This window comes from Streptomyces sp. NPDC057249 (assembly GCF_042669245.1).
Classification (GTDB): Bacteria; Actinomycetota; Actinomycetes; order Streptomycetales; family Streptomycetaceae; genus Streptomyces.
In genome coordinates this window covers 57672-111923 of the sequence record NZ_JBHUXS010000009.1, presented here as the reverse complement: position 1 = coordinate 111923, position 54252 = coordinate 57672, and the positions used below count along the sequence as shown (strand labels likewise).

General features: G+C 72.5%; 61 protein-coding genes (2 of these 61 running past the window's edge). 33 read left to right on the top strand and 28 right to left on the bottom strand.

What is annotated here, in order from left to right:
• The 7 genes from ACFUJY_RS18635 to ACFUJY_RS18605 all read left to right on the top strand — a co-directional run.
• Positions 1-362, top strand: the 3' portion of a protein-coding gene (locus ACFUJY_RS18635; RefSeq protein ID WP_383300524.1) for a SchA/CurD-like domain-containing protein. 760 nt of this gene lie to the left of the window's left edge; the window shows 362 of its 1122 coding nt (coding positions 761-1122); its start codon lies off the left edge, out of view; the stop codon is at positions 360-362.
• A 75-nt stretch (positions 363-437) separates the two neighbouring features.
• Positions 438-872 carry a cupin domain-containing protein gene (locus ACFUJY_RS18630; protein WP_361030151.1) on the top strand — a complete coding sequence of 145 codons (435 nt, stop codon included), beginning with the start codon at positions 438-440 and terminating at the stop codon, positions 870-872.
• The gene (locus ACFUJY_RS18625) at positions 869-2128 is read left to right on the top strand and encodes a beta-ketoacyl-[acyl-carrier-protein] synthase family protein (protein ID WP_383300520.1); all 1260 of its coding nucleotides are present in this window, start codon (positions 869-871) and stop codon (positions 2126-2128) included. Before ACFUJY_RS18630 ends, ACFUJY_RS18625 begins: the two co-directional genes overlap by 4 nt.
• On the top strand, positions 2128-3366 hold the full coding sequence (locus ACFUJY_RS18620) for a beta-ketoacyl synthase N-terminal-like domain-containing protein (protein WP_383300517.1): 1239 nt from the start codon (positions 2128-2130) through the stop codon (positions 3364-3366). The genes ACFUJY_RS18625 and ACFUJY_RS18620 overlap by 1 nt, the downstream gene beginning before the upstream one ends.
• 35 nt (positions 3367-3401) lie before the next feature.
• On the top strand, positions 3402-3659 hold the full coding sequence (locus tag ACFUJY_RS18615; protein ID WP_073969087.1) for an acyl carrier protein: 258 nt from the start codon (positions 3402-3404) through the stop codon (positions 3657-3659).
• 1 nt (position 3660) lies between these two features.
• On the top strand, positions 3661-4140 hold the full coding sequence (locus ACFUJY_RS18610; RefSeq protein WP_383300514.1) for an SRPBCC family protein: 480 nt from the start codon (positions 3661-3663) through the stop codon (positions 4138-4140).
• 20 nt (positions 4141-4160) lie between these two features.
• Positions 4161-4493 carry a TcmI family type II polyketide cyclase gene (locus ACFUJY_RS18605; protein ID WP_361030160.1) on the top strand — a complete coding sequence of 111 codons (333 nt, stop codon included), beginning with the start codon at positions 4161-4163 and terminating at the stop codon, positions 4491-4493.
• Between the two features lie 68 nt (positions 4494-4561).
• On the opposite strand, the gene ACFUJY_RS18600 is transcribed toward ACFUJY_RS18605, so the two are convergent.
• Both ACFUJY_RS18600 and ACFUJY_RS18595 read right to left on the bottom strand, forming a co-directional pair.
• The gene (locus ACFUJY_RS18600) at positions 4562-5623 is read right to left on the bottom strand and encodes a methyltransferase (protein ID WP_383300512.1); all 1062 of its coding nucleotides are present in this window, start codon (positions 5621-5623) and stop codon (positions 4562-4564) included.
• Positions 5624-5658: 35 nt separating this feature from the next.
• Positions 5659-6732: a nitrous oxide reductase family maturation protein NosD gene (locus ACFUJY_RS18595; protein ID WP_383300509.1), complete on the bottom strand. Its 1074-nt coding sequence runs from the start codon at positions 6730-6732 to the stop codon at positions 5659-5661.
• 108 nt (positions 6733-6840) lie between these two features.
• Here ACFUJY_RS18595 and ACFUJY_RS18590 point away from each other — a divergent pair, with 108 nt between their 5' ends.
• The gene (locus ACFUJY_RS18590; RefSeq protein ID WP_383300506.1) at positions 6841-7248 is read left to right on the top strand and encodes an ACT domain-containing protein; all 408 of its coding nucleotides are present in this window, start codon (positions 6841-6843) and stop codon (positions 7246-7248) included.
• A 112-nt stretch (positions 7249-7360) separates the two neighbouring features.
• A complete protein-coding gene (locus ACFUJY_RS18585; protein WP_383300503.1) occupies positions 7361-7861 on the top strand; it encodes a hypothetical protein in 501 nt (166 codons plus the stop codon).
• A gap of 50 nt (positions 7862-7911) precedes the next feature.
• On the opposite strand, the gene ACFUJY_RS18580 is transcribed toward ACFUJY_RS18585, so the two are convergent.
• Positions 7912-10125 carry a germacradienol/geosmin synthase gene (locus ACFUJY_RS18580; RefSeq protein ID WP_383300500.1) on the bottom strand — a complete coding sequence of 738 codons (2214 nt, stop codon included), beginning with the start codon at positions 10123-10125 and terminating at the stop codon, positions 7912-7914.
• A gap of 348 nt (positions 10126-10473) precedes the next feature.
• Between ACFUJY_RS18580 and ACFUJY_RS18575 the strand changes: the two genes are divergently transcribed.
• Positions 10474-11805, top strand: a complete 1332-nt coding sequence (locus tag ACFUJY_RS18575) for an N-acetylmuramoyl-L-alanine amidase (RefSeq protein WP_383300497.1) — start codon at positions 10474-10476, stop codon at positions 11803-11805.
• Positions 11806-11893: 88 nt separating this feature from the next.
• Here ACFUJY_RS18575 and ACFUJY_RS18570 read toward each other — a convergent pair whose 3' ends face one another.
• Positions 11894-13030, bottom strand: coding sequence for an aminoglycoside phosphotransferase family protein (locus ACFUJY_RS18570; RefSeq protein ID WP_383300495.1), 1137 nt, complete (start codon positions 13028-13030; stop codon positions 11894-11896).
• A 231-nt stretch (positions 13031-13261) separates the two neighbouring features.
• On the opposite strand from ACFUJY_RS18570, the gene ACFUJY_RS18565 reads away from it, so the two are divergent.
• Positions 13262-14755, top strand: a complete 1494-nt coding sequence (locus ACFUJY_RS18565) for a hypothetical protein (protein ID WP_383300492.1) — start codon at positions 13262-13264, stop codon at positions 14753-14755.
• Positions 14756-14809: 54 nt separating this feature from the next.
• Here the strand turns inward: ACFUJY_RS18565 and ACFUJY_RS18560 are convergent, their stop codons facing one another.
• Complete coding sequence (locus ACFUJY_RS18560; RefSeq protein ID WP_383300490.1) at positions 14810-16240, bottom strand: SpoIIE family protein phosphatase; 1431 nt, start codon at positions 16238-16240, stop codon at positions 14810-14812.
• A 333-nt stretch (positions 16241-16573) separates the two neighbouring features.
• Here ACFUJY_RS18560 and ACFUJY_RS18555 point away from each other — a divergent pair, with 333 nt between their 5' ends.
• Entirely contained in the window at positions 16574-16834 is a 261-nt protein-coding gene (locus ACFUJY_RS18555) for a type B 50S ribosomal protein L31 (protein ID WP_383300487.1), read from the top strand.
• Between the two features lie 125 nt (positions 16835-16959).
• Here the strand turns inward: ACFUJY_RS18555 and ACFUJY_RS18550 are convergent, their stop codons facing one another.
• From ACFUJY_RS18550 to ACFUJY_RS18540, 3 genes are all read right to left on the bottom strand, one after another.
• Positions 16960-17619 (bottom strand): YoaK family protein, encoded by a 660-nt coding sequence (locus ACFUJY_RS18550; RefSeq protein WP_383301041.1) that lies wholly within the window; start codon positions 17617-17619, stop codon positions 16960-16962.
• Between the two features lie 23 nt (positions 17620-17642).
• Entirely contained in the window at positions 17643-19016 is a 1374-nt protein-coding gene (locus ACFUJY_RS18545) for a cryptochrome/photolyase family protein (protein WP_383300484.1), read from the bottom strand.
• A 66-nt stretch (positions 19017-19082) separates the two neighbouring features.
• On the bottom strand, positions 19083-20612 hold the full coding sequence (locus ACFUJY_RS18540) for an SDR family oxidoreductase (RefSeq protein WP_383300482.1): 1530 nt from the start codon (positions 20610-20612) through the stop codon (positions 19083-19085).
• 130 nt (positions 20613-20742) lie between these two features.
• On the opposite strand from ACFUJY_RS18540, the gene ACFUJY_RS18535 reads away from it, so the two are divergent.
• From ACFUJY_RS18535 to ACFUJY_RS18510, 6 genes are all read left to right on the top strand, one after another.
• Positions 20743-21408, top strand: a complete 666-nt coding sequence (locus ACFUJY_RS18535) for a VanZ family protein (RefSeq protein ID WP_383300479.1) — start codon at positions 20743-20745, stop codon at positions 21406-21408.
• Between the two features lie 153 nt (positions 21409-21561).
• Complete coding sequence (locus tag ACFUJY_RS18530; protein WP_383300476.1) at positions 21562-22344, top strand: DUF4389 domain-containing protein; 783 nt, start codon at positions 21562-21564, stop codon at positions 22342-22344.
• Between the two features lie 42 nt (positions 22345-22386).
• Entirely contained in the window at positions 22387-22902 is a 516-nt protein-coding gene (locus tag ACFUJY_RS18525; RefSeq protein ID WP_383300473.1) for a DinB family protein, read from the top strand.
• Positions 22903-22981: 79 nt separating this feature from the next.
• Positions 22982-23704 (top strand): DUF4230 domain-containing protein, encoded by a 723-nt coding sequence (locus ACFUJY_RS18520; RefSeq protein WP_383300470.1) that lies wholly within the window; start codon positions 22982-22984, stop codon positions 23702-23704.
• A 116-nt stretch (positions 23705-23820) separates the two neighbouring features.
• A complete protein-coding gene (locus ACFUJY_RS18515) occupies positions 23821-24267 on the top strand; it encodes a nitroreductase family deazaflavin-dependent oxidoreductase (RefSeq protein ID WP_383300468.1) in 447 nt (148 codons plus the stop codon).
• A gap of 67 nt (positions 24268-24334) precedes the next feature.
• Positions 24335-24742 (top strand): DUF6221 family protein, encoded by a 408-nt coding sequence (locus ACFUJY_RS18510; protein WP_383300465.1) that lies wholly within the window; start codon positions 24335-24337, stop codon positions 24740-24742.
• 27 nt (positions 24743-24769) lie between these two features.
• Here the strand turns inward: ACFUJY_RS18510 and ACFUJY_RS18505 are convergent, their stop codons facing one another.
• Positions 24770-24958, bottom strand: coding sequence for a DUF6381 family protein (locus ACFUJY_RS18505; RefSeq protein ID WP_383300462.1), 189 nt, complete (start codon positions 24956-24958; stop codon positions 24770-24772).
• 209 nt (positions 24959-25167) lie between these two features.
• Between ACFUJY_RS18505 and ACFUJY_RS18500 the strand changes: the two genes are divergently transcribed.
• The 3 genes from ACFUJY_RS18500 to ACFUJY_RS18490 all read left to right on the top strand — a co-directional run bounded on the left by ACFUJY_RS18500 (position 25168) and on the right by ACFUJY_RS18490 (position 27542).
• The gene (locus tag ACFUJY_RS18500) at positions 25168-25749 is read left to right on the top strand and encodes a hypothetical protein (protein WP_383300460.1); all 582 of its coding nucleotides are present in this window, start codon (positions 25168-25170) and stop codon (positions 25747-25749) included.
• Between the two features lie 83 nt (positions 25750-25832).
• Entirely contained in the window at positions 25833-26825 is a 993-nt protein-coding gene (locus tag ACFUJY_RS18495; RefSeq protein WP_383300457.1) for a GlxA family transcriptional regulator, read from the top strand.
• Positions 26826-26918: 93 nt separating this feature from the next.
• A complete protein-coding gene (locus tag ACFUJY_RS18490; RefSeq protein WP_383300456.1) occupies positions 26919-27542 on the top strand; it encodes a cysteine hydrolase family protein in 624 nt (207 codons plus the stop codon).
• A gap of 25 nt (positions 27543-27567) precedes the next feature.
• Here ACFUJY_RS18490 and ACFUJY_RS18485 read toward each other — a convergent pair whose 3' ends face one another.
• Complete coding sequence (locus ACFUJY_RS18485; protein ID WP_383301038.1) at positions 27568-28176, bottom strand: DUF4232 domain-containing protein; 609 nt, start codon at positions 28174-28176, stop codon at positions 27568-27570.
• A 139-nt stretch (positions 28177-28315) separates the two neighbouring features.
• A complete protein-coding gene (locus ACFUJY_RS18480; RefSeq protein ID WP_383301035.1) occupies positions 28316-29086 on the bottom strand; it encodes a uracil-DNA glycosylase in 771 nt (256 codons plus the stop codon).
• Between the two features lie 131 nt (positions 29087-29217).
• On the opposite strand from ACFUJY_RS18480, the gene ACFUJY_RS18475 reads away from it, so the two are divergent.
• Complete coding sequence (locus ACFUJY_RS18475) at positions 29218-29424, top strand: DUF2945 domain-containing protein (RefSeq protein ID WP_383300453.1); 207 nt, start codon at positions 29218-29220, stop codon at positions 29422-29424.
• 11 nt (positions 29425-29435) lie between these two features.
• Positions 29436-29960 (top strand): DUF488 family protein, encoded by a 525-nt coding sequence (locus ACFUJY_RS18470; protein ID WP_383300450.1) that lies wholly within the window; start codon positions 29436-29438, stop codon positions 29958-29960.
• Here the strand turns inward: ACFUJY_RS18470 and sigJ are convergent.
• Positions 29942-30901, bottom strand: coding sequence for an RNA polymerase sigma factor SigJ (gene sigJ / locus ACFUJY_RS18465; protein WP_383300449.1), 960 nt, complete (start codon positions 30899-30901; stop codon positions 29942-29944). The genes ACFUJY_RS18470 and sigJ overlap by 19 nt on opposite strands.
• 213 nt (positions 30902-31114) lie before the next feature.
• On the opposite strand from sigJ, the gene ACFUJY_RS18460 reads away from it, so the two are divergent.
• Positions 31115-32428, top strand: a complete 1314-nt coding sequence (locus ACFUJY_RS18460) for an acetyl-CoA carboxylase biotin carboxylase subunit family protein (RefSeq protein ID WP_383300446.1) — start codon at positions 31115-31117, stop codon at positions 32426-32428.
• A gap of 35 nt (positions 32429-32463) precedes the next feature.
• Positions 32464-34500 (top strand): CocE/NonD family hydrolase, encoded by a 2037-nt coding sequence (locus ACFUJY_RS18455; RefSeq protein WP_383300444.1) that lies wholly within the window; start codon positions 32464-32466, stop codon positions 34498-34500.
• 13 nt (positions 34501-34513) lie between these two features.
• On the opposite strand, the gene ACFUJY_RS18450 is transcribed toward ACFUJY_RS18455, so the two are convergent.
• A complete protein-coding gene (locus ACFUJY_RS18450) occupies positions 34514-35707 on the bottom strand; it encodes a PP2C family protein-serine/threonine phosphatase (RefSeq protein ID WP_383300441.1) in 1194 nt (397 codons plus the stop codon).
• Positions 35708-35834: 127 nt separating this feature from the next.
• The gene (locus tag ACFUJY_RS18445) at positions 35835-36005 is read right to left on the bottom strand and encodes a hypothetical protein (protein WP_026171501.1); all 171 of its coding nucleotides are present in this window, start codon (positions 36003-36005) and stop codon (positions 35835-35837) included.
• Between the two features lie 192 nt (positions 36006-36197).
• Between ACFUJY_RS18445 and ACFUJY_RS18440 the strand changes: the two genes are divergently transcribed.
• Positions 36198-36800 carry a flavodoxin family protein gene (locus tag ACFUJY_RS18440; RefSeq protein WP_383300438.1) on the top strand — a complete coding sequence of 201 codons (603 nt, stop codon included), beginning with the start codon at positions 36198-36200 and terminating at the stop codon, positions 36798-36800.
• 143 nt (positions 36801-36943) lie between these two features.
• Positions 36944-37825, top strand: a complete 882-nt coding sequence (locus tag ACFUJY_RS18435; RefSeq protein ID WP_383300436.1) for an RNA polymerase sigma factor SigF — start codon at positions 36944-36946, stop codon at positions 37823-37825.
• A 34-nt stretch (positions 37826-37859) separates the two neighbouring features.
• Here ACFUJY_RS18435 and ACFUJY_RS18430 read toward each other — a convergent pair whose 3' ends face one another.
• The 11 genes from ACFUJY_RS18430 to ACFUJY_RS18380 form a co-directional block, all read right to left on the bottom strand.
• Positions 37860-38315, bottom strand: coding sequence for an Asp23/Gls24 family envelope stress response protein (locus ACFUJY_RS18430; protein WP_383300433.1), 456 nt, complete (start codon positions 38313-38315; stop codon positions 37860-37862).
• 136 nt (positions 38316-38451) lie between these two features.
• Positions 38452-38730 carry a gas vesicle protein K gene (locus ACFUJY_RS18425; RefSeq protein ID WP_073865454.1) on the bottom strand — a complete coding sequence of 93 codons (279 nt, stop codon included), beginning with the start codon at positions 38728-38730 and terminating at the stop codon, positions 38452-38454.
• Positions 38727-38954, bottom strand: a complete 228-nt coding sequence (locus ACFUJY_RS18420; RefSeq protein ID WP_383300430.1) for a gas vesicle protein — start codon at positions 38952-38954, stop codon at positions 38727-38729. Before ACFUJY_RS18420 ends, ACFUJY_RS18425 begins: the two co-directional genes overlap by 4 nt.
• A gap of 2 nt (positions 38955-38956) precedes the next feature.
• Positions 38957-39751, bottom strand: a complete 795-nt coding sequence (locus ACFUJY_RS18415) for a GvpL/GvpF family gas vesicle protein (protein ID WP_383300427.1) — start codon at positions 39749-39751, stop codon at positions 38957-38959.
• Positions 39748-40074, bottom strand: a complete 327-nt coding sequence (locus tag ACFUJY_RS18410) for a gas vesicle protein (protein ID WP_383300425.1) — start codon at positions 40072-40074, stop codon at positions 39748-39750. Before ACFUJY_RS18410 ends, ACFUJY_RS18415 begins: the two co-directional genes overlap by 4 nt.
• Positions 40067-41122, bottom strand: a complete 1056-nt coding sequence (locus ACFUJY_RS18405) for an SRPBCC family protein (RefSeq protein WP_383300424.1) — start codon at positions 41120-41122, stop codon at positions 40067-40069. The genes ACFUJY_RS18410 and ACFUJY_RS18405 overlap by 8 nt, the downstream gene beginning before the upstream one ends.
• Before the next feature lie 6 nt (positions 41123-41128).
• Positions 41129-42022, bottom strand: coding sequence for a histone protein (locus tag ACFUJY_RS18400; protein WP_383300422.1), 894 nt, complete (start codon positions 42020-42022; stop codon positions 41129-41131).
• Positions 42023-42029: 7 nt separating this feature from the next.
• A complete protein-coding gene (locus ACFUJY_RS18395) occupies positions 42030-42284 on the bottom strand; it encodes a gas vesicle protein GvpG (RefSeq protein WP_383300421.1) in 255 nt (84 codons plus the stop codon).
• A gap of 1 nt (position 42285) precedes the next feature.
• Positions 42286-43035: a GvpL/GvpF family gas vesicle protein gene (locus ACFUJY_RS18390; RefSeq protein WP_383300418.1), complete on the bottom strand. Its 750-nt coding sequence runs from the start codon at positions 43033-43035 to the stop codon at positions 42286-42288.
• A gap of 3 nt (positions 43036-43038) precedes the next feature.
• On the bottom strand, positions 43039-43479 hold the full coding sequence (gene gvpJ / locus ACFUJY_RS18385; RefSeq protein ID WP_383300417.1) for a gas vesicle protein GvpJ: 441 nt from the start codon (positions 43477-43479) through the stop codon (positions 43039-43041).
• Between the two features lie 33 nt (positions 43480-43512).
• Positions 43513-43833, bottom strand: a complete 321-nt coding sequence (locus tag ACFUJY_RS18380; protein WP_383300414.1) for a gas vesicle protein — start codon at positions 43831-43833, stop codon at positions 43513-43515.
• 125 nt (positions 43834-43958) lie between these two features.
• Between ACFUJY_RS18380 and ACFUJY_RS18375 the strand changes: the two genes are divergently transcribed.
• Genes ACFUJY_RS18375 through ACFUJY_RS18365 form a run of 3 tightly spaced genes read left to right on the top strand, consistent with a single transcriptional unit; the run spans position 43959 to position 47216 of the window.
• Positions 43959-44621 carry a TetR/AcrR family transcriptional regulator gene (locus tag ACFUJY_RS18375; RefSeq protein ID WP_383300412.1) on the top strand — a complete coding sequence of 221 codons (663 nt, stop codon included), beginning with the start codon at positions 43959-43961 and terminating at the stop codon, positions 44619-44621.
• Positions 44618-46054, top strand: a complete 1437-nt coding sequence (locus tag ACFUJY_RS18370) for an MFS transporter (protein ID WP_383300410.1) — start codon at positions 44618-44620, stop codon at positions 46052-46054. The genes ACFUJY_RS18375 and ACFUJY_RS18370 overlap by 4 nt, the downstream gene beginning before the upstream one ends.
• Positions 46055-46094: 40 nt before the next feature.
• Positions 46095-47216 carry a lipid II:glycine glycyltransferase FemX gene (locus tag ACFUJY_RS18365; protein WP_383300408.1) on the top strand — a complete coding sequence of 374 codons (1122 nt, stop codon included), beginning with the start codon at positions 46095-46097 and terminating at the stop codon, positions 47214-47216.
• Between the two features lies 1 nt (position 47217).
• Here ACFUJY_RS18365 and ACFUJY_RS18360 read toward each other — a convergent pair whose 3' ends face one another.
• Complete coding sequence (locus ACFUJY_RS18360) at positions 47218-48771, bottom strand: FAD-dependent oxidoreductase (protein WP_383300407.1); 1554 nt, start codon at positions 48769-48771, stop codon at positions 47218-47220.
• A gap of 144 nt (positions 48772-48915) precedes the next feature.
• On the opposite strand from ACFUJY_RS18360, the gene ACFUJY_RS18355 reads away from it, so the two are divergent.
• Entirely contained in the window at positions 48916-49440 is a 525-nt protein-coding gene (locus ACFUJY_RS18355) for a hypothetical protein (protein ID WP_383300405.1), read from the top strand.
• Between the two features lie 24 nt (positions 49441-49464).
• On the opposite strand, the gene ACFUJY_RS18350 is transcribed toward ACFUJY_RS18355, so the two are convergent.
• Positions 49465-50025: a hemerythrin domain-containing protein gene (locus tag ACFUJY_RS18350; RefSeq protein WP_383300401.1), complete on the bottom strand. Its 561-nt coding sequence runs from the start codon at positions 50023-50025 to the stop codon at positions 49465-49467.
• Between the two features lie 138 nt (positions 50026-50163).
• Positions 50164-50793 carry an RNA 2',3'-cyclic phosphodiesterase gene (gene thpR, locus ACFUJY_RS18345; protein WP_383300399.1) on the bottom strand — a complete coding sequence of 210 codons (630 nt, stop codon included), beginning with the start codon at positions 50791-50793 and terminating at the stop codon, positions 50164-50166.
• A gap of 557 nt (positions 50794-51350) precedes the next feature.
• Between thpR and ACFUJY_RS18340 the strand changes: the two genes are divergently transcribed.
• Together ACFUJY_RS18340 and ACFUJY_RS18335 are read left to right on the top strand one after the other, a co-directional pair.
• Positions 51351-51569, top strand: coding sequence for an MbtH family protein (locus ACFUJY_RS18340; protein ID WP_383300396.1), 219 nt, complete (start codon positions 51351-51353; stop codon positions 51567-51569).
• 387 nt (positions 51570-51956) lie between these two features.
• Positions 51957-54252: the beginning of an amino acid adenylation domain-containing protein gene (locus ACFUJY_RS18335; RefSeq protein WP_383300393.1), read on the top strand. The gene runs 11996 nt beyond the window's last position; the window shows 2296 of its 14292 coding nt (coding positions 1-2296); it begins with the start codon at positions 51957-51959; its stop codon lies beyond the right edge, outside the window.

Below are 54252 nucleotides of genomic sequence, written 5' to 3'. Positions count from 1 at the left end.
CCCCCGAGAGCCTGCACCGGCACGCCGTGTTCTACCAGGCCAAGGAGGGCTGCGGCATGGCCCTGGCCCGCCTCCTGGCCGGCCACGACGAGGAGGCCGCCGACGACACCGGCAGCCCCATCGACAGCAGCACCATCTTCCAGCGCGACGACGTCGTCGTACGCCTCCTGGAAGCGAACGGCCCGCTCGGCGCGCAGCCCGCCCAGGCCCTCGGCATCCACGGCCCCGGCAAGGCGGCCCGCCTGGCCCGCCTCCTCGCCGGCGAGGCGCACACCGTCCCCGCCACGGACGAGGACGCCGCGCGCCTCCTCGCCCGGTCCGAGATGCGGCTGATCACCGACCGGCGCGCCGCCGATTCCTGAACCGCGCTCCGGCACCCGGGGCCCTCGCCCGACCCGTCACCACCACGCGCCCTGCGCCCAGGAGGAAAAGCAGAGATGACCACCCACCGGCCACGCATCGTGGACCTCAGTGAGACCCAGCCCAACACCAGGCGCGGAGGCGACCTGCGCGCCATGCTCACCCCCACCGCGGTGGGCGCCACCAGCGGCTTCATGGGCCTCGCCCTCGTCGACCCCGGCGACCGCATCGGCGAGCACTACCACCCGTACTCCGAGGAGTTCGTGTACGTCGTGCAGGGGCACCTGGAGGTCGACCTGGACGGGGAGACGCACACCATGCGTCCCGACCAGGGCCTGCTGATCCCCCCGCACGTGCGCCACCGCTTCCGCAACGTCGGCGACACCGAGGCCCGCATGGTCTTCCACCTCGGCCCGCTCGCCCCCCGCCCCGAACTCGGCCACGTCGACACCGAGGTGACCGAGACCGCCGAGCGGGGCGCCCCGCCAGAACGAACCGAGGCCGCCTCATGACCCGGCGGGTGGCGGTCACCGGAGTCGGCGTCGTCGCCCCCGGCGGCATCGGGGCCCCGGCCTTCTGGGACCTGCTCTCCAACGGCCGCACCGCGACCCGGGGCATCACCCTCTTCGACCCGGCGGGCTTCCGCTCCCGGATCGCCGCCGAGTGCGACTTCGACCCGGCCGCCCACGGCCTGGACGACGAGGACACCGCACGTGCGGACCGCTACGTGCAGTTCGCGATGGTCGCCGCCCGCGAGGCGCTGGCCGACGCCGGGCTGGACCCCGAGCACACCGACCCCTGGCGGATGGGCGTCTCCCTCGGCACCGCGGTCGGCGGAACCACCCGGCTGGAGCACGACTACGTCGCCGTCAGCGAGAAGGGCGCGCGCTGGGACGTCGACCACCGCCGGGCCGGTCCCCACCTGGAACGCGCCTTCTCGCCCAGCTCACTGGCCTCCGCCGTCGCCGAACAGGTCGGCGCCCACGGCCCCGTGCAGACCGTCTCCACCGGCTGCACCTCGGGCCTGGACGCCATCGGCTACGCCTTCCACTCCATCGAGGAGGGCCGGGTCGACGTCTGCATAGCCGGTGCGTCGGACTCGCCGATCACCCCGATCACCGTGGCCTGCTTCGACGCGATCAAGGCGACCTCCCCCAACAACGACGACGCGGAACACGCCTCCCGCCCCTTCGACGCACGCCGCGACGGCTTCGTCATGGGCGAGGGCGGAGCCGTACTCGTCCTGGAGGAGCTGGAGCACGCCCGGGCCCGCGGGGCGACGGTCTACTGCGAGATCGCCGGCTACGCCACCTTCGGCAACGCGTACCACATGACCGGGCTCACCCCCGAGGGCCTTGAGATGGCCGAGGCCATCAACCGGGCGCTCGGCCACGCCCGGATCTCCCCGCAGGACATCGACTACGTCAACGCGCACGGCTCGGGCACCAAGCAGAACGACCGGCACGAGACCGCCGCCGTCAAACGGGCCCTCGGCGCGCACGCCCACAAGGTGCCGATGAGCTCCATCAAGTCGATGGTGGGCCACTCCCTCGGCGCGATCGGGGCGATCGAGATCGCCGCCTGCGTCCTGGCCCTGGTCAACCAGACGGTCCCGCCGACGGCGAACTACGAGTCCCCGGACCCGGAGTGCGACCTCGACTACGTGCCGCGCACCGCCCGCCCCCTGAAGCTGCGCAGCGTCCTCTCGGTCGGCAGCGGCTTCGGCGGCTTCCAGTCCGCGGTGGCCCTGACCCGAGGGAGGACCTGATGAGCACCCGAAAGGCCCGGCGCACCGTTGTCACCGGCATCGGCGTCGTCGCCCCCAACGGCACCAGCACCGAAGCCTTCTGGAAGCGCACCCAGGAGGGCATGAGCGTTCTGGACCGGGTCACCCGCGAAGGCTGCGAGGACCTGCCGCTGCACGTCGCCGGCGAGGTCCGCGGCTTCGACCCGGTCGCGCTCATCGAGGAGCGCTACCTCGTCCAGACCGACCGGTTCACGCACTTCGCGATGGCCGCCGCCGACATGGCGCTGGACGACGCCCGGCTCGGCCGCGCCGACTACGAGGACCGGCCGTTCGGCGTCGGCGTCGTCACCGCGGCCGGCTCCGGCGGCGGCGAGTTCGGCCAGCGGGAACTGCAACGGCTCTGGGGCCAGGGCTCCACCTACGTCGGCCCCTACCAGTCGATCGCCTGGTTCTACGCGGCGAGCACCGGCCAGATCTCCATCCGCGGCGGCTTCAAGGGCCCCTGCGCGGTGGTGGCCAGCGACGAGGCGGGCGGCCTGGACGCCCTCGCGCACGCCGACCGCTCCGTGCGGCGCGGCACCGACGCGGTCGTGGTCGGCGCCGCGGAGGCCCCGCTCGCGCCGTACTCCGTGGTCTGCCAGCTCGGCTACCGCGACCTGAGCGCCGCCGAGGACCCGACCCGCGCCTACCGTCCCTTCACCTCGGACGCCTGCGGCTTCGTCCCCGCCGAGGGCGGCGCGATGTTCGTGGTCGAGGAGGAGGAGACGGCCCGCGAGCGCGGCGCCCGGGCGCGGGCGGAGATCGCGGGCCACGCCGCCACCTTCACCACGGCCGCCCACTGGGAGGAGTCCCGCGAGGGCCTCGCCCACGCCATCGAGGGCGCGCTGCGGGAAGCCGGCTGCGCGCCCGACGAGATCGACGTCGTCTTCGCGGACGCGCTCGGCTCCCCGGCCGCCGACCGGGCCGAGGCGCTGGCGCTGGCCGACGCGCTCGGCCCGCACAGCCGGCGCGTCCCGGTGACCGCCCCCAAGACCGGCATCGGCCGGGCCTACTGCGGGGGACCGGTGCTGGACGCGGCCGCGGCCGTCCTGGCCATGGAGAACGGCCTCGTCCCGCCCACGCCCAACGTGTTCGACGTCTGCCACGACCTGGACGTCGTCACCGAGCGGGCCCGCCCCGCCGAACTGCGCACCGCGCTCGTGCTCAGCCGCGGCCTCATGGGCTCGAACGCGGCCCTGGTGCTCCGGCGCCCCGCGTGAGCCCGTCCACCCCTCGTGAGAAGGAGCAGCCCCCCATGACCGAACGACTGACGTACGAAGAACTCGCCGCCCTCATGAAGAAGGGCGCCGGCCTCTCCGTCGACCCCAAGGAGATGGAGAACCGCTCCGACGCCGCCTTCGACGAGTACGGCCTGGACTCCCTCGGCCTGCTCGGCATCGTCGGCGTACTCGAGAACCGGCACGGGCAGCCGCTGCCGGCCGACGCGGACCGGTGCAAGACGCCCCGCGAGTTCCTCGACCTCGTCAACAACAGCCTCATGACAGGAGCCTGACGTGTCCGGACACACCGAGAACGAGATCGTCATCGCCGCGCCCCTGGACCTCGTCTGGGACATGACGAATGACCTGGAGAACTGGCCGCAGCTCTTCAGCGAGTACGCGGCCGTCGAGGTCCTGGAACGGGACGGCGAGCGCACCGCCTTCCGCCTGACCATGCACCCCGACGAGAACGGCAAGGTGTGGAGCTGGGTCTCCGAGCGCACCACCGACCGCCCGGGCCGCACCGTCCGGGCCCGCCGTGTCGAGCCCGGACCGTTCCAGCACATGGACATCCGGTGGGAGTACACCGAGGTCCCCGGCGGCACCCGCATGCGCTGGCAGCAGGACTTCGCGATGCGCCCCGACGCTCCGGTGGACGACGCCTGGATGACCGACAACATCAACCGGAACTCCAAGGTCCAGATGGCGCTGATCCGGGACAAGATCGAGCAGCGCGACCGCGAGGGCCGCTCCGCCGCCGTCCCGGCCAACTGACCGGCAGAAGGGCACCACCCATGCACCACGCTCTGATCGTCGCCCGGATGGCGCCGGGATCGGCCCCGGACATCGCGGAACTGTTCGCCGCGTCCGACAACAGCGAACTGCCGCACCTGGTCGGCGTCACCCGCCGCAAGCTGTTCCAGTTCGGTGACGTCTACCTGCACATGATCGAGTCCGAGCGCCCGCCGGGCCCGGAGATCGCCAAGGTGACCGAGCACCCGGAGTTCCGGGCCATCAGCGAACGGCTCACCGCCTTCGTCAGCCCGTACGACCCCGAGACCTGGCGCGGGCCCAAGGACGCGATGGCCCAGGAGTTCTACCGCTGGGAGCGCGACGCCACCGCGTGAGCGACATGTGACCGCCCCGGTCCCCGCCGACGAGCGGGGACCGGGGCGGTTTCACGTACGCCCGGAGGTCAGTCCGGCACCACGCACTCGAAGGCGTGCAGATACGCGTTGACCGGCCGCACACCGTCGATCCGCAGGCCGGCCTCGGAGAGCCGGTCCAGCAGGCTCTGCCGGGTGTGCTTGGCGCCGCCCACGTTCAGGAGCAGCAGCAGGTCCATGGCGGTCGTGAACCGCATCGACGGGGTGTCGTCCACCAGGTTCTCGATGACGACGACCCGGGCGCCGGGGCGGGCCGCCCGGACCACGGCGGCGAGCGCCCGGCGGGTGCTCGCGTCGTCCCACTCCAGGATGTTCTTGATGATGTAGAGGTCGGCGGCGACCGGGATGCCCTCCCGGCAGTCCCCGGCCACGATGGACGCCCGCCCGGCCAGCGCGCCGCCGTCCCGCAGCCGCTCGTCGGCCCGGGCGACGACCCCCGGCAGGTCCATCAGGGTGCCGCTCACCGACGGGTGCTTCTCCAGCAGGCTCGCCAGCACGTGCCCCTGGCCCCCGCCGATGTCGGCCACCGACACGACACCGCCGAGATCGAGCAGGGCGGCGACGTCCAGCGCCGACTGCACGCTGGAGGTGGTCATGGCCGCGTTGAACACCTGCGCCGACTCGTGGGCGTCCTGGTGGAGGTAGTCGAAGAACTCCTTGCCGAACACGTCCTCGAAGACGTTGCCGCCGGAGCGCACCGCGTCTTCGAGGCGGGGCCACACCTCCCAGGTCCAGGGCTCGGTGCACCACAGGGAGATCGCCCGCAGGCTGTCCGGGGCGTCCTCCCGCAGCAGCCGGGACATGTCGGTGTGCGCGAAGGTGCCGTCGGCGTTCTCCGCGAAGACGCCGTAGCAGGCCAGCGCCCGCAGCAGCCGCCGCAGCGGCCCGGGCTCGGTCCCCACCGCCGCCGCGAGCCGCTCCGCGGACTCCGGGGTGTCGCCGAGCGCGTCGGCGACACCCAGCCGGACGGCGGCGCGCACGGCGGCGGAACGGGCCGCGCCGAACACGAGCTCGCGCAGCCGCATGGCCGGCTGCGGGGTGGGAAGGGGCTGGACGGGAGTGGTGCCGGGGGTGGTGCTCACGGTGGTCATGCCGTCTCGCTTCTCCTCGTGCGGGGGGTCACCGGTCAGCACATCCCGGCCGGTGCGGAGGTCGTGCAGACATTGCCGGTGAACCGGTTGCCCGTCCCGGTGTCCCGGTTCGCCAGGTCCGCCGGGCGGTTGCCGAGGACGACGTTCCCGCTGACGGTGTTGTCGGTGTTCTTCGCGCCCACGAAGCTCTTGAACAGCACGACGCCGCCCGACAGCGGGGTCGCGCCCACGTTGTCGCGGATCACGTTGTCCCGCACCTCGGTGGACTCGGTGCCGGTCAGCACGATCCCGGAACCCTGGATCGCGGGCAGCCGGTCGGTGGCGGCGCAGAACTTGTTGTTCCCGGTGATCCGGTTCGAGCGGACCGACAGGGCACCGGCCTGCGGGGTGCCCTCGTCGCCCACGACGAACACCCCGCTGCAGTTGGCGGTGAAGGTGTTGTCGCGCACCGACAGGTTGCGCACCCGCCGCGCGGTGAACCCGATCCGGTTGTCGGTCAGCGTGTTGCCCCGGACCCGGGTGCCGCCGGTGTCGGTGGCGCCGCCCTCCTCGTCGACGCTGTTGGCGACGAAGATGCCCGCGTCCCCGTTGGAGCGGGCGGTGCTGTCCCGGATGTCGGAGCGGGTGGACCGCTGCTGCGCGATACCCCAGACACCGTTGGCGTCGGCGGTCACCGAGCGGACCGAGAGGCGGTCCGTCCAGGACGCCCACAGGCCGCTGCGGGCGAACCCGGTGACGCGCAGGGCCCTGACGGTCACCCCGTCCACGGTGTCGTCCGCCGTCCCCAGGACGCAGATCCCGTTGCCCGCACCCGCGCAGTCGTCGCCGGCGGCGGCCCGGCCGGCCGCGGGCATGATGACCGTGTCGTCCCCGGAGCCGCGCAGGGTGAGGCCCGGCGTGCTGATCCGGACGCTCTCGCGGTAGGTCCCGGGCCGGACGACGATGGTGTCCCCGGGCCGTGCGGCGTCCACCGCCGCCTGGATGGACTGCCCCGGTGACACCACGCGCGCGCCGGCCGCGGCGGCGGGTACGGACGGCACCGCCGCGACCAGTCCGGCGGCCGAAGCGGCTGCGATGCTCACAAGGCGAGTGATGTGTCGTTTCCTCATGAGCCGAAGCTATGGGCGATCCCGGCCCGGTGCCACGCACGGTGACCGGTTGGACGCGGGGCGTGCCCGAATGGCTCACGCCCGCGCCCTCTCGGTAGCGTGGTGGCCGTGACAGCCGAACGCGATCTCCGAGTCCTGCTGAGCGACCTGAGCCCCGAGCCGCACCCCGGCCGGTACGTCTACGCCACCGCGGCCGACGGCGCCCTGCCCGGCGGTGTCGCACCCGTCGTCACGGTCCGCGAGAGCGAGGGGCTCACCCTGGTGCTTCCCGAGGCCGAGGCCGCGGCGGCCGGGCTGCCGTACACCTACGTCGCCGGCTGGATCACCCTGCGGGTGCACTCGGCGCTGGAGGCGGTGGGGCTGACCGCCGCCGTCTCGCTCGCCCTGACCGACGCGGGGATCAGCTGCAACGTGGTGGCGGGTTTCCACCACGACCACCTCTTCGTGCCGTACGAGCGGGTGGACGACGCCGTCGCCGTACTGGAACGGCTGGCCGCGGAGTCGCGCACCGGGTGAGAGGTGTGCACGCGAGGGACGTGTGCGGTGTGCGGAGGTGTGCCTCGGGCCTGTGCATATGCCGGTCCGGGCCCGGCTCGGCGAGGTGAGCCAGGACACGTAACATATGTGCATGTCCTTCCTCCGCCGCCGCAGCGCCGCCACACCCGCGGGCCCCGACTTCGACGTCCTGGCCATGGACCCCGGTGACTGGCCCGGCAACCTCGGCGCCGGTCTGCTCCCCGCGCCCGACGGCAGCTGCCAGGGTGTGTTCCTCCGGTACGACCTGTTCGGCGGGCGCGGCCCCGCGATGATCATCGGCAACCTGCCGGAGGGCTCGCCCGCGCGCGAGACCGAGGAGGGGCAGGTCCCCTTCGAGGTGGCCCAGTTGCTGCTGGCCCTGGAGAACGACGAGCCGGTCGAGGTCACCGGTGGCGAGGACGTGCCCGTCATGCAGGGCGACAACCTCATGATCGTGCGCCGGGTGAAGCTCTCCGAGAGCCGCATCTCCTGTGTGCAGTTCGACCGCAGCGACGGTGTGCTCGTCACCATCGCCAGCTGGGACCGGCCCATCACCGACGACCTGTACGCCCTCCTCAAGCCGCTGCCCGCCGAACTCTTCCAGCAGGGCTGAACGCACGGCGGGTGCGGGCCCGCCGGGTGGCGGCCCCGCACCCGGTGGCACTACCCGCCCACCCCCGACAGCCGGCCGAACAGCGCCGCCACCTTCGCCGCCGAAGTGCCCAGCCCCGTGGGCCCGTTGAGGTGCCACGGGGCGCCGGTGCCCCGCCGCAGGTCCTCCTCGCGGTAGCGCCGGCAGCCCCGGTGCCAGATCAGAATCCCCGCGAGCCAGTGCTTCAGCTCCTGCACATAGCCCGCAAGCGTCTCCCTCGCCTCCGCGTCCAGACCGAAGTCGTCGTACAGCACCGGTAGTTCGTTCTCGGCGACGTGCAGGAACTGCCGCAGCCGCGACTTCATCAGGTCGTACAGGATCGCCATCCCCGTCGGGTAGTCCACCCCGAAAAAGTTCTGCACGACCAGGACGCCGTTGTGCACCTCACCCTCGTACTCGATCTCCTTCTGGTACGAGAACAGGTCGTTGAGCAGCGCCGCGTAGTCGGCGGCCGCGTTCTCCAGGGAACGCAGCGGGCCGCTCTCGTAGATCTCCGGCGGCACCTTACGGCCGTGCCCGATCCGGCACAGGCTCATCGTCAGGTCCGAACCGAACGTCATGCGCCGCATCTCGACGTAGTCCACCGGATCGGGAATCCGGTGCTGCGCCTGGTTCGCCAGCTCCCACAGCCAGCTCTCCGTCATGTCCTCGACGGACTTGCGGAACGCGCGCCGCCCGGCGTCGTCCATCGGCCCCGCCGTGCGCTCCCAGAGGTCGCCGAGCCCCCGCTCCAGCGCGTTGACCGGCTCCGGCACCGGGCTCCCGTCCAGCGGCATGAACAGCGACAGGCGCTCATTGGCCAGCCGCGCCCCCGCCAGATCCCGCGACCGGCCGTGCACCACCGGGAACCAGTCGTCGCCGTACGTCCCCCAGGCCAGCCACCCCGAGGACAGGTCGAGCCCGTCCGGCGTCGCGTCCGGGTGGATACCGGCCGCGCACAACGGCAGGTCGATCGCCCGCAGCCGCTCCTCGTCCCAGATGTGCGAACCCGGCACCCCGGGCTGCGGCCCCAGGATGCCCATCCGGTCGGCCCAGACCACCAGGCGCTCCCGGGCGCCCTCCAGATGCGGGCTCAGCGTGGTGTCGAACGGCATGTCGAAGTCGGGCAGCAGGGACGGGCCCACGTGCTGGAAGAGCGCATGGCTGTGGCTGCGCAACCGGGCCGACTCGGAGCGCCGGGTGAACCGGATCGACGCGGCGGACATCCCGAAGCCCGGTTCGGCCTCGCCGGCACCGCCGTCGTTCATGTAGCGGCTGGAGCGCATGTGCCACTCGTGACCGCCCGACTGCCAGTCCTGCAACCCCTTCACGTACGCCCCGACCGCGGCCGTCTGCGCCGCGTCCAGCCCCTTGGCCGCGCAGAGCGGGCCCACCTCGGTCAGCGCGGTGTTCTCGAACTGCTGGAGCCTGGAGGTCAGCAGATCGTTCACCGCCTCGGCCGCCTCCTGCGTCGAGCAGCCGAGGAAGCGTTCGAGGACCAGCACCCCGTTGCTGTTCTCGCCCTCGTCCTCCACCTCGCGCTGGTACGAGAAGAGGTCGTTGCGCAGATGGACCCCGTCCGAGAACGCGTCGCGGAGCACCCGCAGCGCCCGTTCACCGGCGACCGCCTCCGGTACCTCGGCCCCCGCCGCGTACTCCACGAGACCGGCCGACCAGGGGGCCCCGCCCACCTTGCGGCGCATCTCGATGTACTCGACGGGGTTCGCGATGCGGCCCTCGTTGATGTTGGCGAGCTCCCACAGCGACTCGTTGAGCAGGTTCCTGGTCGACTCCGCGAACCGGACCCGCCACGCGTCGGACATCGCGGGCACCGTACGCGCCCACAGATCCGCGAGCCCCGCCTCCACCGGGTTCTCCGGCTCGGGCACCGGCGCGCCGCGCTCCATCGGCATGAACGCGGGCAGCCGGTCCAGATACCGTTTGCCGCCCTCGCGGTCCGGGGTCCGTTTGAACAGCTCCAGGAAGTGGTCGTCGAAGAAGAAGACCCACACGTACCAGTCGGTGACCAGCGAGAGCGCCTCCGCCGAGCAGTCGGGATGGGTGTACGCGCACAGCAGCGCGTAGTCGTGCGCGTCGAGGTCCTTCTCCTCCCAGATCCCGGACCCCTCCAGCATCCCCATGGCCCGCGCCCACGTCTTCGTGTGCTGCCGGGCCTCCTCCACATGGGGGTTGAGACGCGCCGGATACGGAACATAGAAGTCCGGCAGGGTGAACGGCTGAGCCATGTGCGTCCGGCCTTTCCGAGAGCCATCACGTGGGAACCACGCGCATCGGTCCTGTCGGCGCCAGCACTACCCTTGGTCCGTTCGGGGCACGCACAGCCGCGATTAGTCACACCGCAGAGCGCCCGTTCGAGGGACACCCGTGCCGGTCCGGACGCGTAAAACCCTGGTAACGCTCCGGCGCCACCCCCTCGCCGTTTCCCGCCCTTCGCAGGTCACGGGCCCTGTCAGTGGTCTGGTCCAGTGGCTCAACGCGCGGCCCTCCCAGCACCCTTGACGCCCCTTCACCTCAGGTCACAGAGTGTGCGCGCACGTCCGCAACGGCTCCACCCGGCTCTACGAAGGGTTGTCATGACGTCCAAGCAGAGGACCAGGCTCGCACTCGCCTTCACCACCGCCGGGGCACTGAGCCTCGCGCTGCTCAGCCCGGCCGCCCAGGCCGGCGCCGACGGGGTCCGGCCCGAGTGCCCGCGCCCTCTCGCCTGCGACTGGGTCCCCGCCGCCTACCAGCAGACCGGCGACCCGGCCGACAAGGAGACGTACGGCAACTACGACACCGCCGACCGGCCGCACACCAACAAGATCAAGTTCATCGTGCTGCACGACACCGAGGAGGACTTCGACACCACGCTGAAGATCTTCCAGAACCCGCTCAAGCAGACCTCGGCCCACTACGTCGTCCGCTCCGCCGACGGCCACGTCACCCAGATGGTCAAGAACAAGGACGTCGCCTGGCAGGCCGGCAACTGGTACGTCAACAGCCACTCCATCGGCATCGAGCAGGAAGGCGTCGCCGTCGACGGCGCCCAGTGGTACACCCCCGAGATGTACCGCTCGACCGCCACCCTCGTGCGCTACCTGGCCGCCAAGTACGACATCCCCCTCGACCGCCAGCACATCATCGGCCACGACGGCGTCCCGCCCACCAGCGCCGCCGGCACCAAGAACATGCACTGGGACCCGGGCACCTACTGGGACTGGAACCGTTTCATGGCACTGCTCGGCAAGCCCACCGTGCCGACCGCCCGCCCCGGCAGCCAACTGGTCACCGTCAGCCCGGACTTCAAGAAGAACAAGCAGGCGTTCCGCGACTGCGAGAAGAAGGTGGACCTGCCCGTCCAGGGCTCCAGCGCCGTCCCGCTGCACACCGCGCCCTCCGACGACGCGCCCCTCTTCTCCGACCCCGGCATCCACCCGGACGGCTCGCCCGGCACCAACTGCGCCGCCGACTGGGGCAGCAAGATCAGCGCCACCCAGCAGGCCGTCGTCGCCGGCCACGCCCCCGGCTGGACGGCCATCTGGTGGTACGGCGAGAAGGCGTGGTTCCGCACCCCCGCCCACACCCGCACCACCGTCCCCACCTCCGGCTACGTCGTCCGCCCGAAGGCAGGCAGGACCGAGGTGCCGGTGTACGGGGTCGCCTACCCGGAGAAGTCGGAGTACCCGGCGGACTTCGCGGACCGGCGGGTCGGCACGCCCCTCCAGTACACGATCAAGGCCGGGCAGTCCTACCCCGGCGGCGGCGAGGCGCCCACCGGCTTCTTCTACGCACCGACGATCGACGCCTCCTACCCGCTGGACCACTCGTACTTCAAGGGCGGGGAGAAGTACGTGACGGTCCAGATCGGCCACCGTGTCGCCTTCGTCAAGGCGTCCGACGTGGACGTCGTGCGCGCCCGCTGAAGCCAGGAGCCCGGCACGCGCACAACAGCGCGCCGCGGGCCCGGTGTGTCGGCACCGGACCCGCGGCGCGCCCCGTGGGGCCGGCCGGTCAGCGCGTGCCGACCGCCGCCCGCACGGCGTTCCGGGCCATCGCGCAGTCGTCGTGCAGCCGACGCAGCAGCAGCCTCTGCTCCTCGCCCGGGGCGAGCGCCCCCGGCCGCTCCGGCACGGCCCGGGCGGGCCCGGCCTCCCGCATGGCCCGCTGCACGGCCGTCTCGTACCGGCGGATCTCCCGCGTGAGTACGAGCATCAGGTTGACCAGGAACGCGTCGCGCGCCGCCGGACCGGCGACCTGCGCCAGCTTGCTGATCTCGCGCCGGGCCACCGGGGCGTCACCCAGGACCGTCCACAGCGTCGCCAGGTCGTACCCCGGCAGGTACCAGCCCGCGTGCTCCCAGTCCACCAGCACCGGCCCGGTGGGCGACAGCAGGATGTTGGAGAGCAGCGCGTCCCCGTGGCAGAACTGCCCCATCCCGTGGCGACCGCCGGAGTGGGCGATCCCGTGCAGCAGCTTCTGCAGGTCACCCAGGTCACGGTCGGTGAAGAGCCCCAGCTCGTGGTAGCGGGCGATCCGCGCCGCGTAGTCGAGCGGCGCCTCGAACAGCCCCGCGGGCGGACGCCAGGCGTTCACCCGGGCCACCGCTCCCAGCACGGCCCGCAGGTCCGCGCGCGGCGGCGCCTCGGCCGGGTGGCGCGTCAGGGCGGCCACCCGGCCCGGCATCCGCTCGATGACCAGCGTGCAGTTCTCCGGGTCGGCGGCGATGAGCCGGGGCACCCGTACCGGCGGGCGGTGCCGGACGAAAGCCCGGTACGCCCCTATCTCGTGCCGGAACCGTTCCGACCACGCGGGGGAGTGGTCCAGTAAACACTTCGCCACCGCCGTCGCGCGCCCCGTGGAGCCGACCAGCAGCACCGAACGCCCGCTGCGCCGCAGCACCTGCACCGGATTGAACTCCGGGCAGATCCGGTGCACGGACGCGATCACCATCCTCAGCTGGGCGCCCTGCGGACCCGACAGGTCCAGCCGGCCGCCGAGGGAGGGGACGCCGGGCCCTCCCGGCCGCCGGGGCCGCCCGATACCGGGAGCCGGGACGGTGGCGCGCGGGTCGAGATACGGTCCGCCGCCCGCCTGGAGGGGACGAAGCGGCCGGGGCGGGGCGGACACGGAGGACGATGCTGTGTACATGGGCGATACAGATCCCTTCGTGCGCCGACAAGTTGCGTGCGCCACCCCGGCCGGCGGCCGTTCGGCACCCTGGGGAGTACCTAGGGCTGCCGGGCGGGGTTGCGCTTTCCTACCTGACACCGGCGCGCGGGTGTCTCTCGACATAGCGCACCCTGGCGAACCCTGGCGAATAGTCGCAAGGCATCTGACACGGGGTTACTGTCAACACAGCCGAGAACCTGGGGGCTTGACGTGACCGGAGAACCCAACACCCGCCTGTCGGACCTGTTCGGCCTTGCCGGCTGGTCCAAGGGCGAACTCGCGAGAATGGTGAACCGGAAGGCGGCGGCCATGGGCCACCCCCAACTGGCCACCGACACCTCGCGCGTGAGGCGCTGGATCGACATGGGGGAGTCCCCCCGCGATCCCGTGCCGAAGGTGCTGGCGGCTCTGTTCACCGAGCGGCTCGGCCGTGTCGTGACCATCGAGGACCTCGGGTTCGGCCGGCGCGGGCGTGTGGGGAAGCGGCGAGAGGCCGGGACGCAGGACAATCCCGAGCAACTCCCGTGGGCGCCCGAACGGACGGCAGCGGTCCTCACCGAATTCACGGGAATGGACCTCATGCTCAACCGACGCGGCTTGATGAGCGCGGGCGCCGCGCTCGCCGCCGGCTCCGCCATCGCCGGCCCCATGCACGACTGGCTGCACACCGACCCCGTACTGGCGGCCGACGCCCCGCGCGCCGGCAACCCGGTACACGCGGACACCGCCGGCTTCGACCTGTACGAGGCCGCTCCCATCGGCTCCGAGGAGATCGAGGCGCTGGAGCGGTCCGTCGAGGTGTTCCGCGCCTGGGACGCCTCCCGCGGCGGCGGGCTCCAGCGCAAGGCCGTGGTGGGCCAGCTCAACGAGGTGGGCGGGATGCTCTCGTACCACCACCCCGCCCACCTCCAGAAGCGGTTGTGGGGCGTCGCCGCCAACCTCGCCGTCCTGGCGGGGTGGATGTCGCACGACGTGGGCCTGGAACCCACCGCGCAGAAGTACTTCGTGATCGCCGCGCACGCGGCCCGGGAGGGCGGCGACCGCCCGCGCGCGGGCGAGGCGCTGTCCCGCGCGGCTCGCCAGATGGTCCACCTGGGCCGCCCCGACGACGCGCTGGACCTGATGAAGCTCGCGAAGTCGGGCTCGGGCGACAGCGTCCTGCCGCGCACCCAGGCGATGCTCTGCACCATCGAGGCGTGGGCGCAGGCGTCCATGGGCCGGGGGCAGGCCATGCGGCGCACGCTGGGCCGGGCCGAGGAGCTCTTCGTCTCGGACAAGGCCGACGTGCCCCCGCCGAGCTGGATGCAGATGTTCGACGAGGCCGACATGCACGGCATGCAGGCCCTGGCCTTCCGTACGCTCGCGGAACACGAACCCTCCGCGGCGGTCATCGCCCAGCGGCACGCGAAGCAGGCCCTGGAGCTGCGGCTCAACGGCCGCGAGCGGTCCAAGATCTTCGACTACATCTCGCTGGCCTCGGCGTGCTTCATCGCCGACGACCCGGAACAGGCCGACCGCTACGCCCGGCTGGCCCTGGTCACGATGGGGGAGACCTCCTCCCACCGGACCTGGGACCGGCTGCGCGAGATGTACCGGCTGACCGGGCAGTTCTCCGGCTACGCGAAGATCGAGGACCTGCGCGAGCAGATCGAGCTCGCCGTGCCGCCGAGCCAGCGCAAGAAGTCGAGGAGCGCCGAGATCTGACGAGCCCCGGGATGCGCTGAGCAGCGGACTTGGCCGAGGGCGGCTGCCGCTTCCCTACGCCCCGACGCGGGCGATCAGCACGCACGCGTCGCCCAGCCGCTCGGTCCCGCCGAACGCCTCGACGGCGATCCGTACGCACTCCTGCGCCGAGCCGGCCTCGGCGAAGCGCGGGGCCAGCCCCAGCAGCGTCTCCGTGCCGGGGCGCGCACCACCGTGCCCGGAGGTGTCGTCGCGGGCCAGCCCGTCGGTGTGCAGCACCAGCACGTCGCCGGGGAGCAGACGCGCCTCGTCCTGCTCGTAGGCGGCCCCGGAGGCCGCACCCAGCAGCACCCCGTCCGGCAGGGGCAGCGGGCGGCCGGTGCCGTCGCGGAGCAGCAGGGGTGCGGGGTGTCCGGCCTGCGCCCATTCCAGGGTGCGCGTGGCCGGGTCGAACCTGCCGCACACGGCGCTGCCCAGGGCCGGCTGAATGGAGGTCTCCAGCAACTGGTTGAGGTGCCCCAGGAGGGCGCCGGGCTCGATGCCGGCCATCGCCATGCCGCGCACCGCGCCCATCACCACCGCCATGGCGGAGGTGGCCTGGACGCCGTGGCCGGTGAGATCGCCGACGGTGAGCATCGTCCTGCCGTCGGGCAGCTCCATGGCGTCGTACCAGCCGCCGCCGACCAGGGCGCTCGTCTCGGACGGCAGGTAGTGCGCGGCGATGTCCAGGGCGCCGGGACCGTGGTCGGGGAGCCGGAGCGAGGTCTGCCACGGCGGGAGGACCGCTGCCTCCGGCTCCGCCGCCGCGGCCCGGTGCCCGGTCGCGGCGGGCCGCCCGCCGCGCAGGGAGTCGTGGGTGCGGCGCACCACCTGCTGGCTGCGCCGCAGCGCGCTGACGTCGCGCAGGACGGCCCACATGGAGGCGGTGCAGCCGTCCGTGTCGAGGACGGGCTCGCCCGTCATGTGCAGGGTCCGGACGCGCCCGTCGGTGTGCCGGATGCGGAACTCGCCGTCTATCGGCTTGCCGTCCACCAGGCAGTCCGTGACGAGCGCGGTGAGTAACGGCTGGTCCTCGGGGAGCAGCCGGGAAGGCAGGGCGTCGAGCGAGAGCCCGCCCGCCTCCGGGTCCCGGCCGAAGATCCGGAACAGCTCGTCGGACCAGCTGACCTCGTCGGTGAGCAGATTCCACTCGGCGCTGCCGACCCGGCCGATCAGGGAGCCGGCGGCCTCGTCGGTCCCTTCCGCGGCCGGTCCGGAGGGCTCGGCGGGCAAGCCGTCCCGGAGCTGTCCCAGATGTGCGCCCAGGTCGTCCAGGTGGTGCACCGCCAGCTCGCACAGGGCCCGCTGCCAGCGCGTCCGCGGGTCGTCCTCGTCGACGCGCACGGCGTCGCGCCGCACCGCGTCCACGTCGCCGCGCAGCCGGCGCGTGCGGTGGATCAGCGCGTCGACGGCTTCGCGCTCGGGCGGTTGCGGGGCGGAGCGGTCCGCGGAGAGGGGGGACGGCATGTCGTACTCCGATACAGGGCGGCACAACCAGTGACGAAGGGTGGACCGCATACGACTTTCGCACAGCCGGAAGAGGCCCGTAAGTGGTTTGGCAACACTCGATGCGTTCTTGCACGAGGCATATGCCAGCGGCTGACTGTAGCCCATTTCTTTTCGAACAGCCTTGCTGCTGGCGGTGGTTGGTGCAAGTCGCGAGGTGAGCGACGGGCGGGAATGCGGGACGGGGGTGCCGTGTTGTAGGGGGCAGAACGAAAACGAATCCCGTTCCCAGCAGGGTGCGGGGGCCGTGATCGTCACCGCGTACGACCGTCCGCGTCCAGGAAGGAACGCCTCATGAAGTCCCGTATCCACCCCGTCTCCCGTCCGGTGGTCTTCCGCGACCGCGCCGCCGGGACCGCCTTCCTCACCCGTTCCACCGCCGACTCCGACCGGCGCGTGACGTGGGAGGACGGCCACAGCTACCCCGTCATCGACGTGGAGACCTCGTCGGCGAGCCACCCGTTCTACACGGGCGCCTCGCAGGTGCTGGACACGGCGGGCCGGGTCGAGCGGTTCCGTCGCCGTTACGGCACCGGGGCGCCCGCCGCCCGGTGAGCGAAGCGCCGTCCGCGACCGGGCCGCCCGTGCCCTGGATCACAGTCCGGGGTGGCGGGTGCGGGGAACACGGAGCGATGGTTTATCGTTCACCTATATGTGGTTGACGCCCCGAGCGCCCACCTTCAAGCGGCCCCGGCTGGATTCCCCCGATCCGGCCGGGGCTTCCCCTTTCCCGGACCGGCCGCCGCCCGCCCCGGCCCCGCCGAAGCCTCCACCAGCAGCGCCGCCACCGCCAGCGCGGCGGCCACCCCGGCCCCGGCCGCCGGCCACCAGCGCAAGGCCAGCGCCGCGAGCGCGGCCCCCGCCACCACGGCGGCCAGCCGCCCGGCGGTCCAGCCGTCGTCGCCCCGCCACGCCCCCACCGCGAGGCGCCCGACGAGCGACGTCAGCGTCCCGGTGAAGTAATTCGTGGGCGTCGCCCGCACCCGGCCCTGGATGCCCATGGCGAGTCCCATGAGCACCAGCAGACCCAGCCGGTCCGCGTCCGTGGCCACCGGCCGCGCCGCCCACAGCCCCGCCCCCGCCGCGAGCAGCACGACCTCGGCCAGCAGCATCAGCGGGACCCGCCGCCACATCCGCTCACCCGCCAGCGTGGCCCCGGCCACCCCGCAGCCGTACGAGACCAGCGCGGCGACCACCCGCGGCGCGACGCCCGCCTCACCCGCCCCGGCCGCCGAGGCGCCCAGCAGCACCAGATTCCCGGTCATCACCCCGGCGAAGACCTGGCCGACGCCGAGGAAGACGAACGCGTCCGCCGCCCCGGACGCCGCCGACAGCAGCAACAGCGCGCCGCGCTCCCGCGCCCTCACTCCAGGCCACGCGCCTGCCGGAACCGCGCCAGCCCCTCGGCCAGTTCCACCACGGGCTCCGGATAGTCCAGGCGCTCCCGCTCCCCGTCCGGAAGCCTCCACGGCTCGTGCACGGCGGACCCCGAGACCGGCGACAGCTCCGGCACCCAGCGCCGGACGTACTCCCCGTCCGGGTCGAGCCGCTTGCCCTGCACCACGGGGTTGAGCACCCGGTTGGGGCGGCTGTCGGTGCCGGTGCCCGCCATCCACTGCCAGTTCATCTGGTTGTTGGGGATGTCGCCGTCCACCAGGAGATCCAGGAAGTGGCGTGCCCCGACCCGCCAGTCCACGTACAGCGTCTTGGTCAGGAAGGAGGCGGTGAGCAGCCGGCCCCGGTTGTGCATCCAGCCCTCGTGGCGCAGCTGGCGCATCGCGGCGTCGACCATCGGATAGCCGGTGCGCCCCTGCCGCCACGCCTCGACCTCGTCGGCCGCGTCCGCCTCGGACCGCCACCGGTCGTGCTTGTCGCGGTAGTTCTCCCGGGACGAGGCGGGCCGGGCCGCCAGGACCTGGTAGTGGAACTCCCGCCAGCACAGCTGCCGTACGAACGCCTCCGCTCCCGCGCCGCCCGCGTCCCGGCACCGGTGCACCAGTTCGACGGGGGACAGGGTGCCGAAGTGCAGGTGCGGCGAGAGGCGCGAGGTGCCGTCCGCCGCCAGATCGTCGTGCCGGTCCTCGTACGCGCCGAGCCCGTGCCGCCGCCAAGCCGTGAACGCCTTGCGCCCCGCCCGCTCACCGCCCTCCGCGAGCCCTTCCGACACGCCGGAGACGTCGCGCCGGGAAGGCACCTTCTCGGAGCGCGGCCCCTTCGGCACCCGGACCGTGCGCGGCGCACCGAACACATCGCGCAGCCGCTCCCGCGCCCAGCGCCTGGAATACGGGGTGAACACGGCGAAGTGGTCCGAAGAGGCGGGCGTCACCGCACCGGGCGCCACCGCGGTGACCACCCCGTCGTGGACGCGCAGCCGGCGCCCGGCCGCCCCCAGCGCCTCGCGCAGCCGCTCCTCGCGGCGGCGGGCGTACCCGCTCACACCGGCCGCCATGTGCACCTCGTCGGCGCCGGTCTCCGAGGCGACCGAGCACACCTCGTCGGCCACGTCCCCGGACCGGAGGACCAGCCGGCCGCCCCGGTCACGCAGTCCGGCGTCGAGGTCGCGCAGACAGTCCGCCAGGAACGCGCGCCGGTTCGGGGCATCGAAACCGGCCGCCCCGATGGCGCCGTCCCGGACGAACAGGGGCACGATCTCGTCGGCCGACGCGAGCGCGGCGCGCAGCGGCGGATGGTCGTGCAGACGGAGGTCGGCGGTGAACAGGACGACCGCAACGGTCATGGCGCAACTCCAGATGGGGCGGGGACAGCCATGCTGCCGTCACTCCGCCGCCTCGGGGCGCACCGCTCAGGGCGACACCGCCGGTACCGCCCGTCCGGGTGACGTCCGGGTCTCCGCCGCCCGCGCGATGTTGCGCGCCATCCCGCCGAACACGACGGCGTGGAACGGCGAGACGCTCCACCAGTACGCGTGCCCGAGCAGTCCGCGCGGATGGAACAGGGCCCGCTGCCGGTAGCGCGACCGGCCCTCCCCGTCCCGCTCGACGTACATCTCCAGCCAGGCCGGGCCCGGCAGCCGCATCTCCGCGCGCAACCGCAGCAGGTGCCCCGGCTCGATCTCCTCGACCCGCCAGAAGTCCAGCGAGTCCCCCACGCGCAGCCGGTCCGTGTCGCGCCGTCCGCGCCTCAGCCCGACGCCGCCCACCAGCCGGTCGAGCCAGCCGCGCACCGCCCAGGCCAGCGGGAACGAGTACCAGCCGTGTTCCCCGCCGATGCCCTCCACCACCCGCCACAGGGCCTCCGGCGAGGCGTTCACCTCGCGCTCCCGCTCGTCCGTGTACAGGCTGCCGCCCGCCCAGTCGGGGTCCGTGGGCAGCGGGTCGCTGGGCACGCCCGGCACCGAGGCGGAGGACCACCGGGTGGTGACCCGCGCCTCCCGGACCCGTTGCAGCGCCAGGCGCAGCGCGGTGTCGAAACCGAACGGCTGCCCGGCGCCGTCGGGGACGTAGCCCGCGATGTCGTGCTCCCGGCACACCACCTCGTACCGCAGGGACTCGGCGAGCGGCCGGGCGATCGACGCGGGCACGGGCGTGATGAGCCCGACCCAGTGGCTGGAAAGACCCGGTGACAGCATCGGCACGGGCAGGATCAGCCGGTGCGGCAGCTCCGCCACCTCCGCGTAACGCTGCATCATGTCCCGGTAGGTGAGGACGTCGGGGCCGCCGATGTCGAACGTGCGGTTCACGTCCCGGGGCATGCGGGCACTGCCCACCAGGCAGCGCAGCACATCGCGCACCGCGATCGGCTGGATGCGGGTCGACACCCAGCTCGGCGTCACCATCACCGGCAGCCGCTCCGTGAGGTAGCGCAGCATCTCGAAGGAGGCGGAACCCGAGCCGATGATGACGGCGGCGCGCAGCACGGTCGTCGGCACGCCGGAGTCCAGCAGGATGCGCCCGACCTCGGCCCGGGAGCGCAGGTGCGGCGACAGCTCCCGCTCGGGCACGCCCTCCGGGGTGAGGCCGCCCAGATAGACGATGCGGCCGACCCCGGCGGCCCGCGCCTGCTCCGCGAAGGCCCTGGCGGCCCGCCGGTCGGTCTCCTCGAAGCCGGCCCCGGTCGTCAGCGCGTGCACCAGGTAGTACGCCACGTCGATGCCGTCCATCGCCGGGGCGAGCGAGGCCGCGTCCGTGACATCGCCCCGGACGGTCTCCACCTCGCCCGCCCAGGGGTGGTCGCGCAGCTTCGCCGGGGTGCGGGCCAGGCACCGCACCCGGTGCCCGGCCGCCAGCAGCTCCGGGACCAGGCGGCCACCGATGTAGCCGCTGGCACCGGTGACCAGGCAGTTCAGGGGAGCGTTGGCATGGTCGCCCGTCATGAGACCTCCGCGTCGGGTCCGGATGCGCCGGGCCCCGCTCGGCCGGCCCGCCGCGACCAGTCTGACGCCGGGAGGCCCGCCCCGCACGGCACGCGGGTGTGGTCCGGCGCTCCCGGGGCATCCGTGGCCCATGGACGCAGCGGCGGCAGGACCCCAGCGCGGCACGGCCCGGCGGAAGGGATGGGGGCGGCTCCTGCTGCGCGTCGCCATCCTCGCCCTGGCCTTCGTGGCCATGGTCGGATTCTCGGTGGTGCTGGCGAAGGTGACGCTCACCCCGTCGCCCGCCTCCGAGGAACTCGTGAAGTCGAACCTGCACCCGGGCCGCTCCCTGCGGCAGTACGCCGAGGACTACACGTTCGTCGCGGCGTGCAAGCAGGCCGGGGGCAACCTGGTGCTCGGCATGCCCTTCGGCATCCTGCTGCCCATCCTCGTCCCGCGACGGCTCCGGATGCTCCGCATGTTCCTGCTGACCGTGGCGGTCATCGTCCTCGTGGAGCTCGTGCAGGGCGCGGTGGTACCGGGCCGCGCCTTCGACGTGGACGACGTCATCCTCAACACGGCGGGGGCCCTCCTGGCCTATCTCCTGGTCGGGCGGCGCCTGAGCCACCGGTACCACGTCCTCGCCGAAGGCGCTGAGCGGGCGCCGGCGGACCGGCCCGGGACCGCGCCGCGCACGGAACCGAAGCCTCGCCCGAAGCCCGCGTCCCGCCGCGCCGGACGGCCCGCCCCGGTCTGGTCCCGGCTGCGCCACGGCGTCCGGCGCAGGGCCGCGCGGGGCCGGTCACGGAAGCGCTGACCTGCGGCGGTGCGGCTACCCGATCGGCCCGTGGCCGATTGCGCACCGTGTCCGGCGGCCCGACGGTGGAAGGCCACCGGGGGTGCCGCGCACCCGGCGCCCGGTGGCCAGGACCGCGGGCCCGGCGCGCGGTCACCGCCGAAGAGGAGCGACATGACCGACGCCCAGTGGAGCCCGGGGCCGCGCGCCGGGGACGCCGACGAGTTCCGGCCCGTGCTGGACATCGTGGAACCCGCCCGTCAACGGCGGCTCACCGTCTTCTTCCGGCTGCTCCTGCTGATCCCGCACTTCGTCGTGCTGTTCTTCCTGGAGATCGGGGCCTTCTTCGCCGTCGTCCTCGGCTGGTTCGCCGCCCTGGCGCTCGGCCGGCTGCCCGGACCCGTCTACCGCTACCTTGCCCAGGTCCTGGCCTACCGGACCCGGGTCGGCGCGAGCGCCATGCTCCTGGTGGACCGCTACCCGCCCTTCAGCCTGTCCCAGCCGCCGGACCACCCCGTGCGCATCGACGTCCGCCCGACGCGGCTGAACCGGCTCGCCGTGTTCTTCCGGCTGATCCTGGTCATCCCCGCCGCCATCGTGCAGGGCCTCGCGACGTCCGGCTGGTCGGTCCTGGCCGTCCTGTGGTGGCTCATCACCCTGATCCTGGGTCGCATGCCCCGCCCGCTGTTCGAGGCCACGGCGGCCACCCTGCGCTACGAGATGCGGGTCTCCGCCTACTTCTCCCTGCTCAGCCCCGCCTACCCCAAGGGACTCTTCGGCGACGACGAGCTCTCCGTACCGCAGGGGCAGCCGCGTTCCGCCACCCGTCCGCTGGTCATGACCTCCGGGGGCAAGGCGCTGGTGGTCCTCTTCCTGGTCCTCGGGCTCGTCGGTGGTGCGACGACCTCCGTGACCCGCTCCGGCCCGGACGGCGGCGACTACGGCATGGGCGCGTAAAACCACTCGTACGAACAGCCGTTCAGGGTGCATGATCGCCGGATGACCTGGACCGCACCCGCAGCCACCCGTACGCCCGGCTCGCTCGTCGCCGCCGAACGGGAGATGCTCACCGGCTATCTCGGCTGGTTCCGTTCGACCCTCCTCCAGAAGTGCGCCGGACTCACCGGTGAACAGCTCGCCGAACGGACGGTGGAGCCGTCGAACCTGTCCCTGCTGGGGCTCGTACGCCACATGGCCAAGGTCGAACGCACCTGGTTCCGGCAGCGGTTCGCCGGGCAGGACCTGGAGCCGATGTACGACCCGGCCAAGGGCAAGGACGCGGATTTCGAGGACCTGGACCCCGCCACGGCCGCCGAGGACTACGCCCGGCTGGTCGAGGAGTGCCGGCTCGCCGACGAGATCGTCGCCGGCGCCTCGCTGGACGACACCTTCACCCACAACGGGGAGGTGTACTCGCTGCGCCTCGTCCACGTCCACATGATCGGGGAGTACGCGCGCCACATCGGCCACGCCGACCTGGTGCGCGAGCGGCTGGACGGGGTCACCGGGGCCTGAGGGGCCTCGGCGGGCGCCGGGGAGGGCTCCGGCGCGGTCCGTCCTGCGTGAACCCGGTGGGCCGGGTCATACGGACCGTATGACCTCCACCGACCCGGCGACCGAACCGTCCACGAAGCCCGGCCCGGCCGACGACGGCCGGCGCCGCCGTCGCAACCGCCGCTGGGGGCGCGCCGCCGCCTTATGCGCGGCCGCGCTCGCCCTGCTGCTCCTCGGCACCCGCCTCAGCCTGCTGCCCGGCCTGGGCGACGTCTTCGGCGAGGAGACCCACGACCGGTCGGGGCCCGCGGTGCTCAAGTCGATCCAGGACATGAGCAGGTACGAGGCGGCGGCCGGCAACTTCCAGGTCGTGGTCGACCTGGAGAAGGACACCAAGTACGTCCCCGACGTGATCCGGGGCAGCCGCACGCTCTACGTCGGCGCCGGCACCGTGTCCGCGTACGTCGACCTCGGGCGGGTGACGAGCGGGGGAGTGGTCGTGAACGAGGACCGCACCGCCGCCGAACTCCGGCTGCCGCACGCGGTCCTGGGCAAGCCGGCGCTCGACCCCGACCGCTCCTACGCGGTGTCCAAGCAGCGTGGCCTCCTCGACCGGCTCGGCGACTTCTTCTCCGACAACCCGGGCAGCGAGCAGGCCGTCAACAAGCTGGCCGCACGCCACATCGGTGAGGCGGCCGAGGAGAGCGGCCTGGCGGGACGCGCCGAGAGGAACACCACCGCGATGCTCAAGGGCCTGCTCGACTCCCTGGGCTTCGAGAAGGTCACGGTCCGCTACGGCACCGGAGCCACCGGCCGGTCCTGACCGCGACACGACGGCACGGGCGGATGAGCCCGGCGGCAGAAGTCGTTGAAGCCATGATGAGGTGCCGCGGCCGACAACGCGCCACGGCCGGACAGACCGACGACGGGAAAGAACGCATGCCTCTCCAGGGCGAGTACGAGCCGAGCCCCTCCCAGTGGGTTCGCGACCAGGTCGAGCAGTACGAGAGCTCCGGCGGCACGGAGGGGACGACGATGCGCGGCATGCCCGTCGTCGTCCTGACGACCGTGGGCGCCAGGTCCGGGAAGATCCGCAAGACGCCCCTCATGCGCGTCGAGCACGACGGCCGGTATGCGGTGGTCGCCTCCCAGGGCGGCGCCCCGACCCACCCCGTCTGGTACCACAACCTCAAGGCCGACCCGCGAGCCGAGCTCCAGGACGGCCCGGAGCGCCGGGACATGACGGCACGTGAGGTCACCGGCGCGGAGAAGGAGCAGTGGTGGGAGCGCGCGGTCGAGGCGTTCCCCGACTACGCCGACTACCAGAAGAAGACGGACCGGCAGATCCCGGTGTTCGTCCTGGAGCCGGTGGACGGGAGCCACTGAGGCGCCTCGGGATAGTGTCCAGCTCGGCCCCCAGGGGGTGGGGCCGAGCGGAAGGATGCGAAACCAGATGACGACAGACAACTCCGACCTCGTCGCCTTCGTCAGGGCGCGCCTCGACGAGGAAGAGGATCTCGCGCGGGCCGCCGGCGGCGAGGCCTGGCGGTGCCCGGCCGAGTCGCCCGGTGAGATCCACGACCGGGGCGGCGCGATCGCCTTCACCCTGCGCACGCACGGCCACGCCTACGACCGGCACATCGTCCGCCAGGACCCGGCCCGGACGCTTCAGCGCATCGAGACCAACCGGGTCCTCCTGGACGAGTACGCCGAGGTCGCCGCGCTCGACGTGGACCGCCCGCAGCGCGACTTCGCCTCCGGCCGGGCCTTCGGCCTGGGCTTCGTGGTCCGGCAGCTGGCCGCCGAGAACGCGGGCCACCCCGACTACCTGGTGAAGTGGCTGCCCCGGTTCACCCAGTAGTACCCGGGTCCGCCGGCTCCGGGCGGGTCAGAGCGCGTTCGTCCCGTGGTCGCCCTTGGTGGTCACCTGGTCGCTCCGCTCCTGGAGCCGGCGGGCCTTGTCCTGGAGGCGCTGCCGCTCCCGGGGGTCCGATGTGCGTTCGGCGGTCTCCCGCATCTCCTCGGCCTTCGCCCGGATGCGCTCGGCCCGGCCGCCGGTCTCGTCCGCAACGCTCATGATCACTCCAGGTTCTCGGTGGAGAGCCGTCCATCCCAGCGAACCAGCGTGTCCGCGCGCCCGCATCTCGGACACCGGGGCGGTCGGCCCCCGCGTGCGCGTGGCGGAACCCGTTCTGACAGGATCGGACGCTCGAACGCACAGCCCGGCCGGGAGAGTTGGCTCGTACGGCCGGACGGAACGAGCATGTGGAACGGGGAACAACAGAGATGCGTACGTGGACGCGCGCCGTACCCGCGGCGATGGGCGCCCTGGTGCTGGCCGTGGTACTGACCGGCTGCAACGGCTCCGAGGACGGCAAGGAGGGCTCCGGGGCCTCGGAGGACAAGACGACCTACCGGCTCGGCGAGGCCAGCCCGCCGCAGGAAAGCACCATGGAGAAGACCAAGGGCAGCACCTTCACCGTCACCCCGACCAAGGTGGTGACGGGCACGAAGGCGGACATGGACAACTCCGGTCTCGACAAGGACGACGACGTGGAGCCCAAGATCCCCGTCTACGTGTGGGCGACCGTCACCCACAAGAGCGGCAAGGCGATGGAGGTCGGCGACATGGACGACGACCTCATCGTCGAGACCGACAAGGGCGAACGCACCAAGGCGCTCATCGTCATCATGGGCGAGGCGAAGTGGCCCGACTGCCCCGCCCCGGACACCGGGAAGAAGCTGAGCGCCGGCCAGTCGGAGAAGATCTGCAAGGCGTTCCTCATCCCGGAGGGCCAGAAGGCCGCTGCCGTTCAGCTCGGCCGGGGCTTCGTCAAGGAGCCGCTGGAGTGGCCCGTCGCCGGCTGACCCCGCGGCCGGGCCGCAATCGGTGTCCGAATGTGACAGAGAACGTCATTGCGGCCACCCGCGCGGTTGACGACGATGGACCCATGTCCACCGCACACCGCGTCGTCATCGCGGTCTTCCCCGGCGTCGATCTGCTCGACGTCTCAGGCCCCGCCGAGGTCTTCGCCCTGGCCAACAGGGTGTCCGAGGGCCGTGACCGCTACGAGGTCCGGCTCGCCGGGCCCGAGGCGGGCGAGGTCCGGACCTCGGCGGGGGTGCGGCTGCTGACCGACCTCACCTTCGGCGAGGTGGGCCGGGAGGTCGACACCCTGCTGGTGCCCGGCGCCGTCGACGTCACCGACGAGGGGCCCGTCGCCCGGATCGACGCGGACATCGTGGCCTGGGTGAAGGAGACCGCCCCGCACGCCCGCCGGGTCGCGTCCGTGTGCGTCGGCGCGCATCTGCTCGCCGCCGCCGGGCTCCTGGACGGCCTGACGGCGACCACCCACTGGTCGACCGCCGCCCAGCTCGCCGCCGCGCACCCCGAGGTCACGGTCGACGCGGACCCGATCTTCGTCCGCGCCGACCGGGGCCGGGTGTGGACCGGCGCCGGCATCAGCGCCTGCCTGGACCTCGCGCTCGCCCTGGTGGCCGAGGACCTGGGGGAGGACGCCGCGCTCGCCGTGGCACGCCAGCTGGTGATGTACCTCAAGCGGCAGGGCGGCCAGAGCCAGTTCTCCGTGCCCCTGAGCAGACCGGCCGCCTCCCGGCGCGAGATCGACGCGCTGCGGCTGTGGATCGCGGACCACCTCGACCAGGACCTGTCCGCACCGGTGCTCGCGGCGCGGATGTGCCTGAGCGAGCGCCACTTCGCCCGGGTCTTCAAACAGGAGACCGGAGTCTCCCCGGCCGCCTATGTGGAGTCCGCCCGCGTCGAGGCGGCCCGCCGGCTCCTGGAGACGACCGACGACCCGCTCGACCGGGTGGCGTCCGCTGCCGGACTCGGGTCGACGGAGACCCTGCACCGCGTGTTCCGGCGGCAGATCGCCACCACACCGGCCGCCTACCGCCGCCGCTTCCGCACCCACGCGGCCTGACCGCCCCGGACACACCCGACACCACGACGACCCCCCGTACCGAGCGGGGCGGACGGCTCCGCCCTGCCCACAACGCCGAGAAAGGCACCCATCATGACCACCACCCAGCCCTCCGCCACCCTCCGCGAGGTTTCCGGCCTGGACGCCCGGCTGCCCCGGCTGAGCGAATCCGTCCTGGTCCTCATCGACGTCCAGAACACCTACCGCACCGGCGTCATGGCCCTGGAAGGCGCCGAGGAGGCCGTCGCGGCCTGCGCCCGGCTGCTGGACCGGGCCAGGGCCGCCGGCACCCCGGTGATCCATGTCATCCACGACGGCGGCGAGGGCTCCCCGTACGACATCCGGGAGCACATCGGCGCCCTCAGCGACGAAGTGGCGCCCCGGGAGGGCGAGGCGGTGGTCGTCAAGCAGTTCCCCAACTCCTTCCACCGCACGGAGCTGGAGAAGACCCTCACCGCCCTGGGCGCGGAGCCCGGCAGCGGCAAGGACCTGGTGCTCGCCGGCTTCATGGCGCACATGTGCGTCACCCACACCGCCCAGGGCGCGTTCAACCTCGGCTACCGGCCCGCCGTCGTCGCCGAGGCCACGGCCACCCGCAGCCTGCCCGCGCCGGACGGTTCGGTCGTCCCGGCCGCTGCCCTCAAGACCGCCGCCCTCACCGCCATAGGGGACCTGTTCGCCCCCGTCGCCGCCACCGTGGACGACATCCCCGCCTGACGGGCGCCCGCTTCCGGCGGAGGCGTCAGCGCTCGACCGACGTGGTCGTGAAGCGGTCGCCGCAGACCCGGATCTGCGGGTCCCGCAGGGTCAGCGCCTCCTTGGAGCCCGGCGGGTACACCCGCAGGTAGTCGCCCTGCTTCCAGCAGCCGCCGTCCGCGATGCCCTGGTTCAGCGTGTGCAGCACGACGTGCGCCGTCCCGCCGGGAGCCAGCACCGCAGCCCCGTGCGAGGCGCCGTCCCGCTCGGCCGGGGCGCCGATGACGGCGCCGTCGCGCTGGATCAGGGACACGCCGGGGAAGCCGTTCAGGGCGCAGGGGTGCCCGGACTTGTTCACGAACGTGAGCTCGTAGTACACCTGCCCGGCGCCCCCGTCGCCGCGCTTCACGCTCATGCCCAGGCCCTCCGCGGCGCACCGGCCGGGAGCGGAGGCGCCGGCCCTCGACGACGCGCCGGAACCGCTGGGCGCCGCGGGGGAGGCCGGTGTCGTCGCGGGGGGCGCCGAGGCGGAGTCGGACGGCTGCGGCGAGGTCCGCGCGGGGCCCGTCGTGCCGGCGTGGGCCGCGGGCGAGGCCGCGCCTTCCGATGCGGAGCCGTCGTCGTTGCAACCCGCCGCGACGAGGGCGAACGACATCATCGCGACAGGCACGAGGAGGCGACGGCGGAGGGTATGTGGGGTGGTGCTGCGAGAAAGAGTGCCCATAACGGACGCCTGCTCGATTTTCTGTGATCCCAACCTGATGAACCGGCAAAGAAATCCCGTGGCCGGCCGGTCACTCCGCGTCCGGCCGCACCACCGGCAGCCCCGCAGTCTCCGCGGCCTCCGCCAGCACCTCCCGGAGCATCGCCGGGGTGAGCCGGCCGGTGAAGACGTTGCGCTGGCTGACGTGGTAGCAGCCGAACAGCGTCAGCGGGCCGCCCGCCCCGTCGGCCGGTTCCAGCGTCGTACGGGCGCCGTGGCCGAACACCGGCCTGGGCCGGGTCACCCGCCACCCGGCCCCTTCCAGGGCGGCCAGGGTCGCCTGCCAGCCGAAGCCGCCGAGCACGACGACCGACCGCACCGTGGGCCGCAGCAGCTGGAGCTCCCGGGCCAGCCACGGCCGGCAGGTGTCCCGCTCGCCCGGCGTGGGGCGGTTGGCCGGCGGCGCGCAGTGCACGGGGGACGTCACCCTGACCCCGTACAGTTCGAGCCCGTCGGCCACGTCCGTCACCGTGGCCCGGGAGGCCAGCCCCAGTTCGTACAGCGTGGCGTACAGCAGGTCGCCGGCCCGGTCGCCGGTGAACATCCTGCCGGTCCGGTTCCCGCCGTGCGCGGCGGGCGCGAGGCCCGTGACGGCCAAGGAGGCGTCAGAGGGCCCGAAGCCGGGTACGGGGCGGGCCCAGTACTCCCAGTCGCGGAACGCGGGGCGCTTGACCCGCGCGGTCTCCTCCCGCCACTCCACGAGGCGGGGACAGGCCCGGCACGCGACCAGCCGCCTGTCGAGCTCGGCCGGCGTACGGGAGCGTGCGGCGGCCCGTACGGGGTAGTCCTCGGCGGTGCACATGATCGACCCGCTTCCACGTTCCTGATTCCCGCCCGGTGGCGTGCTCACCGAAATGAGCGTACCCAGGGCGAAAGGGACCATGGCCGTGAAACGGCCCCCGCCCACGACGAGAAACGGAAGGAAACCGGGCCATGAAGGATTTCGCCGTCGGAGACCACGTGCGATGGAACTCCGAAGCCGGTCACGTCGAAGGCGTCATCACCGGGAAACACACCAGTGACGTCGAATTCAAGGGCCGCACCCGGCGCTGCAGCAAGGAGGAACCGCAGTACGAGATCAAGAGCGACAAGACCGGCCACCTCGCCATGCACAAGGGCAGTGCGCTGAAGAAGACCTGACGGGCGGCACGGTGAACAGGATCTGCACGGTCGGCCACTCGACCAGGGAGTTCGGCGAACTGGTGGAGCTGCTGCGCCGGAACGACGTCACCCTCTTGGCCGACGTGCGCTCCTACCCGTCCTCCCGGAAACTCCCGCAGTGGAACCAGCGGAACATCATGGACGCGTTGCCCTCGGGCATCGGATACCGGTGGCTCCCGAAGCTGGGCGGCCGCCGCCACACCCCGAAGGGCGTCCCGACGGAGAACGGCGCCTGGCGGGTCAAGGCGTTCCGCGACTACGCCGACTACATGGCGACGGACGCCTTCCGGGAAGGGCTGGACGAACTGCTGGAACTCGCCGAGGACACCCGGCCGGCGATCATGTGCAGCGAGGCCGTGCCGTGGCGCTGCCACCGCCGGCTCATCACCGACGCGCTGATCGTCGCCGGGGCGGAGGTCGTGGACATCCTGTCGCCCACCTCGACGCGGCCCGCCGTCCTCAACCAGGACGCGCGGGTCCGCGACGGCGGGCTGACCTACCCGCCCCACGACTGAGACGCCGCCCCGGACCCGCCGTGCCCGGGCCACGGCCGCAGCTTCTCCGGGTTGCGCACCGCCCAGATGCGGTGCACACGGCCCCCGGCGAGACCGAACGCGGCCACGGTCACGGTGACCCCGGCGTGCTGGGCGACCAGCCCGGGCCGCCCGTTCACCGTGCGTTCCAGCAGGAGCAGCTCGGGCACCCTGTCCGCGAAGTGGACCAGGTACTGGGCGACCCGCTCGGCGCCCTCCACCGGCCGCAGGGCAGCCCCGGCCATCCCGCCGCCGTCGGTGACCATCGCCGCCTCGGGGTCGAGGAGACCGATGAGCGCCCCGATGTCCTTGGCCTCCCACGCCTCCTTGAACCCCCGCACCAGGACCGCCTGCCCGGCCGCGGGAGCCGCCTCGGCACGGGCGTCCCGGAGGCGCCGGCGGGCCGATGCGGCCAGCTGCCGGCACGCCGGGGCGCTCCGGCCGACGATGTCCGCCACCTCCGCGAAGGGGTACCGGAACACGTCGTGCAGGATGAACGTCACCCGCTCGGCCGGGGTCATGGACTCCAGCACCACCAGGAAGGCCATGTTCACCGACTCGTCCAGGGTGACCCGGTCCGCGGGGTCCGCCGGCTCGTCGCGGCCCCCGCCGGCGCGCCCGCCGGCCCACTCGGAGCGGTCCGGCAGCGGCTCCGGTATCCACTCGCCGACGTAGCGCTCCCGCCGGACCCGCGCCGAGCCCAGCACATCGAGGCAGACCCGGCTGGCCACCGTCGTCAGCCATGCCCCGGGCGACGCGATGGCGTCCCGCTGCCCCGGCGACATGGCGTACCAGCGGGCGTACGTCTCCTGTACGGCATCCTCCGCCTCGGCGACCGAACCGAGCATCCGGTATGCGAGGTTCGTCAACTGGCGGCGCTCGCCGATGACGGCGCCGAGGTCCGGCTCGGAAGGTGTGCTCATGTACGTGACCGCCCCTGGGTGTCGTCGTCCGTGTCCGCTGCTGACGTTCCGACGGAGCAGCGCGCCGGAATGTGAGGCGGACAGCGGCCTCCCGGTGCGCGGACCCACGTCGTCGGACCGTTGAGACAGTACCGATCCACCGCCGCGAGCCGCTCGCGCCCTTGATCCCGCCGGTGGCGGGTACGCGCCGGGGACCCCACGAAAGGACGACGCGTGTCCCCACAGCCCAAGAACATCTTCGTACTCGGTCTGGACGAGGCGAACCTGCGGACCCTGAACGCCGTCCCCGACGCCGGCGGCTACCGGTTCCGCCCCCTGCTGACCATCGAGGAGCTGCAGGGGGGCGAGGTGTCGGTCGCCGCCCTGATGGACCGGGCCCGCGCGGTGCTCGACGCGCACGAGGGCTCCATCGACGCCATCGTCGGCTACTGGGACTTCCCCGTCAGCACGCTCGTGCCGATGCTCGGTCGCGAGTACGGCACCCGTACCACCAGCCTCGCGTCCGTCGTCAAGTGCGAGCACAAGTACTGGAGCCGGCTCGAACAGCAGCAGGCCACCGACGCCCTGCCCGGCTTCGGCCGGGTCGACCTGGACAGCGACGACCCCCGGCCGCCCGAGGGCATCGGATTCCCCATGTGGCTCAAGCCGGCCCTCGCCTACTCCTCCGAACTCGCCTACCGCGTCGACGACATGGCGGAGTTCCGGGCCGCCGTGGAGACCATACGCGCGGGCATCGGCCGGGTCGGCAAACCCTTCGACGAGGTGCTGGAACTCCTCGAACTGCCGCCGGAGATGGAGGGGATCGGCGGACAGGTCTGCCTCGCCGAGGAAGCCATGACGGGCATCCAGGTCGCCGTCGAGGGCTACGCGAACGACGGCGAGGTCACCGTCTACGGGGTGCTTGACTCCATCAACTACCCCGGCTCCCCGTGCTTCCTGCGCCACCAGTACCCGAGCACCCTGCCCCCGGCGGTGATCCACCAGCTCCACGAGGTCAGCGAGCGGACCATCCGCCGGATCGGCATGGACGCCGCGACGTTCAGCATCGAGTACTTCTACGACCCGAAGACCGGCCGGGTCAGCCTGCTGGAGATCAACCCGCGCCACTCCCAGTCCCACGCGGAGCTGTTCCACTACGTCGACGGCGTCCCCAACCACCACCGGATGATCCGCCTCGCCCTCGGCCAGGACCCCGTGGTGCCCGGCGGAGACGGCCCGTACCGGATGGCCGCCAAGTGGTACTACCGCTGGTTCGGCGAGGGAACGGTGCGCGAGGTCCCCACCCCGGACCGGATCGCGGCCATCGAGCGCGAGATACCGGGCGTACGCATCGACATGGTGCCGTCCGAGGGCCAGAAGCTCTCCACCGTGCCCCAGCAGGACAGCTACAGCTACGAGATCGCCCACATCTTCACCGGAGCGGACGACGAGGAGGGCCTGCGGCGCAAGTTCGACCAGTGCGTGGCCGCGCTCGGCCTCACCTTCGAGGACACCGCACCGGGCGGCCGCGACGTCAAGGCGTCGTGAACCGGGCCGCGCAGAGGAAGGAGCAGAACACAGGCATGCGACACGTCGACCGACTGCCGTACGAAGTGCGCCAACAGGACCACGTCACCATCACCATGCCGGACGGGGTCCGGCTGTCGGCGAGGATCTGGCGCCCCACCACCTCCGACCGCCGACCGGTGCCGGCGATCCTGGAGGCCGTCCCGTACCGCAAGAACGACCTCACCTCCACCCGCGACGCGATCCACCACCCCTACATCGCGGGCCACGGCTACGCCTGCGTACGCGTGGACCTGCGGGGCACCGGCGAGTCCGAGGGCGTCCTGCGGGACGAATACCTGGAACGCGAACAGCGCGACGCCGAGGAGGTCCTCGCCTGGCTGGCGGACCAGCCCTGGTGCGACGGCAGGACCGGCATGATGGGCATCTCCTGGGGCGGCTTCGCCGCGCTCCAGGTCGCCGCCCGCCGCCCGCCGAGCCTCGGCGCCATCGTCATCGCGTCCTTCACGGACGACCGGTACGCGGACGACATGCATTACGTCGGCGGCGCGATGCTCTCCGACAACCTGGCCGAGGCGGGCACCATGTTCGCCTACTCCACCTGCCCGCCCGACCCGGCCGCCGTCGGCGACCGGTGGCGGGACATGTGGCACGAACGGCTGGACGCCGCCCGCCCCTGGGTCCTGGAATGGCTGCGCCACCAGGAACGCGACGACTACTGGCGGCACGCCTCCCTCAGCGAGGACTACCAGGCGCTGCGCTGCCCCGTCCTCGCGTCCAGCGGCTGGGCCGACGGCTACTCCAACGCCGTCACCCGGCTCCTGAGCCGCGTCGACGTCCCGCGCAAGGGCCTCATCGGGCCCTGGTCGCACAAGCTGCCCCACCTCGGGGAGCCCGGACCGGCCATCGGCTACCTCCAGGAGGTCGTGCGGTGGTGGGACCACTGGCTCAAGGGCGTCGAGAACGGCGTCATGGACGGGCCCATGATCCGCGCCTGGATGCAGGAGAGCGTGCCCCCCTCCACCTCCTACCAGGAGCGGCCCGGCCGCTGGGTGGGGGAGCCGAGCTGGCCGTCCCCGCACATCGAGGAGGTGTCCCACCCCCTCCGGGACCATCGCATCGTCCGCGGCGACGAGGAACCGGCGGCCGGGGCGGAGGAGCGCGTCCACACCGTGCAGTCACCGCTGTCCGTGGGCCAGTTCGCCGGCAAATGGGCCTCCTACAACGCCCCGCCGGACCTGCCCTACGACCAGCGCGAGGAGGACGGCGGCTCACTGGTCTTCGAGACCGCGCCGCTGCCCGAGCGCGTCGAGATCCTGGGCGCGCCCTCGGTGGACCTGCTCGTCGCCTCGTCCCGGGAGACCGGGCAGGTGGCGGTGCGCCTCTCCGACGTGGCCCCCGACGGGCGGGCGACCCGGGTCACCTACGGCGTGCTGAACCTCGCCCACCGCTCCGGCGGGGACCGGCCCGAACCGCTGGAGCCCGGTGAGCCCTGCGCCGTACGGGTCCCGCTCAACGGGGTCGCCCAGGTCTTCCCGGCGGGCCACCGCATCCGCCTCTCGCTCTCCACCTCGTACTGGCCGCTGGTCTGGCCCGCCGCCGCCCCCGCCTGCCTGAGCGTGTACGAGAGCGGCAGCCGCCTCACGCTGCCCGTGCGCCCGGCCGAGGCGCCGGACGGGCTGCCCGAGGCGCCCTTCGGCGAGCCGGAGGGGTGCGCGCCGCCCGAAGTCACCCAGCTCACCGAGCCGGAACAGGCGTGGACCGTGTCCAGGAACCTGGTCGACTACCACTCCGCGCTGGACATCGTGAAGGACCGGGGGCTCCAGCGGTTCGAGGAGAACGGCATCGAGGTGGGGCTGCGGGCCTGCGAGAGGTACACCTCCGTCGCGGACGACTTCGGCTCGGTGAGCGGCGAATCCGCCTGGACCATGCGGTTCCGGCGTACCGGCTGGGACGTACGCGTGGAGACCCGCACCATGCTGACCTCGGACGACACCGCCTTCCACGTGGACGCCACCCTCGACGGCTACGAGGACGGCCGGCGGGTCTTCTCGCGCACCTGGAACGAGAGCGTGCCGAGGTCCAGCCTCTGAACCGGTACCATGCCTAGACCTCCCGGGGGTTCGGGCGCCACTCCAGCATCATGATCGTGGCGTCGTCGCTCAGCCGGTCGTGCTGGTATGCGCGGATGGAGTGGATGAGCTGCCGCAGGGCCTCCGACGCGGGCTCCCCGGCGGCCGTGGCGCGGATGATCGAGGCCGTGAAGCGGTTCAGGCCGAACTGGGTGCCGTCCGCCATGCGGGCCTCGGTCACCCCGTCCGTGTACAGCAGAATCCGGTCGCCGGGGAGCAGGGGCACCTCGTGGACCACCCGTTCCGCCCCGGAGATCACGGCCGGGGTGCCCAGGGGCGGTTCGCTGGAGCGGTCCAGGGCGTTGTCCAGGACGCGGTTCTCGCGGATCAGCAGCGGCGGCGGGTGGCCGCAGTTGATCCAGCTCAGGATGCCGCTGGACATGTCCAGTTGCAGGGCGACGCCGGTGCTGAACTGGTCGGGGAGCCATTCGGCCAGGACGGTGTCCACCGTCCTGACGAGCTCCCGCAGCCCCGACCCCCTGCGCCGGGCGCTGCGACAGCCGGCCATCGCGATCGCGCTGGTCAGCCCGGACGCCAGGTTGTGCCCCATGGCGTCGAGGATGACCGCGTGCAGCGTCGACTCCGTCAACGAGTGGTCGAAGGCGTCGCCGCCCAGTTCGTACGCCGGTTCCAGCACCGCCGTGGACAGGGCCCGGTCCTCGCCGACCGCGCGCGGCGGCAGCAGGTTCCGCACCATCTCGGCGGGCACCGTCATCGTCTCCGTACGGGTGCGCTGCACGAACCGGTCGCTGAACGCCCGTTTCGACGTGATCGCCATGGCCAGGATCGAGGCCAGACTCGCGCAGCGCTCCAGCAGCGTCCTGTCGAGCGCGTCCACCTCGACACCGATCACCCCCAGCCGCTCCACCCCGTCCACCAGAGGCAGCCACGCGATCAGCGTCTCGGTGTCCGTCGTCTCGACGCGCAGCGCGAGCGAGCGGAAGGCCGAACCGGCCAGGGACGCGTCGACATGGAGTTGCGGCTCGCCCGAGAGCGGGGAGAGACGCTGCTGCTGGAGGTCGACGATGTAGACCTCCACCCGGCGCAGCCCCAGCAGACCCGCGTACCGGTTGACCAGAGCCGGCAGATCGGTCGGCGCGGTGGCGTGCACCTCCGCCAGAAACCCGTGCAGCAGCCGCTCGCCGTCACTGGTGGGGCAGTGTGTCATGGGAGTATCACCCGTCCGGCAGATGTGCGCGCACCGAAGAAAAGCCATACGAAAAAGTGAGGGTCGGCCGGGAAATCCCGGCCGACCCTCACTTTATGTGCCGCTGCGACGTACCGCCCGGTCAGATCTACCAGCGATACCAGCGGCCCCGCTTCCCGCCGCCGCCCGCCGGGCGGACGACGAACCCGAGCAGCCAGACCACCAGTACGGCGATGGCTATCCACCACAGGGCCTTCAGGGCGAAACCCGCCCCGAAGAGAATGAGCGCAAGCAGAAGAACCAGAATCACGGGAACCATGGGTATCAACCTCCGAAGCATCAGATGCCCCGGCCCTCCCGCGGTATTCCTGAAAAGTGCCTGACTTTCCCGGGAAAGAGCGGGAAGGAGATTCCAGGCCCCTGGTGCCGGGCGCACTCCGTGTGGACCTCCCATAGTGGGAAGGGCGCCGGAACACCCGGACCGAGCGACCCCCATCCGAGGAGCCTTCCGATGACCCGAGCACTCGCGCTCGTCTGCACCCTCTCCCCGTCGCCCAAGCCGTCCAGCAGTCAGCTGCTGGCCGACCAGATCATGGCCGAACTCGCCGGTCTGGGGGTGAAGGGCGAGACGGTGCGGATCGCCGACCACGACGTGCGGCCGGGGATCGCCCAGGACATGGGCGACGGGGACGAGTGGCCCCGGCTGCGCGAGAAGGTGCTGGCGGCCGACATCCTGCTGGTGGCCACCCCGATCTGGCTCGGGCACCCGGCGAGCCTCTGCCAGCGTGTACTGGAACGGCTGAACGCCGACATCTCCGAGACCGACGACGAGGGACGGCAGTTGCCCTACGGCAAGGTGGGCATGGTGGCCGTCGTCGGCAACGAGGACGGCGCCCACAAGGTGAGTGCCGATGTCTTCCAGGGGCTCAACGACCTGGGCTTCACCCTCGCACCCGGCGCGGTGAGCTACTGGGTCGGCGAGGCCATGCACGGCACCGACTACCGGGACCTGGAGGAGACCCCCGACGCCGTCAGGTCCACCACCCACCAGATGGCCCTCAACGCCGCCCATCTCGCCCGGGTCCTCGCCGACTCGCCCTACCCGCCGCGCTGACCCCTCCGTCCCGGGCCGCGTCGCCGTCGCCGCGCCGGATGAAGAATCCGCCGGGACTTCTGTCGCACGAGTGTGTGGAACGCATGGCTCCGGGTAGTCGCAGCTTCGCGTATGCGTAAGCAGTCGCTGTCCGACGGAAGGGAATGATCGCCATGCCGACATCCGTATCTGCGCAGGTGCCGGGGACCACGACAGGTGCGCCGGCCGAACTCCCGGAGATCGCCGATCCGCTGAAGGTCGCACCCAAGGATGCCCGGGCGCTCAGCAAGCTGTTCTTCGATCGGTTGCAAACCCTCGAAGAGGGCACGGCGGAGTACCAGTACGCCCGCAATACGCTCATCGAGATGAACCTCACCCTGGTGCACTTCGCCGCGGCCCGGTACCGCAATCGCGGCAACGGCCAGATGGAGGACATCATCCAGGTGGGCACCATCGGCCTCATCAAGGCCATCGACCGCTTCGAACTCAGCAGGGAAGTCGAATTCACCTCGTTCGCCATTCCCTACATCGTCGGTGAGATCAAGCGGTTCTTCCGGGACACCACCTGGTCCGTCCACGTGCCCCGGCGCCTCCAGGAACTCCGGGTCACCCTCGCCAAGGCCAAGGAGGAACTGGCCACCTCGTTCGGCCGGGAGGCCACCGTCGCCGAACTCGCCGAACGCCTCGGCGTCAGCGAGGAAGAGGTCGTCGAGGGCCTGGTCGCCTCGAACGGCTACACCGCCCACTCGCTGGACGTACCCCTCGACGGGGCGGAGTCCGACAGCCCGAGCGGTGTGAGCCGCACCCACGCGGACATCACCGGCGAATGCGACCCGGGGATCGAGCTGGTCGAGAACCTGCACGCCCTCGCGCCGCTGCTGGAGACGCTGGACGAACGGGAACGCGCCATCGTCCAGATGCGCTTCGGCCAGGAGATGACCCAGTCCCAGATAGGTGAACGCCTCGGTCTCTCCCAGATGCACGTCTCACGGCTGATCGCCCGCATACTGCGTAGGCTCCGCGAAGGCATCCTCACCGAGGACTGAGGCCCCCCGGACGCGTCACGACACCGGGGCCACCTCACCGGACGCGCGAGGTACGCGTGGACGTCTCGTCCTCGTCCTCGTCGTCGTCCGCGCCCGGCACATGGACGTCGGTGACGTTGATGTTGATCTCGACCACTTCGAGACCGGTCATCGTCTCGACGGCGTCCGTGACGTTGGTACGGAGAGCGCGTGCGGTGTCCAGGATGGCGGCGCCGTACTCCACGACGATGTCGACGTCGATGGCGGTCTGCTTCTCGCCGACCTCCACCTTGACGCCCCGCCCCGGGTCACTGGAGCGGGAGACCTTGTCCTTGACGGCTCCGAGCGCGCGGGAAGGGCCCTTGCCGACGGAATGCACCCCGTCGGTCTCCCGTACCGCGATACCGGCGATGGCCGAGACCACGTTGTCCGCGATGGTCGTCGTCCCTCGCGTGCCGCCGGCCGCGCCGCCTTCCAGCCTGGTGCCGCCGACGCTTTCGTTGGTCGCCATGAGTTCCTCACACGGAAAGAGGTGGGGTGGGATGAGGGGCTGCCCGGCGTAAGCCGTTCCGCCCCTCATCCCACTCTCCTCCGGCTCCCGCGCCCCCGCCATTCGGGTGATCGCCGCCCGGGGAGACCCGGCCGGCTCAGTCGCGCGGCAGCAGCGTCCCCAGCGGCCCGAGGTCGAGGTTCAGGTCCTCGGGCCGCACCCCGTGCTGCTCGCACAGTTCCGTCATCCGCTGCTCCAGGAGCATCAGCGTCGTGCCGATCTCCTCGGTCTGCTCCTCGGTGAGGTCGCCCTCGTCGATCCTCCGGATCGCCTGGCGCTCCATCAGCTGGCGCAGCAGCTCCACCACGGTGAGCACCAGCGTGACGAGGTCCTGGCCGACCTTGCCGGAGTCCAGATCGACCCGCGCGTCCGTCACAGCGGCCCCCCGTCCGCCCAGGGCGCCAGCACCCGCTCGCTGACCGACGACAGCAGCGCGTGCAGCGACAGGCGTACGAGAGGCACATCGGCGATCGCGATGACCAGGTCCCCGCTGATGACCACCCCGGTCGCCAGCACCCGGTCGAGCAGATCGACGAGGGGCACTCCGATCGGCCCGCTCAGCGGCTCCGGTTCGTCCCACGGCACGACGGCGCGCTCCACCGTCACACCTCGCCGACGAAGGAGTACGGGACCCAGGGCCCCGACAGTTCGACGTGCGCCCCGGTCCGCTCGCGGAGACTCCGCACCAGCCGCGCCAGTTCCGCCGCCCGGTCCTCGGCCACCAGATACGTGGCGTTGAGCACCTGGGTGCGCCGCTCGTCCGGCACCCGGGGCCCGTGGAAGGGCAGCCGGCGCGCGGCGGCGGCCAGCCCGCTCACGTCGGCGTCCACCACCTCGGCGATCCGCAGCCCGTCCGTCCGGTGCCGTTCGCGCCGGTCCCGCAGGCTCCGCTTCCGGTCGAGATAGGCCCGGCCGGCCCCGGGCGCGGGCCGCTGCGGGCCGGCCCCGACCGCCTCCCGGGCCGGTGCGTCGGCCACGTACACCTTGACGCCCCACTCGGAGTGGTGTGCCGTACGCTCCAGCGCGGCGTGGAAGCGCCGCGCCTCCTTGTGCAGCGCCGCCCGGGCCCGCTCCTCGTCGTGGTAGAGCGTGGCCAGGGGAAGGGGCACCGTCGGATACCGGGCCGCCATCGCGCACACGACCTCGTGGTGGGCCCGTGCGTACCGTTCGAGTTCGGGCTCGTCGGCGAGCCGGGCCTGCCATGCGTCGTCGGTGAAGTCCGCCGCCCGCACGGTCTGGACGACCGCGGTGAGCGCCGGGCCCAGGGGCAGGGCGCGCAGGGGGCTTTCGCCGGTGACGCCCGCCGGGCCGGTGGGGTCCGGGTGCTCCTCGGTGCGGCACACGGCGTAGACGTACACGGCCCGGGCATCCCCGGACGAGCGGGTGTCCGCGGTCATGACTCGGACCCCTGCGACTCAAGGGCGTCCAGGCGGGCCCGCAGCTCCCGGTTCTCGTCCTGCAGCGCGTTGCGCGCCGCGTGGGAGCTGAGCGCGGGGTCGGTCTCCCACCAGTCGATCCCGGCCTTCTTCGCCGTGTCGACGGAGGCGACGAAGAGGCGGAGCCGGATCGTGAGCAGCTCGATGTCCAGCAGGTCGATCTTGATGTCACCGGCGATGACGATGCCCTTGTCCAGGACGCGTTCGAGGATGTCGGCGAGGTTGGTCGTGTGCGGGCCGGCGGGCGCGTAGGCATCGTCCTGCCGGAAGTCGAGATCAGTCACGACGGGACCTCCGCCGGCGCCGCCTGCTCGGGGCGGGCTCCTCCTCGTCGTCCTCGTCGTCCTCTTCCTCTTCTTCCTCTTCTTCCTCCGGTTCGTCTTCCGGTTCCTCGTCGTCCTCCCACTCGTCCTCGTCGTCGTCGCCCTCGTCCTGGTCTTCGTCCTCGCCTTCGTCCTCGTCCTCGTAGTCCTCGTCCTCCGGCTGCTCCTCGTCGCCCTCGGACTCCTCCTCGGCCACGGCATCCTCGTGCGAGACGACGACCTCGCCGTCGCGGATCTCGCCGCGCCAGCCGTCCGGCTCCTCGTCGGTCAGGGTGACGTAGCGCTGGAAGTGCTTGAAGTCCAGTCGGATGCGGCGCCCCTGGGCCCGCCAGAGGTTGCCCGTCTTCTCGAAGAAGCCGGACGGGTAGTACTCGACCACCAGCACGATGCGGGTCAGGTTCGGCGTCAGTTCATGGAAGCTGACGGCGCCGCGCGTCGTGCCCTTGGAGCCCTCCGACGTCCAGACGATGCGTTCGTCGGGGATCTGCTCCTGGACGGTCGCCTTGAAACTGCGCGACGACGGGCCGATCTTGACCTTCCAGTCGCTCGTGGCCTCGTCCTCCGTCGAGACGTCCTGGACGCCCTTCGCGAAGCTGCTGAAGCGGTCGTACTGGGTCCAGTAGTCGTACGCCGTACGCAGGGGCACGCCGACGTCCAGGACCTCCACGATGTTCATCGACTTGCCGCCACCGCTGGACTTGCTCTTGCCCTTGCCGCCGCCGAACGCCTCCTTGGCCTTCTCCGTGACGTTGTCCTTCACGCCCTTGGCCTTCTCCGAGACGAACGACTTCAGCGGTGATTCGCCCTGGAGGACCCGGGAGGCCACGGCCGGCAGGGAGCCGCCCTCCTCCGCGGAGTCGGTGAGCTGCTGCGCGACGTCCGTCAGCTTGCCGCTCGCCTTGCCCGCGAGATCCTCCATCTTCGCGCTGAGGAAGCCCGACAGCTCCTCGCGGAGCCGGTCGAGGCCCGATTCCGGCGCCCCGGACTCGTCCTGTTCTGTCCTGGCCATGACTCGCTACCTCCGACGGTCGGTGCGCTTGGAAGCGGTCCGCTTGGACGCCGACTTGGACGACGTCTTCTTCGCGGCGGACTTCTTCGCCGGGGCGGTCTTCTTGGCCGCGGCCTTCTTCGCGGGCGCCGGCTTCTTCGACGCCGTCTTCGCGGCCCGGGCCGCCTTCTTCGCGGGTGCCGCCTTCTTCGCCGCGGGCTTCCGGTCCGCGCTCTTCTTCGCCGCCGTCTTCTTGGCGGGCGCCGTCTTCTTGGCCGGGGCGGACTTCTCGGCGGCCTGCTTCCTCGCCGGGGCCTTCTTGGCGGCCGACTTCTTCGCCGGGGCCTTCTTGGACGGCGCCTTCTTCGGTGACGTCTTCTTCGCGGGTGGCTCGGGGGCCTCGCGGTCCTCCTCGTCCTCGTCCGCGTAGTCCTCGTCCTCATCCTCGTCCGTGCCGTCGTCCGAGCCCTCGTCCTCGTCCTCGTCCCCGGGCCCGTCCTCGTACGGCTCCTCTTCGTCCTCCGGTTCGTCTTCGTACGTGTCGTCGTACTCGTCCTCGTACGGTTCGTCGTCGTACTCGTCCCGGTCCTCGTCCTCCTCGGGCCGGCTCTCGGTGAGCCGCGCGGTGCGGTCGCCGATCGCGTCCGCGAGCGAGGACATGCCGCGGTTCGCCGCCGCCGTCACCGCCTTGCGGCCCGCGTCCATGACCTCGCCCCGCAGCTGTTCCTGGAGCTCCGCGACCTGGGGGACGCCGCCGAGGCGGCGCATGCCCTCGGCGGCGAGCTGGCGGGGTTCGAGCCCGAACCTCCGGCCCGCCAGGTACGTCGCGACGGTCAGGGCCATCCGGCCCTTCTTGGTCCGGCCCAGCACGTAGCCGCCGACCACCGCGGCTGCCAGCGCTACCTTGGCTTCGTCATCCATGAGCACGTCACCTTCGATCGCTCGGCACTCGGTCCGCCCGAGCGGCGTGCAGCCGGTCGAGCAGCCTTTCCTCTTCCCGTTCGAATTCCTCGATCGTGATGTCTCCGGCCTCCAACTCCTGGTTGAGCACGGTCAGTTGCGCGCGCAGTACGGCGGGGTCGCGCAGCTCCCGCTCGGCGGCGTCGTTGAGCTTCTCCGCCACCCACACCACCCCCCGCACGGGTGCGACGGGCAGCGTCAGCAGACCGGTGATGAGGCCCATCTCAGCCACCGCCCACGGGGACCGGCCGGGCCTCGGCGGAGACGAAGCTGTAGCAGGGCAGCGGCCCGGCGAGGCGGAGCTCCACATGGCCGCGGTTGTCGGCCGCGAACCGGCGCGCCTCGGCCAGGAACGCGTCACCGGCCGCGCGCTCCACGAGGAACGACACATTGAGCGCGCACCCCTGGACCTCCGGACCGGCCGCCACCGCCCTGGCCCTCGGCGTCAGCTCCCGCAGCACCCGCCGCCCCGCATCGGCGGCCCGCCGCGCGAGGGAGGCGGCCACCGCCTCGCCCAGCCGCAGACTCGCCTCGTAGCCCGGACGCCGGCGCGCGGCCTCCCGCAGCTTGCGCACGGTGCCGTCCTCCGCGACCACGTCGGCGAGCGCGTCCTCGGCCGCCAGCGCCTTCACATTGATCTCGTGGCATCCGGCGAGCCGCTTCAGGGCCGCCAGATGGCCGTCTGCACCGGCGGCCAACTGCCGTTCCACGGTGGCCTGGTCGGGGGCCACCATGCCGAACCGCATGGGCAGCACGGGCCCCTCGTCCATCAGGCGCAGCAGCAGGTCCTGATGGGCGAGCAGATCGCGGCGGCGCGCCCGGAGGTCCGGGGGAGCGTCGCTGACGACCGCGGCGAGCCGGCCCCGCCGGACGGTCCGCAGGCGGGCGGGCGGGCCGCCCACACCGCCCTGCCCGGCCGGCAGAGCGGTCCCCGCCCGGGTGATCGCGTACACGTAGACACCGTCGGCCGTCACCGCTCACGCCTCCGCACGGCGGCGCCGGCTCTCGCTGTTGCGCGCCGGGGCGCGCCGCTTCCTCGGCCGCTCCTCCGGCTCCTCCTCGTCGTCACCGCCGACCGCCTTGCGCACGGTGTCGCCCACCGACTCGGCGGCCCTGCGTACCTTCCGCTTGCCGATGGACTTGACGGCGCCGCCGCCGATCAGCTCCGGCACCGTGGTGCTGCCGGAATCCCGTTCGAGGTCCAGCCGGTTGCACGCCTCGGCGAACCGCAGATACGTGTCCACGCTCGCGACGACGATGCGCGCGTCTATCTTCAGGATCTCGATGCCGACCAGGGAGACCCTGATGAAGACATCGATCACCATGCCCCGGTCGAGGATCAGTTCCAGGACGTCGTACAGGGTGCCGGCGCGCGGCGGGCAGGCGACGACTTCGTCGGAGTAGGTGGTCGCGGTCATGGAATGTCCTTCCGGCGGGGGAGTGGACGCCGCTCACTCGTCGGCGGCGCCCCGGCGGTACCGGCGGACCCTGCTGTACTCCAGGAGCTCGCCGGACCGGTCGAGCTGCACCTCGTAGGAGGCGAGGAGGCTCGTGGTGTCCGGAATCCGGGGCACTTCGAGAACGTCCACCACGACGCACCAGCCGTCGTTGGTGCGCCGGACTGCGGACACGCCCTCCGCGTGGTGGTCGATGAGACCCTCCAGGCTCTGGATGGCAGCGCGGGCCGCGTGTTCGGGGCCCCGTGCGGACGGGGCGCGCCGCGTGGTCGCCGTCTTCGTGGTTCCGGCCTGGGAGCGCCGCTGATCTGCCATGGCACCCAGTCTGCTCACTCCCGCCACGCCCGCATCTTGGGCGACGGCATCGGGGTGTGCGGCTCGCGGTGACCTGGCGGCAATAAGAGTAGACAGTGTCTACGGCGACCTGGTAGACACGGTCCATGGATGAAGCGAACCAAGTGGACCGAGCACATCCCTTGCGGGAACGCCTGATCGACGCGGGTGTCGACCTCGTCATGGCCGAGGGCTCCGCCTCGCTCGGCCTCCGCGAGATCGCCCGCCGCGCCGGTGTCTCGCACGGCGCCCCGCGCCGCTACTTCCCCACCCACCACGCCCTGCTCTCGGCCATCGCCGGGCGCGGCTTCACCGAGCTCGCCGCCCGGTTCCAGGCGGCGACCGGAGCGGCCGGGACACCGCGCGACCGGCTACGGGACCTCGCCGACGCGTTCCTGGACTACGCGGGTGAGCACGGCGGCATGTTCGAGCTGATGTTCCGCCACGATCTGCTCGACAGCGAGGTCCACGCGAGTGACGCGGACGCGCCGGACCGGCCCCGCCTGCGCGAGTCGACCCTCCCGCTGTTCGCGCGGCTCGTCGAGCTCGTCACCCTGGACCGCGCCCACCGCGCGGAAGGCGGCGACGGCCCCCCGCACGACGCCCCGCCGCCGGCCCTGACCGCGGCCGCCCTCTGGACCAACCTGCACGGCATCGCCGTACTCCGGGCGAGTGGCAGCCTCCGACTGGCGCTCCCCGGCGCCGGAGAGGGAACGGCCCCGCTCGTCGCGGCGGTGCTCGACGCCCACCTCGGCCGGGCGGACGCGTGACCCCCACCGCCGTACGGCCCCGCGCCGCGCTCCTCGCCTCGGTGGCGGGCGCCATGATCGTCGCCCTGGACGGCACCGTGCTGCTCGTCGCCCAGCCGGACCTGCGCAGCGACCTCGGGGCGACCGTCACCGAGGTCCAGTGGACGAGCACCGCCTACCTCCTCGCGGTCGCCGCCCTCCTGGTGATCGCCGGACGGCTCGGGGACCGGTACGGGCACCGGCGGCTGCTGTGCGTCGGGGTGCTCGGCTTCGGCGCCGCGTCGGCCGGCATCGCGCTCGCCCAGAGCATCGGTCCCGTGATCGCACTGCGCGCCGTACAGGGGGTCTTCGGCGCGCTCCTGCAACCGGCGACGCTCGCCCTGCTCAGGCTCGTCCACCCCGCCGACCGCCTCGGCCGGGCCGTCGCCGTCCGCACCAGCGCCATCGGAGTCGCCGCGGCGGCCGGTCCGGTGCTCGGGGGAGCCCTCGTCACGCACTGGGGCTGGCGTGCCGTCTTCCTGATCAACATCCCGGCCGCCCTGGTGATCGCCGCGCTCACCCTCGCCGTCCGGACCCCCGAAGTGCCGCGCGCCGCGCACCGGCGGTTCGACCTCACCGCCGGCGCCCTGCTCGCCGCCGCGCTCGCCGCCCTCGTCCACACGCTGGCCGGCATCCCCGACGAGGGGTGGACCGGCACCCGGACAGGGCTCGGGCTGCTGCTGAGCGTGCTCCTCGGGGCGGCGCTCGTCGGGTACGAACGCCGCAGCGCCCAGCCGGTCGTGCCGCCGGCGGTGACGCGCTCGGTGCCCGTGACGGCGTCGATGGCGCTGCTCCTCACCACCTCCGGCGGCCTGTTCGGCGCGCTGTTCGTCGTCACCTTCCACCTCCAGCAGGGGCTCGGTCTCGATCCCCTCACCACCGGGCTGCGCTGCCTGCCGCTGACCCTGCTGATGATCGCCGGGGCACCCATGGCCTCGGCCGCGCTCGGGCGCTTCGGGCCGCGCCGCACCGCGCTCGCCGGCCAGCTGTGCGTCGCCCTCGCCGTCCTGGGCCTCTCCCGCCCCGGTCCCGCATGGCAGACCGGTGTCGTCCTCGCGGTCCTCGGGGCGGGCTTCACCGCGGTCATGGTCACCGCCACCGGCACCGTCGTCGGCGACGCGCCACCCGGGTACGCCGGGGTGGTCGGCGGCCTCAAACAGACCGCCATGAACGTGGGCCCCACCCTGGGGATCGCCGTGGCCGCCGGACTGATGCCGCTCACCCCGTCGGCCGTCACCACCCCGGCCCACCAGGCCCTCCCGTCGCCGGACCTCCTCACAGGCCACGCCCTGCCCGCCGTCGCGGCTCTCGCCGCGCTCGGCCTGATCCCGGCTTCGTTGCTGCCGGGGGCGGGCCCTCGCCCGAACGCCCGCCCCCGGACCGCTCGCGTCGTGGGCCGCGACGACCGCCAGTAGGCTGCCGAAGGATCACGACCCGTGGACGAGGAGCAGAGCGATGGACCTCCGCCTGAGGACGATCAGCCGGGACGAGCACCTGGCGTACGTGGACGGCCTGCCCTCCGCGAGCCACATGCAGGTCCCGTCCTGGGGCGAGGTGAAGCCCGACTGGCGGGCGGAGAGCCTCGGCTGGTTCGACGCGGCCGGCCGGATCACCGGCACCGCCCTGGTCCTGTACCGGCCGCTGCCGAAGACCAGGCGCCACCTCGCCTACCTCCCCGAAGGCCCCGTCATCGACTGGTACGACGAGGACCTCGGCCGGTGGCTGAACCCCCTCCTGGACCACCTCAAGGGGCAGGGCGCGTTCACCGTGAAGATGGGCCCGCCCGTCGTCGCCCGCCGCTGGGACGCGGCCACCGTCAAGGAGGCCGTCGCCGACCCGGAGGCCCACCGCCTCGGCGAGGTCGCACCCACCGAACAGGACCCCCGCGCCTTCGCGCTGACCGACCGTCTGCGGGCCATGGGCTGGCAGCCGTCCGGAGGCGGCGGCGAGGAGGGGTTCGCCGCCGGGCAGCCGCGTCACGTCTTCCAGCTCCCCCTGGCCGGCCGCTCGACCGACGACCTCCTGGCCGGGTTCAACCAGCTGTGGCGCCGCAACATCAAGAAGGCGGACAAGGCCGGCGTCAAGGTCGTCCGGGGCGACTACGCCGACCTGGACACCTTCTACACGCTCTACGCCGAGACCGCCGAGCGCGACCGGTTCACCCCCCGCCCCCTGCCGTACTTCCAGCGGATGTGGAAGGCCCTCACCGCCGAGCACCCCGACCGGATGCGGCTCTACCTCGCCGCGCACGACGGCGAGGTGCTGGCCGCCGCCACCATGCTCACCGTCGGCGGGCACGTCTGGTACTCGTACGGTGCGTCCACCAGCCGCAGGCGCGAGGTCCAGCCCAACAACGCCATCCAGTGGCAGATGATCCGCGACGCCCACGCCATGGGCGCGCACGTCTACGACTTCCGGGGCACCACCGACACCCTGGACGAGAGCAACCACCTGCTCGGCCTGCTCCGCTTCAAGGTCGGCACCGGCGGACAGGCCGCCGAGTACGTCGGAGAGTGGGACTACCCGCTCAACAAGGTGCTGCACAAGGCGTTCAGCCTGTACATGGCCCGGCGGTAGCTCACTCCTCGTCGCCCGGGTCCAGCGCCTCCAGCGGCCGCACGGCGGGCCCCTGGAGCACCGAACCGTCGACGCCGAAGCGCGACCCGTGGCACGGGCACTCCCAGGCCGTCTCCGCCTCGTTGAACGCCACCAGGCACCCCAGATGCGTGCACCGCGCGGAGACCGCCCGCACGGTGCCGTCCGGCTCCCGGTACACGGCGCAGCGACGCCCCTTCACCCGGACCACCGCCCCCGTGCCCGGCGGCACCTGGCTCACCGAGTCCAGGTGGCTGACGCGCAGCCGGTCGCCGACGAAGTGCTTCGCCACCTCCGCCTGCGCCCCCAGCAGCGACCCGGCCTCGCGCACCGCGCTGCCCAGCCGCCGGGGGTCGTACAACCCGGCCCACGGCAGCGGCGGGACGCCCTCCGCGATCAGCGAGGTCAGCAGCCGGCCGGCGAGCACCCCGCCGGTCATCCCCCAGCCGCCGAACCCGGTCGCCACATAGGTGTGCCGGGCCCCGATGTGGAACGGCCCGATCAACGGGACCGTATCGCTCGGATCGTTGTCCTGCGCCGCCCACCGGTACGCGGTCGGACCGGCCGCCGGGAACCGCTCGTGCAGCCAGGCGTCCAGCCGCCGGAACCGCTCACCGGGGTCCCCGGTGCCCGGAGTGAAGCTCTCCCCGGTCACGATCAGCAGGCGCCGGCCGTCGTCGAGCGGGGTGGAGCGCACCGAGCGCTTCCCCTCGTCCTCGGTGATGTACATGCCCTTCGGAGCCGCCTCCGCCGGGATGGGGGCGGCGACCACCAGTTCCCGCCGGGGCGAGAGCCGGGCGAACAGCATCGCGCGGTCGAAGACCGGGTAATGCGTGGCCACGACCACGTCCCGGGCCGTCACACTCCGCCCCGACTCGACGGTCACCCGGCACGGCGTCCCCTCGGACAGCCCGGTCACCCGGCTGCGCTCGAAGATGCGGCCGCCCCGCGCGACCAGGTCCCGGGCCAGCGCCAGCAGGTACTTGCGCGGGTGGAACTGGGCCTGGCCGTCCGCCCGGACCGCCCCGCCGATCGCGAACGGCAGTTCCGTTTCGGAGACGTACCCGACGTCCAGACCGGCGTCCGCCGCGGCCCGCGCCTCCGCCTCGACCAGGTGCCGGGACTCCGGCCCGGCCGCGTAGCTGTACGCGCTCACCCGTTCCAGGTCGCACGCGATCCCCAGCTCCTCCACGATCCCGGCCACCCGGTCCACCGCGTCCAGCTGCGACGCCGCGAACAACCGGGTGGCATCCACGCCCCGGGTCCGCCGCAGCCGGTCGTACACCAGCGACTGGAGGGCGGACACCTTGGCCGTCGTGTAGCCGGTCACCCCGGACGCGATGCGGTCCGCCTCCAGGACCACCACGTTCCGGCCCGCCCGGCTGAGCTCCCACGCCGTGCTCAGGCCCGCGATGCCGCCGCCGATCACGACGACGTCCGCATCGGTGTCCGACGCCAGGGGCGGGTGCTCGGGTGCGTCGGTGCTGTCCATCCAGAAGGACTCGTCCAGCCCCGGAAGAGGGCGGGGGTGGTTCATCGTGTGCTCTCCCAATCGTTCAGGGCCCGGGATGTGGTGCCGGTCATGGCGCACACCACGGCCGGAAGGTGCTCTGCGTCATACGGGGGCCGGGGAAGGGCGCAGTACGCTGCACGGCGATCCAGCACCCGAGGGGACGCCCCGATGCCCGCAGACCTTGCCCCGCTCATCGCCGCCACCACCCGGTGGCTGACGCGCGCGTTCCCGGCCGGCGGGGGCCCGCTCACCGCCGCCCTGGCCGAGGCTCAGGCCCGCCAGGCCGTCACGGTCGCCACCTGGCTCCGCTACCCGACCGACCTGGACGCCGCGCTCGTGGTCCTGACCGGCCCCGGCGGCTCCGCCCGCCTGGACGAGATCACCGGCGGCCACGGCCCGGCGGCCGGCCCGGCGGATTCCGCCTGGCGCAGCTGGGTGGACGAGGTCGTGGCCAGCTGGGCCGCCCATCTGCTCACCGCGCCCGAAGCGGCGAGGGAAGCGGTCAAGGCGCTCGATGAAACCGAGCACGGGGTGACCGGACCGGCCGAGTTCCGCCGCCTGACGGAGCCCAGCGCGCACGACCTGGCCGCCACCGCACTGCTGCGCCACCCCGACCTGCTGGAGCCGATAGCCCGCCTCCACCACGCGGACCTGCTCGACCGCCTGCGCCTCGGTCCGGCCCGCGCCTGCTGAGAGCCCGGGGCGCACGGGGCGGCTTCAGCTCTTGCCGCGACCGCTCAGCAGATCGCGGGCCCGGTCGACCAGACCGGCGCCGGGGCCGAGGATCTTGTTGCCGGGCGGGGTGTCGGGGGCGGAGGGGTGCGGACGCGTCGGGGCGGTCTTCTTCGCCGTGCGCACCTTCTCGCCCAGCTCGTCCAGGGCCTCCGGGGAGACCGCCGCCGCCAGGAGCGGGAACAGCCGGTTCTCCTCGTCGCGCACGTGCTCGCTCACCTCCAGCTTCAGCTTCGCCACCAGGTGGTCGAACTGCGGGTCGTCGGCCGGCAGCCCCTCCAGCTCCTTGAGGTGCTGCTCCACCTTCGCGTGGTCCTCCAGCTCCTTGTCGGCCATGTCGTCGCCGTCGTCCACGAACCGCCGCACCGCCGGGTAGAGGTGCATCTCCTCCGCCACGGAGTGCCGGACCAGCTCGATCGTCAGCTCGTCGGCGAGCTTCCTGCGCTGCTCGTCGCCGACCGGCTGGGCCTCGATCTTCGCGAACAGTTCATCGACCTCGCGGTGGTCCGTGGTGAGCTCCGCGATCACATTTCCGCCGTGTCCCATCAGTGCAACCCTCTCCGCTGTGTGTGGTGCGAGCCGAAGTCAGCTCACCGTTCCACAGGGGTACCCCCGAACCTCACCAACACACGGAGCCACGCCCCACTCCGGTCAGGCTGGCGTAACGGCCCGGGCGAGCGCGTCTCAGGGACGTGCGGGCGGCGCGGCGACACCGGTGGCCGTGCCGAGCGGCCATGCCTCGATGTCGCGGTAGCGGATCTGCCCGGTGCCCCGGCCCGGGTTGCCGCCGACCAGATGCAGGCGCTCGGCGGGCCACGGGCTGCCCCGGAACTCCGTGAGCCGCGCGGCGATCTCTCCGGCCGACGTGTGGTCGCCCCGGCGCACCCGGGCGAGGGTCAGATGGGGGCGCAGCGGCCGGTCCTCCAGGGCGATCCCGCAGTCACGGACCACGGCCCGGACGCCGTCGGCCAGCCGGTGCAGTCCCTCGAGGTCGCCGGCGACCCCGCTCCACGCCACCCGCTCGTCGAACGTACCGCTGCCGTGCAGCGCCAGGCGGGGAGCGGGGTGGGACGCGGCGAGAGAGGCGAGCGGCGGACGCAGCAGCGGAACGATGTCCACCGGAAGCGCGCCCAGGAACGCCAGGGTGATGTGCCAGTCCTCCACCCGGTTCCACCGCACCTGCGGGTGCGTCCCGTAGACGGGGCGCAGCTCCCGGGTCAGCTCCTCCTTCGCCGGGTCGGGCGGAGCGAGGGCGATGAACACGCGCACGGTCGCGGGCGGGGTCTCTTCGGTCACCCGGCATTCGTACCGCATACGGCACCGGCGGCCACCGGCGGGTGGCCTCCGCCGCCCCGGCCCGCGATATGACACAGGGTGACGGGAATGGCCATTGATTTCGAATGGGGCGCGTACCCGGCGCACGGGAGCGCGTCGAGTTCGGCGCGTGCCCGTGAACGAGGGGGTGTACGCCGGCGGATATCCGAATGTGCGCGGGTCGTATTTAGTGAAATGCGCACAATCAGGACATCGGGTGGCTGAAATTTTCCGGGAAAGCGGGCCTGGCATATGTCCCCGGCCGGCCTTCTCGCGCGCGGCGGCCGCATCGGCCGATAAGGAATGGTCCGAATGCGACTCTTGGCCTGTCGGAGGTCCTCTATGGTGATTGGCGTGAACGGGCGGAGCCGGATGACCGGCCGGCCATCGGCATCACGCCGGTATCCCGAGGCGTAACGTATCTCCGTCCCGCGCGGCCGGGTGCGCACGGCAGGGGTGGGCGTTCCGGTGGCGGGGGACGGTGAATCCGTGCGGCAGGCCCGCATATATCTGAAGAACATGCGATGGCATGTGGGAAAACAAGTGGGGGGACGGTCGTGACCAATCCTTTCGATGACGAGTCGGGTCGGTTCGTGACGCTGGTGAACGGCGAGGGCCAGTATTCGCTGTGGCCGGCGCACATCGAGGTTCCCGGCGGCTGGAGCGTCGGCGGCCCGGAGGGCTCGCGGCAGGAGTGTCTCGACGCCATCGAGGCCGCGTGGACGGACATGCGGCCCGCCAGCCTGGTGCGGGCTATGGAGTCCGACGCCGGCTAGGGCGGCGCGCGTGCCCCGGACCGACCCGGTCCGCGGGCGCGCGCTCCTGACGCATTCGATCGGCGCCGTTCCCGTTCGGGCACATTCGATCAGACCAGAGCGGTGATCGATCGCGCTTCGGCGGGAAATGTTCATGCCGCTGTCACGCGGCTCTCTTTCCATCCTTGATGGACTGCATACCGGCCCGTCCTCGATAAACGGGGAAAACCGATCCCGCCCCCGGTTCTCATGTCGGGAAGCCGCTCCGCGGTGCCCGATGTCCCGGGTGCGGTGACGTTCTCCTCGCTTTTACCCGCCCGTCGCCGTCCATGGACGCCGCACCGGCACCGCCGGCTTCGTCCTGCCCTCTTCGTCCCCCGCAAGCTCTCCCCGAAGGTGTGTCCCGGCATGCGCGAAAACGGCTCCGCATCCCCGCAATCCGCTCCCGAAGAGTTCTTCGGGACGACCGCAGCCCAGCAGGGCGTCTGGTACGGGCAACTCGTCGACCCGGACAGCCCGAAATACAACGTCGGTGAATGCTTCGAGATCCGGGGCGAACTGGACGAGGCGCTATTCGCCGCGGCCGTCGACCGGGCCTGCGAGCTGTGCGACAGCCTCAACGTCGAGTTCGTCACGGAGGGCGACGTCCTCCTCCAGCGCGTCGTCCGCGAACCCGGCGCCCGCCGGCTCCGGATCGTGGACGTGTCCCGGGCCGCCGACCCCGCCGCCGAGGTCGAACGCTACCTGGCGACGGACATGGCCACGCCCGACACCCTGAGCCGCCCCCGCCACCACCTGGCCCTGCTCCGCGCCGGCGCCGGGCTGTCCTACTGGTACGTCCGCTTCCACCACATAGCCGTCGACGGTCTCGGCGGCGCCGTCTTCACCCGCGTCGTGGCCGACCTCTACGGACGCGCCGTACGGGGCGAGGACCTCGCCCAGGTCACACTGCCCGCCGCACCCCTGCGCGAACTCGTCGCCGACGAGGAGGCCTACCGGGCATCCGGCCGCCACGAGGCCGACCGCGCCTACTGGACCGCCAGGTTCGCCGACCCGGCCCCCGACGCGGACGACGACACGCACAGCGGCAGGACGCTCATCCGCCGCCGCACCGATCTCCCCGCTCCGGCCGGCCCCGACGCACCGGCCGCCCCCGGCATCCGCCTGCACACCGGCGAGTCCCTGTCCGCCGGAGTCTTCGAGGACCTGCGCCGGCTCGCCGCCGCCCACCGCACCACCTGGAGCGCCGTCCTGGTCGCCGCGGTCGCCGCGTACACCGCCCGGGTCACCGGCGCCCGCGAGGTCACCGTGGGCCTCGCCTCCAACGGCCGGCACGGCGGGCTGCGGCACATCGTCGGCATGACCGCCAACATCCTGCCGCTGCGCCTGACGCCCGACGCCGCCATGTCCGTCGGCGGCCTCGTCCGCGAGGCCGCGGCCGAGATGCGCGGCGCCCTGCGTCACCGCCGCTTCTCGCGCGAACAGCTCGCGCGCGAACTCAACACGGGCGACGCCGCCGCCCGCCTCACCGGCATCGTCGTCAACATCATGGGCTACGACTACGACCGGGACTTCGCCGGAATCCCCGCCCCCTCCCGGGTGCTGTCGGTCGGCCCGGTGGACGACGTGTCGCTCTTCGTCTCCGAACGGGCCGAGGGCAAGGGGCCGTTGATCGGCTTCGACGCCCGGTCCGACCTCTACCGCCCCGAGGACGTGCGGCTGCACGAGCAGGCCGTCGTGTCCTTCGTCGCCGCCCTGGCGGCCGCCGACCCCGGCCTGCTGCTGGGCGACCTGCCGCTCGTGGACGAGGCCACCGCCCCCGCCCTGCGCACCCAGGGGCTCGGCACCGCCCTCCCCGGACAGGCCGTCGCGCGGACCCTGCCGGAAGCGTTCCGGGACCAGGCGCGCCGGACCCCGGACGCCCCGGCCGTCGTGGACGGGCCGCACACCCTCTCGTACCGGCTACTGGACCGGACGGCCGACGACCTCGCGCGCGCGCTCACCGGCTGGGGCATCGGTGCCGAGGACGGCGTCGGGGTGCTCCTGGGGCGCTCGGCCGCCGTGCCGGCCGCCGCCCTCGCCACCGTCGCCGCGGGCGCCGCCTACGTGCCCCTGGACGCGGCCTGGCCGGCCGAACGGCTCGACCGCGTCGCCGAGTCCGCCCACGTCCGCGCCCTGATCGCCGACGAGACAACCGCCCGCGAACCCTGGGTCCGCGAGGCCGCCGCCCGGCTGCCGCTCCTCGTCGTGGACCCCTGCGGCCGAGTGCTCGACGGTGCGCCGGAACAACCCGGACCGCTGCCCCGGATCAGCAGACCCGACCGGCTCGCGTACGTCATGTTCACCTCCGGCTCCACCGGACTGCCCAAGGGCGTCGGCGTCACCCACGCCGACGTCCTGGCGCTCGCCGCCGACAGCGCCTGGACCGACGGGGTGTCCGACGCGGTCCTCATGCACTCGGCGTACGTCTTCGACGCCTCCACCTTCGAGCTCTGGGTGCCGCTCCTCAACGGCGGCCGGGTGGTCGTCGCCCCCGGTGGCGTCCTGGAGGCGCGCGTCGTCCGCGAGGCGGTGGAACGGCACGGTGTCACCGCGCTGTTCGTGACGACGGCCCTGTTCAACGTGATGGCCGAGGCGGACCCGGCGGTCTTCGCCGGGCTGCGCACGGTCGCCGCCGGCGGTGAGGCGGCCACCCCCGGCCTCA

Bases quoted from the DNA above. Each gene is read 5' to 3' on its own strand.
- ACFUJY_RS18630 (WP_361030151.1), top strand. From the start codon at position 438: ATGACCACCCACCGGCCACGCATCGTGGACCTCAGTGAGACCCAGCCC.
- ACFUJY_RS18625 (WP_383300520.1), top strand. From the start codon at position 869: ATGACCCGGCGGGTGGCGGTCACCGGAGTCGGCGTCGTCGCCCCCGGC.
- ACFUJY_RS18620 (WP_383300517.1), top strand. From the start codon at position 2,128: ATGAGCACCCGAAAGGCCCGGCGCACCGTTGTCACCGGCATCGGCGTC.
- ACFUJY_RS18615 (WP_073969087.1), top strand. From the start codon at position 3,402: ATGACCGAACGACTGACGTACGAAGAACTCGCCGCCCTCATGAAGAAG.
- ACFUJY_RS18605 (WP_361030160.1), top strand. From the start codon at position 4,161: ATGCACCACGCTCTGATCGTCGCCCGGATGGCGCCGGGATCGGCCCCG.
- ACFUJY_RS18600 (WP_383300512.1), bottom strand. From the start codon at position 5,623: ATGACCACCGTGAGCACCACCCCCGGCACCACTCCCGTCCAGCCCCTT.
- ACFUJY_RS18595 (WP_383300509.1), bottom strand. From the start codon at position 6,732: ATGAGGAAACGACACATCACTCGCCTTGTGAGCATCGCAGCCGCTTCG.
- ACFUJY_RS18585 (WP_383300503.1), top strand. From the start codon at position 7,361: ATGTCCTTCCTCCGCCGCCGCAGCGCCGCCACACCCGCGGGCCCCGAC.
- ACFUJY_RS18580 (WP_383300500.1), bottom strand. From the start codon at position 10,125: ATGGCTCAGCCGTTCACCCTGCCGGACTTCTATGTTCCGTATCCGGCG.
- ACFUJY_RS18575 (WP_383300497.1), top strand. From the start codon at position 10,474: ATGACGTCCAAGCAGAGGACCAGGCTCGCACTCGCCTTCACCACCGCC.
- ACFUJY_RS18570 (WP_383300495.1), bottom strand. From the start codon at position 13,030: ATGTACACAGCATCGTCCTCCGTGTCCGCCCCGCCCCGGCCGCTTCGT.
- ACFUJY_RS18560 (WP_383300490.1), bottom strand. From the start codon at position 16,240: ATGCCGTCCCCCCTCTCCGCGGACCGCTCCGCCCCGCAACCGCCCGAG.
- ACFUJY_RS18555 (WP_383300487.1), top strand. From the start codon at position 16,574: ATGAAGTCCCGTATCCACCCCGTCTCCCGTCCGGTGGTCTTCCGCGAC.
- ACFUJY_RS18545 (WP_383300484.1), bottom strand. From the start codon at position 19,016: ATGACCGTTGCGGTCGTCCTGTTCACCGCCGACCTCCGTCTGCACGAC.
- ACFUJY_RS18540 (WP_383300482.1), bottom strand. From the start codon at position 20,612: ATGACGGGCGACCATGCCAACGCTCCCCTGAACTGCCTGGTCACCGGT.
- ACFUJY_RS18535 (WP_383300479.1), top strand. From the start codon at position 20,743: ATGGACGCAGCGGCGGCAGGACCCCAGCGCGGCACGGCCCGGCGGAAG.
- ACFUJY_RS18530 (WP_383300476.1), top strand. From the start codon at position 21,562: ATGACCGACGCCCAGTGGAGCCCGGGGCCGCGCGCCGGGGACGCCGAC.
- ACFUJY_RS18525 (WP_383300473.1), top strand. From the start codon at position 22,387: ATGACCTGGACCGCACCCGCAGCCACCCGTACGCCCGGCTCGCTCGTC.
- ACFUJY_RS18520 (WP_383300470.1), top strand. From the start codon at position 22,982: ATGACCTCCACCGACCCGGCGACCGAACCGTCCACGAAGCCCGGCCCG.
- ACFUJY_RS18515 (WP_383300468.1), top strand. From the start codon at position 23,821: ATGCCTCTCCAGGGCGAGTACGAGCCGAGCCCCTCCCAGTGGGTTCGC.
- ACFUJY_RS18510 (WP_383300465.1), top strand. From the start codon at position 24,335: ATGACGACAGACAACTCCGACCTCGTCGCCTTCGTCAGGGCGCGCCTC.
- ACFUJY_RS18505 (WP_383300462.1), bottom strand. From the start codon at position 24,958: ATGAGCGTTGCGGACGAGACCGGCGGCCGGGCCGAGCGCATCCGGGCG.
- ACFUJY_RS18500 (WP_383300460.1), top strand. From the start codon at position 25,168: ATGCGTACGTGGACGCGCGCCGTACCCGCGGCGATGGGCGCCCTGGTG.
- ACFUJY_RS18495 (WP_383300457.1), top strand. From the start codon at position 25,833: ATGTCCACCGCACACCGCGTCGTCATCGCGGTCTTCCCCGGCGTCGAT.
- ACFUJY_RS18490 (WP_383300456.1), top strand. From the start codon at position 26,919: ATGACCACCACCCAGCCCTCCGCCACCCTCCGCGAGGTTTCCGGCCTG.
- ACFUJY_RS18485 (WP_383301038.1), bottom strand. From the start codon at position 28,176: ATGTCGTTCGCCCTCGTCGCGGCGGGTTGCAACGACGACGGCTCCGCA.
- ACFUJY_RS18480 (WP_383301035.1), bottom strand. From the start codon at position 29,086: ATGTGCACCGCCGAGGACTACCCCGTACGGGCCGCCGCACGCTCCCGT.
- ACFUJY_RS18475 (WP_383300453.1), top strand. From the start codon at position 29,218: ATGAAGGATTTCGCCGTCGGAGACCACGTGCGATGGAACTCCGAAGCC.
- sigJ (WP_383300449.1), bottom strand. From the start codon at position 30,901: ATGAGCACACCTTCCGAGCCGGACCTCGGCGCCGTCATCGGCGAGCGC.
- ACFUJY_RS18455 (WP_383300444.1), top strand. From the start codon at position 32,464: ATGCGACACGTCGACCGACTGCCGTACGAAGTGCGCCAACAGGACCAC.
- ACFUJY_RS18450 (WP_383300441.1), bottom strand. From the start codon at position 35,707: ATGACACACTGCCCCACCAGTGACGGCGAGCGGCTGCTGCACGGGTTT.
- ACFUJY_RS18445 (WP_026171501.1), bottom strand. From the start codon at position 36,005: ATGGTTCCCGTGATTCTGGTTCTTCTGCTTGCGCTCATTCTCTTCGGG.
- ACFUJY_RS18440 (WP_383300438.1), top strand. From the start codon at position 36,198: ATGACCCGAGCACTCGCGCTCGTCTGCACCCTCTCCCCGTCGCCCAAG.
- ACFUJY_RS18435 (WP_383300436.1), top strand. From the start codon at position 36,944: ATGATCGCCATGCCGACATCCGTATCTGCGCAGGTGCCGGGGACCACG.
- ACFUJY_RS18430 (WP_383300433.1), bottom strand. From the start codon at position 38,315: ATGGCGACCAACGAAAGCGTCGGCGGCACCAGGCTGGAAGGCGGCGCG.
- ACFUJY_RS18415 (WP_383300427.1), bottom strand. From the start codon at position 39,751: ATGACCGCGGACACCCGCTCGTCCGGGGATGCCCGGGCCGTGTACGTC.
- ACFUJY_RS18405 (WP_383300424.1), bottom strand. From the start codon at position 41,122: ATGGCCAGGACAGAACAGGACGAGTCCGGGGCGCCGGAATCGGGCCTC.
- ACFUJY_RS18400 (WP_383300422.1), bottom strand. From the start codon at position 42,022: ATGGATGACGAAGCCAAGGTAGCGCTGGCAGCCGCGGTGGTCGGCGGC.
- ACFUJY_RS18395 (WP_383300421.1), bottom strand. From the start codon at position 42,284: ATGGGCCTCATCACCGGTCTGCTGACGCTGCCCGTCGCACCCGTGCGG.
- gvpJ (WP_383300417.1), bottom strand. From the start codon at position 43,479: ATGACCGCGACCACCTACTCCGACGAAGTCGTCGCCTGCCCGCCGCGC.
- ACFUJY_RS18380 (WP_383300414.1), bottom strand. From the start codon at position 43,833: ATGGCAGATCAGCGGCGCTCCCAGGCCGGAACCACGAAGACGGCGACC.
- ACFUJY_RS18375 (WP_383300412.1), top strand. From the start codon at position 43,959: ATGGATGAAGCGAACCAAGTGGACCGAGCACATCCCTTGCGGGAACGC.
- ACFUJY_RS18365 (WP_383300408.1), top strand. From the start codon at position 46,095: ATGGACCTCCGCCTGAGGACGATCAGCCGGGACGAGCACCTGGCGTAC.
- ACFUJY_RS18360 (WP_383300407.1), bottom strand. From the start codon at position 48,771: ATGAACCACCCCCGCCCTCTTCCGGGGCTGGACGAGTCCTTCTGGATG.
- ACFUJY_RS18355 (WP_383300405.1), top strand. From the start codon at position 48,916: ATGCCCGCAGACCTTGCCCCGCTCATCGCCGCCACCACCCGGTGGCTG.
- ACFUJY_RS18350 (WP_383300401.1), bottom strand. From the start codon at position 50,025: ATGGGACACGGCGGAAATGTGATCGCGGAGCTCACCACGGACCACCGC.
- thpR (WP_383300399.1), bottom strand. From the start codon at position 50,793: ATGCGGTACGAATGCCGGGTGACCGAAGAGACCCCGCCCGCGACCGTG.